The organism is Streptomyces sp. NPDC029216 (assembly GCF_040648015.1).
GTDB lineage: Bacteria > Actinomycetota > Actinomycetes > Streptomycetales > Streptomycetaceae > Streptomyces.
In genome coordinates this window covers 1-54,248 of record NZ_JBEZWL010000026.1, presented here as the reverse complement: position 1 = coordinate 54,248, position 54,248 = coordinate 1, and the positions used below count along the sequence as shown (strand labels likewise).

Here is a 54,248-nt window from a genome sequence, read left to right as displayed (position 1 = left end):
CGAGGAACGGCTGCGGCAGGTCCCCCACTGCCCCCTCTCTTGGGCTCACCTCGGCCGGACCCCGACACCTTGGTCCCCCAGCTCGCCCTCGCCGCCGCCTGGTACGCCGCGCGTCTCTCTGTGGCCAGCGGCGAACCCATCAGTCCTCGTAGTTCCCTCTGCACCGAAACTCCGGGCACCGCGCCGGCCACCCCGGATATCGTTCCCGAGCACAAGGGTCGCTGCTCCGAGCCCGCGCTCGTGGACGCCCTGACGGAAGGAGCATGACGTGACCCAGTACCCGTCCGGCTTCCGGTAATGCCCCAGGAAAGCCCTGGGGCGGCCACTGGAGGCCCACGTGTCCCGAACCGCCCACCACACTCCCCACCGGCAAACCCCCTTCGGCATCGAACGCCACGCGGAACACGCGTCCGACCGACCCTGGAGGGAGTACCTCCGCAACCTCCCCTGGCGCCGCCACACCGTCCACGACCTCAGGTACTCCGCAGCCGAAATCGCCCTCGCGGAGAAGGAGGGCCGGCGACCCCAGCCCCGTCAGATCCGCCGCAGCTTCGAGATCTTCGCCTACTGCTGCGCCTTCAGCGACGGCATCACCGAGGACGCCAACCTCGAAGAGCGCACCGCACGCCGGCGTCTTCGCAACGAACTCCGTCTCGCCCTCCACGACGCCGACACCGACATCACCCCCGCCCGGCACCGCTACAGCGCGCACTGGGACTCCTGGTAGGAGCCGGCGTCAGCCCTCCCTCAAGCACCCATGGCCGGTACGGAGGGAAAGCACTGTGAAGCCCCCGCACCGTCGGCGCATTCCAGCGGGGGCTTCACATCGCTGAGGCGTCACACGGCCCCGTCGTCCACGATCCGGAGACGGTCAACCGGCTGCGAAGCGACCAGGCATGCGGGCTCTTCGACCGACGCGCGAAGCTCGGCGACTTCGCGGATCAGGTCGTCATCGGCGATGCCCGCCAAAGGCGCCTCGCGCGCGGAACCTCTGCCCGTGCACAACGGCCACAGCGTGCACATCGCCATCGACATCATCCCCGCCCCCCGGTACGAACGGCACTGGCTGATCGCAGATGGGAAGGCCGGCCCGTACGAATGGACCGCCGGCACTTCCGACGGGGACGAGCATGCGACGGCCCGGCACTGGCACGGACGCCCAGTAGCCGCGGATTCGGCCCTGGAGTCCTCGCTCGGAGAGCGGCCGCATGGCAGGCGGCCAGGGTTTCGTGACCGCGGTCTTCTTCGGCGCGCCGGCACCGCTGCGCCGCACCCTGTCACCCATCCGGGAAATACACGCTACCTGGCCCGTCACGACCCATACGGCTCCTTGCCACTGTCCACGCTGCTCAAGCGGCTGCGCTCCGGCTCGCGGAAGAACGCCACCTACACCGCGTTCCGTGAGGTCGGCCGTGTGATCGGCACCGTGCAACTGCTGCGCTACCTCTCGGACGCGCCGCTGCGCCGGCGGGTAACCGCAGCGACGAACAAGGTCGAGGCGTTCAACGGCTTCGCCCAGTGGCTGGGGTTCGGCAACCGCGGCGTCAACGCCGACAACGACCCGGTCGAGCAGGAGAAGGCGATGAAGTTCAACGCGCTGCTCACGAACGCCGTGGTGTTCCATAACGCCCTGGACATCGCGGAGGTCGTCCGGCAGTTGCTGGAGGAGGGCTGGGAGATCGGCCCAGAGGACCTGGCCCATGTCTCTCCGTACCTGACGGAACACATCAACCGGTTCGGCGAGTACTCCACGCACGAGCTCGGCCTCCAGCCCGAGGCGTACGACCCGAAGCTGGACGTCGGCTTCACCCCGCTGCGTGAGCAGGACCTGGTCGCAGCTGGTTTCGGCACTGCCGCCTGAACCGGAGCCGCCCCCGCGCTAGCGGGGGCGGCCCTGCGACCATGGTGGATCACCGGTCGTTCACTATGCGGCTGCGGCCCCAGGTGGCATTGGCCAGCAGGCGCAGAGCCGTGTACTTCAGGTTCGTTCTCCGAGCCGGAGCCTCAGCTGTTACCCAGGGCGCGGCCCAAAAGAGGTAGCAGGCTGTCCCAGTGACGCTTCAGCCCGGAGGCGCTGAAAGCGTCGGTGTCGGACATGGTGAAGCCGTGGATGGTGCCGGGGTAGATCTCGGAGGTGTAGCTGACACCTGCGGCATCCAGGGCCTGGTTGAGCTCGCCGAGGGCCTCGGGCTTCAAGTCGCTCTCGGCGTGGCCGAAGTGGACCTCGGCGGTGAGCGTCGAGAGGCTGTCGGGCCCGTCGGCTCCCACTGGGCCGTGGAATGCGGCGAGGGCTGCCACCCGGCCGGGGTGGGCCGCGGCGGTGCGCGTCGCCAGGAGGCCGCCGATGCAGTAGCCGGTCACCGCGACCGGTCCGGCGCTGACCTCGGGCTGAGCGGTGAGGAACGTGAGATAGGCGTCGGCGTCGCTCAGGACACGTTCTGTGGTGTGCGCCTCGATCATCGGCATCAGCTGGGCGAAGACAGCGGGCCGGACCTCATCTCCGATGTGCTCAGGAAGCTCGATCACCGGAGCCGGGCCATGCCGGTAGAAGAGGTTGGGGACGAGCACGTAGTACCCGTGCCCGGCCAGTTCGCGGGCCATCTCCCGCAGCACGGGCCGGAGGCCGAAGCCGTCCGCGTACATCAGCACCCCGGGGTACCGCCCGCCACCATCGGGGAAGGCGGCGAACGCGTCGGCCTGGCCGTCCGCGGTGGGAATCTGCAGCGTCTTGATGGGCATGAAATCTCCTGTCGTGGTTGACGTGTCGAGCCTGTGATCAACACGACGGAGGCGGAGCCCGCGCAGCGGCGCAAGATCCCCGATCGAGCAGCGGGCCCGCACTGGCCCGCGCGGCGCTCAGAAGAGCACCGGGTCACCAATCCGTGTGCGGCGCAATGCCATCCCGGTAGTCATCCCCACAACATAGTCCACAGCCCCACCCATCCGGTGCGACAACATGACTAGGAGTAGAACGGAACGGCCGTCACGGCCCTGTAGTCCTAGCTCGGACACCAGGGAGCAAGTAATCCGCCGGTAGCTTTCAGTGGGTCAGGTCTCCCGTTGCTCGTCGTCGGGCGCCTCGTTGGCCTGAACGAGCGAAATCGGCAAGGTTGATCTTGAATGGCGAGAGCGCCCAGGGCCCTGTCGACGCCGCGAGGGTCAGCCGGGTCCCGGCTGACTCTCGCGGGTGCTCCCCTCGTGGCGCCGGGGCTGTCAGGTCACTCGGCGGCGGATCCACCAGGCGCAGAACCCGGTCAGGGCCAGGGCGAGGCCGAGGTAGAGCCCGGTCTCGGCCCATTGAAGGGGCCAGAAGTTGCCGGCGGGCTGGTACGTCACCTGCTGCTTGTAGCCCAGGGCGCCGAGGTCGGCGAGGCAGCGGTCGACCTGCTGCAGGGCGGGCGGGCCCGACTCCGTGCGCAGGCAGTCGGCGAAGGACGACGGCACCGGGGTCGGCTGCCCGGCGGCGTTCAGCGTCTGCTGGGAGGTGACCCAGGCCCCGGGCACTTCTTCGAGGTGCGCGACGATCTGCCTTGCGCCGTCCTGGATGCTGATGGGGGCGCCGCCGGGCTCGATCGGCACGGTGATCCGGTCCTCAGAGGCCAGGTGGGACCGAATCCACATCGGCACGGCGATCTGGACGCACGTGTAGAGGGCGAACGCGGTGGCCATCGCGGGCAGGGTGCGGCGGATGACCAGGCCGAGGGTAACGCCAAGGACGAAGGCGAACACGGCGTGGGCCATGGGTACGACGCCCCGTGCGGCGAAGGCCACGGGGTCGAGCCGCGGGAAGTACGTGTCCGTCGCGCCGCCGCCGTTGACGGCCCGGTCGATGGGGCTGCTCCACCAGCTCACCGCGAGGCTGGACAGCCCCGCGGCGGTCATGGAGGCCGCCGCACCGAGGCCCAGCTTGGTCGCCAGCCAGCGGGTGCGGGTGACGCCCTGGTTCCACGCGAGGTAGTGGGTACCGGTCTCCAGTTCACGAGAGATCAGCGGGGCACCCCAGAACATCCCGATGACCGCCGGGACGGCGAGCACGACCAGCAGTCCGGTGTAGTAGAGGGTCTGGTCCGAACTGGCGACCTGGTCCACCAGGCTGCTGCCGGCGGCCCGGTAGAGGTCGGACAACTGCGGGCCCGTGACCGCCAGGGCGGCGGCGAGGACGGCCACCGCGGCGAACATCACGGCGGCCTGGGTGCGGAACTGGCGCCAGGTCAGCCAGATCATCGGAGTACCTCCAGTGCGGGCCGGGTGTCACGTACCGCGTCGGCGGGCCGGGCCATGTAGGCCAGGACGATGTCTTCCAGGCCGAGCGGGCTGACGGTCCAGGACGGATCGTGGACCGCAGTGTCGGTGCGGACCAGGAGGGTGGTCTGCCGATCGGTGTGGCTGGCGGTGATGACGTGCTGACCGGCCGGGAGCGTGGCCGGCTCCCGGCGCGGTCCGGTGAACCGGTGGTGGCAGGCGACCAGGTCGTCGATGTCGCCCGCCACCTGCACCCGGGAGTCGACCAGCACGATGACGTAGTCGTAGGTCCGCTCCACGTCGGAGACCAGGTGGGAGGAGAGCACGACGCTCAGCTCGTGCTCGGCGACGGCCTCCATCAGGTCCTGCATGAACTCCCGGCGGGCGAGCGGGTCCAGAGCCGCGACCGGCTCGTCCAGGATGAGCAGCTCCGGGCGCTTGGCGATGGCCAGGGTGAGAGCGAGCTGCGCGCGCTGGCCGCCGGACAGCTTGCCGGCCCGCTGCTTGGGGTCCAGACCGAGGCGACAGATCCGGTCGCGCGCCACGGCGTCGTCCCAAGTCGGGTTGAGGCGCTTGCCGAGGTCCAGGTGGTCGGCGACGCTCAGCGCGGCGTAGACCGGGGTGTCCTGGGCGACGAAACCGACCTTGGACAGCTGATCCACACCCGTAGCAGGGCGGCCACCGCACACCTCGATGGTGCCGGCCGTCGGGGTCAGCATGCCGGAGGCCAACTTCAGCAAGGTCGACTTGCCCGCGCCGTTGGGGCCGACCAGCCCCACCACCCGGCCGGCGGGGACATCCAGGTCGCAGTTCTGCAGCGCCCAGCGCTGCTTGTACTTCTTACCCAGGCCCTGGGCTCGCAAGACAGCGCTCACGCTACGTCCTCTCCGGCGGCGTTACGAAACGTGTTCACGAACAGCGCCTCGATGCTCTCGTCGTCGAGCCCGGCCAGGCGGGCCTTGGTCAGCCAGCGCTGCAGGTCCTTGCGCAGCGGTCCGTGCGCGGCGAGCGTGCTGTCGGCGGTACGGGCACCGGCCCTCGCCCCCGGTCGGCCGCCCTACCCGGAGCCGGCCCGGGCCGGGTCTTGCGGGTCTTGCATGATGACCGGCATGAACACCGAAACACGCGACCCAGCCGAGTTGGCGGCCCTCCGCGAGATCTTCGCGTCCCGCCCCGAGGCCGCGCCTCCGGCCGGCTGGGAGGCCGTACGGTCCTTCGAGGCGGAGCACGGCATCGTGCTGCCGGAGCCGTACCGCTCGTTCGTGGCGGAGATCTGCGACGGACTGCGTGCCGGTCCGCCCTACTACGGTCTGCTGCCCCTCGCACAGACTCCCCCGGACTGGGGCCCGGACCGCCCCGAGCGCCTGCTCTCCGAGCCCTTCCCGCTCACCGGGGCGTGGTTGTGGGAGGCGGAGGGCGACGAGGAGGAGCTGTCGGCTGAGGAGTTCGAGGCCCGGACGGACCCCGTGTTCGACCACGGCTCGCTGCTGCTGGGCACCGACGGCTGCGGCATGTACTGGCACCTGATCGTGACCGGTCCGCAGCGCGGTCAGGTCTGGCAGATCGCAGGCGAGGGCGCCATGCCCTTCGGCTCCCAGTCGCCCGACGCCCTGATGCCGGGCACCCCCGGCTTCACCGGCTGGGCCACCCACTGGGCCCAGGGCCGCCCCTGGTTCCCGGACGCCTAGGCTACCGGGGCGCCCCCGCGGTGCTGACCGCCGGGGAGGGGGAGGTCCCTGCCGGCGCCGCCTCGCCACCACCGCCGAAGAGCGCGATCAGGACCACGACCAGGAGCAGCAGCCCGCCCCCGCCCGCCGCCACCACGACGACGGGGCCGCCTAACCGGCGCCGGTGCGGGCGGACGTAGGACCCGTTCTTCCGGTAGTGGCCACGGACGTTTGCCATCAGCGATTCCTCGGGGTAGTCGGGGAGGAGCGGAGAGAGCAGGCCCGATGGGGGCGCACAACGTCGGCGGACGCCACCGTGCGGCACCTGGCTGTCGACCGGGTCCACCGCGACCTCGCCAGTGCGTGACCGAGCAAGTCGGTCACCGCAGGAGTGGAGTGCGGCAGCAGCGTGGGGTCTTCACCTCCAGGTAAGGGCCCGCCGCCCGGGCGTCGACCGCGCGCCTTCGTGCACGGGAGCCGCCGCCAGGCGGCGGGGGCTGGGCGGGTTAGGGGCAGGTCTCTTCGACCTTGGCCACGGTGAAGGAGACAGGTTGGCCGTTCAACGCGGTGCCTGCGGCCGGCGTCTGGCTGCACACCTTCCAGTTCGACTCCTGGAGGACCATGCGGCTCTGCACGGCGTCCTTCACGGTGATCGAGGCATTGCTCGGAAGCGAGGCGCGGACGGCCTTCATGCCCTGGCCGACGAAGTTCGGCATGGTGGTCCCGGCGGGCTTCGGGGCTGGGGAGTCGGAGGCCGGGCAGGTGTCTTCGAGCTTCACAGCGCCGAAGTCGACGGTAGTGCCGGTGTCGACGGTGCCGCCGCCGGCAGGCGTCTGCGAGCAGACCTTCCAGTTCCGGTCGAGGGCCTGGAGCCGATCGCGGCCGAGCGCGTCGTGGGACTTGAGGGCGTAGAAGCCGGCGGCCTGGGCTTCGTCCTGCGCTGTCTGGAGGCCCTTGCCGACGAGGTTGGGCAGGGTGGCCGTCTTCGCGCCGGTTGCCGGGGCTGAGGGCGAGGAGGCCTTCGGGGCCGGGGCGCTGGGGGCTGCCGGCTTCCCGTTGCTGCCGGCCTGGGGGTTGCAGGCGGTGAGGGCGAGGGCGGTGGCTGCGGTGAACAGGGTGATGGTGTGATGTCTGTGCATCGCGCCATATTCGCCGGGTCTTGGTGGCTGTGTGGTGGCTGTGACCGGTCTGTGACGCGCGAGAGCCCCGCTCGGGGGCGGGGCTCCAGCCGATCTGTTTCCGGGCACGCCGGAGTTGCCGCACAGCCGGCCGAGGCGCCTGTGTTCCGGATGCGGGTCCCGGCGGGCGCTGCCACGCGGATACCGGCACGAGCCGAGGCGGCCCGGCCAGGGTCCGGGCCACCTTGGACCGTTGGGATCAGGCAGGCTGCGGGGCGGGCGTCGCCGGAGCGGCCGCGCTCGTGCGGGTCTCGCGGATTACCCGCAGGCCGTTGACCACCATCAGCGACGCGGTCAGGCCGTGGTCGCCGAGCGCGGTGGCCACGGAGCCGTGGTGGGCCGGCACGTTGGTCATGTCGCCGGGCGGCCGGCTCGGCAGGCCGTAGCCCGGCGCCGTCGTCTCCGGGCTCAGGATGAACTCCGTCCCGAACCAGAGGTGAAGGCGCCGGCCAGGACGGTGTCGATCTTTTTCAGCGACATTGTTCATCTCCCTTGCGTGACTTCGTGAGCTCGGTGGAGCGTGGCGAGTCGCGGAACCCCACTGGGTCCGCGGCTCAGGTGAGGGCCGCGACCAGCAGGGTGAAGGCGGCGATGATGACGGCGACGCGGACGTAGTGGTAGCGGTCCCAGCGGTTCATCTGCTGCTTCCAGTCGGCGGGCCGGTTGTCGGGGGTCCAGGTCTTGCCCTGGTTGTTGATCGGGACGAGCAGCAGGACCGACATGATCACGCTGAGGAGCAGCAGCGCGCCGGCGGTGACGACGAGACCGGTGCCGTGGTGGTGCCAGGTGACGCCGGCCCAGACCGCGACGAGGACGAGCGAGGTGACGTACCAGACCGGCATCACGGCGCCGAGCATCCGGCCGCCGTGGGCACGGCCGAGTTGGCCGCTGTCCTCGGGGAGGGCGTTGAAGATCGGGTTGATGACGAAGGCGACGGAGAACTCCACCCCCACCATCAGGCCGACGACCACGGTGGTGATGACCTGGAGTGCGTTGAGCATGATGACCCTCCCGTTATCTAGCGTTGCTTGCCGACGAGGCAACGCTAGTACTGCTGCCGCTCGATTGTCTAGCAGTGCTAGAATCAGGTCATGTCGGTTCAGGAACGCAAGCAGCGCGAACGGGCGCACCGTGAACGCCTCATCGTGGCGACGGCCCGTGAACTCGCCGAGCAGCAGGGCTGGGACGCGGTCACCACCCGCCGGCTCGCCGAGCGCATCGAATACAGCCAGCCCGTCCTCTACAGCCACTTCCGCGGCAAACGGGAGATCATCGGCGCCGTCGCTCTCGAAGGCGCCGCCGAGATGGCCGTGGCGGTGCGGGCCGCAGCCGCCGCCGCGGACGGACCGCGCGGGCGGGTCGCCGCCCTCGCACGCGCCTACCTCGACTTCGCCGCCCGCAACCCGGCGGTGTACGACGCCATGTTCCAGCTCGACGGCGGCCTGGCGTTCGCGCACGAGGACACCCCGGAGCCTCTGAAGGACGCCTTCGCCGCGCTCCTGGAGAGCCTGGCCGAGGTCGCCGGGGACGGCGTCCACCCGGGGCTGTTCACCGAGGTGTTCTGGGCGGCCCTGCACGGGCTGGCGACCCTGACCCGGGCGGGCCGGCTGCCGCCGGAGGACACCGAGCCGAGGGTGCAGCTGCTGGTGGACCGGCTCGCCAAGATGTGACACACCGTCCCGGCGGGCACGCAGCCCGGGGCCCTCGGCCCGGCCTGCGTGCCGGCCAAGACACAGCTGGGCAAAGCCCGGCCAGGCCTTGGCGGCCGGCCGCGATACTGGCCGTCATGACAAGCACTCCCGACCAGCAGGCGGCCCCGTTCTCCCGGATCAAGGTCCGCACGGGGGCCCTCGTCTTCTGCGGCGACGATGTCGCCCTCATCCGCCGCGACCGCGCCGGCTCCACGCACTACACCCCGCCCGGCGGCAACGTCGAGGACGGCGAAGGCTTCGACCAGGCTCTGCGTCGGGAGCTCTCCGAGGAGCTCGACCTCGACGTGGACCAGGCCGACGGCGGCGACCTGATGTGGGTGGTCGACCAGCGCGTCACGCGCCCCGGCCCCACCCCGCCGCCGCGCAAGCTCCACCTGATCTACCGCCTCCACATCACCCCCGAACTCCGGGCCACCCTCGCCGAGCAGGAGCTCGACGAACTGCCTGACGGCAGCCACGAAGTCGGGGTCATCGAGTGGGTCGACTACCGCAAGACCGCCGAACTGCCGATCTTCCCGCCCATCGGGCCCGCCCTCGCGGCACTGGCCGACCCCCGTGCCGCCGTCGCCGACGCGGCCCTGGACGCGGTCACCGACGAGACTTATACCTGGGTGTGAACAACGGGATCTTGTTCCGGATCCGCACAGGAGTCCCTTGGCGGGATCTGCCGAACCGGTTCGGGAGCTGGAAAACCGCCTATGAGCGTCACCGTCGGTGGTCGGCGGACGGCACCTGGGATCGGATCGTGCAAGCCGTCCAGGCCGATGCCGACGCCCGGGGCCAGATCGACTGGAGCATGGTGCGCGTGGCTGCGTAGGTGAGAAGGGTTGGAAACGCTTGTCTGGTGTGTCGACGCCAGTCGATGGTCCACGGAGGTTGACATGCCTGTGATCGTTACGTGGGCGTCGTCTGTCAGCGCCGGACGGCCCCCGGCGGGGTGGCGGTGCCGATCAGGCAGTGGTCGAGGAGTGCGTGCATGCGCGGAACGGGGAGGGAGGGGTTGGACGCAGCGCCCTCGGCGGTACGGGGGTCGGCGAGGAGAGTCTCCAGGGCCTCCGGTGACATCCTCGGGTTGGCGGCCGCTGCCCGGCGCACCGACGCGTCGGGGTCCTCCAGCGGGGGGTCGGGCAAGGCGGGATCGGCTGCGGCCAGGGCCCGTACCTCGGGGTCCGGGTGGTCGATGAGGTGAGCCCAGCCGGTACGCGGGAACGCGGGCAGGGTCAGCAGGTGCGGACGGTGGGCCGGGCGGCTCCCGGGGTCAGATCACCGGGGGCCGGCCGAGGCGCGTCATCCGCCATACCGTGCGCCACCGCATCGGCCGGCGTGGTGGACAGGGGACACGGACCCCTTCGAAGAATCCGGCCCACCACGCCTTGAGGCCGTGCAGCGGCGGCCTCTGCGCGAGCGTGTACGCCGCCCACGTGGCGAGGTACACCGGCACCAGGACCGCGGGCAGGTGGCGTTTCGCGAGCCAGACGCGGTTGCGGCCGGTGTTGCGGTAGTAGACCGCGTGGCGGGACGCCTCGGTACGCGGGTGCCGCAACACGAGGTCGGCGCGGTAGTCGATCTCCCATCCGGCATCCAGTGCACGCCAGGCGAAGTCGGTCTCCTCGTGCGCGTAGAAGAACTGCGCCGGAAACGCGCCGACCTGGTCGATCACGCTCATACGGATGGCGTGGGCGCCGCCCAGGAACGTCGTGACCGGCCCCGAAAGCAGGGGATCGGCTCCCCCGAGCCGGGGAACGTGTCTGCGCTGCGAGACGCCTTCCTCGTCGGCGATCCGGAAGCCGACCACCCCCAGACGCGGCTTCTCGGCGAAGGCTTCCCGGACGAGGCGGAGGGTGTCCGTGCGGGGCAGCAGGCCGTCGTCGTCCAGGACCAGGACCACGTCGGCTCCTCCGTGTTCGCGCAACCAGTCCACGCCCGCGTTCCGTCCGCCGGGGATACCGAGGTTCTCCGGCAACTCGACGCCCGCCACCCCCTGGGGCAGCGCGGGCAGTTCCACGCCCTGGCCCAGCACGACGACCATCGCCGGATCGCCCTCCTGGGCTGCCACCGACTCCAGGAGCGCCCGCAGCTCCCCGGGCCGGTCCCCCATCGTCAGCACCACGACGCCGACCGTGGTCGTGGCCGTCATGACCCGGCCCGCAGCAGCTCGGCCGCACGCTGGTCCAGGCTTCCCGCGCCGGGCACCCCGCGCTTGCGGTATCCGGCCGCCGTCGACTGGATCGATGCGATCTCCTTCCGGTTCCGGTCAGAGACCACGCCGTTCATGAAGTCCAGGGAGCGGCACCACAGACCCACGGCTTCCTCGTGGCGGTGCTGTGCGGCCACCGCCTTGCCCAGGTTCACGAGAGTCAGGCCGTGCTTGAGCTGGTACGTGCCCGGTGTGCGACCCACCAGCGCGCGACGGTAGTGCCGTTCGGCAGCGCTGTAGTCCTTCATGGCCGTCAGGGTTCTGCCCATGTGCGAGGCGACGGTGGAGGCCACCGGCCCGGAGGCAGCCGCGTAGGCCGGAACCGCCTCCTGTGTGTCCAGGACCGCGTCCTCGGCGGCCAGAAGAGCGGACGCGGCCTTCCCGTTCTCCCCGCCCGCCCCGTACGCCCTCGCGCAGGTGACCAGCAGCAGGGCCTCGGTCTGCCGGTCCACCTTCCCCGAGGCCCGCCGAAGCGCTTCCTCCGACAGTTCCACGCACGAGCCGGGGTGGTCGAGGTCGAGTGCCTGGTGGGTCATCGCCCGCATCATCCACGCCGCATGCCCGTTCGGATCGGCCTCGCAGGCGAGCTGGTAGCCGAGCCCGTAGTACTGCTGGGCAGCCCCTTCACGGCCGAGATCGTGATGCTTCCACCCGACCAGACACGCCAGTGTGGCCGCCGCCCCGAAAGCGTCCTTGCGTACGGCCTCCGAGGGGAAACGCGCTTCCAGCATGGGCGCCACGGTGTCGGTCAGGTACGCGGTGACCGTGGTCAGCCCGTGTCCTCCGCCCAGCCTCTCGTCCACGCTCCGGAACATCTCGGTGAGCTGCCGGACGGTGGCGACTTCCCCGGCCCCCACATGGCCGCCGCGTCCGGCCGCTCGGAGTGTGGCGGCGACCGCTTCGTGGTCGTAGGCCAGGGGGAAGCCCACCGCGGCGGCTGCGAAAGCGGCGTTGAGGAAGTCACGGCGGTGGAGCATGACGGATCTCCCGAGGTCGGCAATGGCGTCCAGCGGATCGGCGCCCTGGGCCACCCCGGCGCCTGCGCAGCCTAGACCGATCTCGGCAACGGTCACCCTCCGCTTCATCCTTCTGGTGAGAGCTTCGGCGACATAGGAGCCCGTCCGCCCGGACGGTGTACCGCCCGCCACCCAGTAGGAGATCGCCGAGGGCGCCGTGCTCAACTTCTCGCCGGCCTCGGCCGCGACGGTGCGGATCTCGCGGGCCAGCGCGTAGTACGTGACTCCGGCCTCGGCGATGACGGCCGCCAGCAGGCCGTTGGGTGTCCGGCTCTCCGTCAATTGACGCCCCCTACAAGCGATCTTGAACGGATTGAACGGGTTGCTCGCGTGCTCACCGTACCGACTCGACCACCCGGACGGTTCACTGTTCATCGCACCCCGGAGCAACCCACCCGCTCCGGGAAGTGCTCCCCCGCGCAGCGGGCCGCAGGCCGTCTCCGCACGCCGCCTCCGGCCCGCTGCGTCCCCGTCGGATGCGGCCGCCGGACCACCGGACCGAGAGAGCGAGCCAACGTGAACGCGGCACCCAGGCCCACGTCCCACCAGGACCTCCCTTCCTGGCTCCGCGAGGGTTCCAAGGTCTACGATCCCGGCCGCGACACCGAGGGGATCGTGCAGTTCATCGGCGACTTCGAGGACCCGGCCACGCGCCGCCTCATGAAGAGCGCCGTCTTCCTGCGCCCTGTGGGCGGCGGCCGGGAATGGATCGTCGCCGCCGACGTCCCCCGCCCCGCTGACGGCAGCTGACGACAACTGACCGCAACTGACCGCACCGACCCGCCCGTGCCATCCGAAAGGACCACGCTGTGACCACCGCCGTGACCGAGTTCGAAGTCAAGGCCCTGGAGATCGACCCCGCCGACATCGCCGACCGCGTCGCGAAGGCCGGCGGCGTGCACATCACCGACCGCCACATGCGCCGCTACGTCTACGACACCGTCCCGGCCGTGGCGGGCAAGTGGGTGCGCCTGCGCGACACCGGCAGCGACGTCACCCTGTGCGTCAAGGAGATCACCTCCGACCAGGTGGACGGCACCCGCGAGACCGAGGTCGGCGTCTCCGACTTCGACACCGCGCACGCCCTGCTCACCGCGAGCGGACTGACCGCCCGCGCCTACCAGGAGAACCGGCGCTCCTCCTGGGAACTCGACGGCGTACGCCTCGAACTCGACCAGTGGCCGCTCATCCCGCCGTACCTGGAGATCGAGGCCGACACCGAGGCCGCGGTCTGGGCCATGGCCGACCGGCTCGGCCTGGACCGCAGCGGGCTGACCGGCGAGAACACCACCGCCGTCTACGCCCGCTACGGCATCGACCTCACCTCGGTCACCGACCTCAGGTTCACGTCCTGACCGCTGCACCATCCCTGAAGAGTGCGGCCGGACGACGGGGGCCGGCCGCGCGGAAGGAGCCGCGACATGCTCGTGCACAAGGTTCCCGTAGAGATACGCCCCGACGACACCGGCCGCGTCAAGATCGACGACGAGTGCGGCCTGGCCTGCGTCTTCTGCCACAACGAGGGCACGCCCGTCACCGCGGACAACAGCGACGCGGAGCCGGGCCAGTACACCGGCACCCCCGGCAGGACCGGGCGCGTGTCCATCTACCTCGCCACCAACGGCGCCCGGTTCCTCGCCGCCCGCATCGAGCCCGGCCCGGAGTTCGCCCTCGCCCTCGCCGGACTGCGCGGCAGCATCAGAACCCGCGAGATCCACTTCACGGGCGGCGAGCCCACCCTCCACCCCCGCCTCCCGGCCCTCGTCCGCCAGGTCCACGACATGGGGTTCACGGTCGGGCTCACGTCCAACGGGGAGAACGGCGCCTCCGTCCTGGAGGAATGTGCCGCGGCCGGCCTGGACCGCGTGAACCTGTCCGTCTTCGGCACCAACGCCGCCGAGCTGGCCTCCGTGCAGGCTCCCCGGTTCAGTTCCGCCGCCCTCGCCGAGAAGAAGCTCGCCGCGCTCGCCCGGACCATCGAGACCGGCCTGCGCAGCGGCATCAAAGTATCCGCCAACCTGGTCGTCGGCGACGGCACGCAGATCCCCCGCGCCCTGCGCATCATCGAGCAGTACGGCCGCGACGTCACCGTGCGCTTCCTGCTCAACCTGGAGACGGAGGAGCAGTCCCGCGAGGCGATCCTGGAGACCCTGGCCACCCTCGACGCCGTTCCCGTCCGCCACATCATCACCGCCGGGACCTCCGACGAACGCACCCGCTACCGACTCCCCGACGGACGCACCGTCTACGCCAAGAACATCCGCCCCGTCCGGCTCCCCGACACCTGCGCCGGCTGCCGGTTCAACAACCCCCGCGACTGTCAGGAGGGCTTTTACGGGGTCCGCATGTACCGGGCGAAGGGCGGCCCCTACATGATCGGCGTCTGCATCCGCCGCATGGACATCTGCGTCCCCGTCGGGGAGTTCGTGATGAGCCAGCGGGCCCGGGAAGTCCAGGCATTCCGCGACGCCGAGACCACCCGCCTCACCGCCCTGCACGCCCACCCGGCCACCGCCCCGGCGCCCGCGGGCCCGTGAGTGGTGTGCAGCACACGACGCACCATCAGGTTCGAAGGCTCGGGTGCGCCCCCACGTCTTCGAAAGGCAGGCGCCAGCCCATCTTGCCCTCCGGTTCACTGCTCGATGCCCTTCCGGGTACGCGCGCCATTCGGATATCCAAGGGCGGTTGTCGGTGGGTGGTGTCAGGATCGGGCGGTTGATCCGACGAGCTGCAGGGGGAAGGCATGGCGGAGATGTTCGTATGGCCGCGCGGGGCGCAGGCGGCGGATTGCGCGGCCCTGGAGGGGTGGCTGGCCGAGCACGGCTGGGAGGTCGACCCGACGGTGTTCATGGCCGGCGCGCTGGGCCAGGCCGTGCAGGTGCGCAGGATCGGCGGGGCGTGGCAGGAGGACGAACCCGGCCTGCTGATCCTGCCGGGCGAGACCGTGGAGCACGACGGCACCCGCGTCCGGCTTACCGCCAAGCCGGCAGGCTGCCTGACAGGGTGAGCCCCCACGGCCCCCTCCGGCTGCGGGGGACACCGGTTCAGGCCCCGTCCACCATCCGGTGGACGGGGCCTTCGCCGTTGGCGGCCGTGATCACACTGGCCGCCATGACGATCCTCGGCCCTGCGTGGACGGATCGTGGAGGACGAGCACGTCCGAGGGTCCTGATGGTCGTAGCCGGCGTGGACCCGTATGCCGCCTGGCCGATGTTGCGGGTCGTCATGCTGTCGACGCGCTTCCCGTCGAGGAAGAAGTAGAAACTGGGTAGGGTTCCCCACCCCAGGAGGCTTCCAGCTCGGGCGGATCGTCGACATTCGCAAGGTAGAACGCTACGTCCGGATATGCGGCCGCGCTGCCGCCCGAAACGGTTCGTTCGCCGAGCGAACGGCATAAACGACGCCTGAGGCATCCTGGGCACGGCCCGGCAAGGTGGCCGCGCTGTGTCAGTGCCTGGTGGCAAGCTTTCGACGTGCTGATTCAGGGATACGACGACGGCCCGCTGGTCTCCGGGGAACCGCTGGTGGGGCGCCCGGGCTTCTGGGCGAACTACCTCATGGCGATGTGTGCTGACGGAACATGTGTCGAGCGTCCGGCTCCGGAATGGTTCGGTGACGACGGTGCGGACTGCGACTCCTTGTCCGAGACGCTCCTCGACCCGGAGCGCTGGCCCGTCTTCCGCGTGCCCGCCGCCGATGGCCCGGGAGTCGCAGTGATCTACCGCAACCTGGTCGGCGACTACGACATCGACTACCTGCTCACCCACCCTGACGGGAGCTACGCCCAGCGGATCGCCAACTGGGAGGGTCATCTGTCAGGGACCGGGCTGACATGGCAGGAGCTGATCCGTACCGCCGACGCTCCGTCCTGCGATGCAAAGGGAGTCCAGGACAGGGCTGCACGCCTCCTCCTGGTCCTTCCCCTCTGCAACGACCTCGACATACCGCCGGCGGCACTGAGCAGGGTCACTGACGCGCTGCTGGCGGCCGGAGCGCCGGAAGAGACCGCCACCGCCACGGCGCGACACCTGCTTGGCCACGTGATGAGCAGGCCGTCACACGATCCCGGGTGGGATTCGCCGCTGAGCCACGGGGGCCGCTGAACCGGGGCTGCGGCTCCGGCCGCCCTGTCCCACCTGTCTCCCGACCAGCTGACGCTGATCGGGAGCCTTTCGTACGGCTCAGCCGCCGGTGACCGGCCACTCCGCCGGTTCGGCGTGGTAGCCCCGGAACAGCTCGACCGCCGCCGGCTTCTGCCCTGCCGGGATCAGGAACGCGGTGCAGACCTTCTCCGACTGACCTGGGCCGAGAGTCTTGGTGCTCTGCGTCGGCGGGCAGTTGGCCCACTTGGCCGAGCCCATCATGACGATCAGGGCACGCATCCGCAGGCCGGAGTCCGTCCTGATCATCAGGTCGTTGTCCATGTCTCCGAGCTCCATGGGCGTGCCGCTCTTGTGGGTGAGCGTCGACCAGACGAAGACGGGGATCTGCGGGCCGTCCTTGTCGTCCTTCTGCAGGCCGGAGTTCTGCATGTCCGCATCGGTGCCGGTGTGCACTTCCAGGGGTGTCACCGTGAACCTCGCGTCCTGCGAGTTCAGCTTCTGGCTTTCCTGCAAGGGGCCCGCCTCGCCCAGGCGGAACGTTTTCTTCGCGGCGGCGCCGCCCGCCTTCGCCGCGGGTGAGGTGCTCGCCTTCCCCTGCGGCAGGCCGTTGCACCCGGTCAGGACGGATGCCACCGTCACGACCCCTACCGCCGCCAAAGCAGCGCGCGTCCACGTACGCATTCTCATTCCGCTCTCCCCCAGGGCCGTGCGGCACTCCTGCCACAACCAGCACCTCAACGTCACAAGCGATCATTCTCTCAGACGCGGACAGCCCCATTCCGCATACCTACGTGGTCGACTGAAGCCGCTCCAACGCCTCGCGGAAGACCGGTACGAGCCCGGAGGCGAGGCGGTAGCCGCCGGTCTTGGACCAGCCCTCGGGGCCGGGGCTCGTCGGCCGCAGCGGCGGGGTGATGTCGGTGGGCCACAGTCCCTGCTCGGCTCCGCGCTTGATGGCCTTGGTGATGGTTTGCGAGGGGCCGTAGAACGCCCGCTCTCCGTACTGCGCCCGAAAGGCGGGGCCGTCGAGCCAGCCGTCGCCGTCCACTGCGGCCGAAAGGAGCTGCCGTGCCCGGGAGTTGATCTCGCGGGCAGACGGTGGGCCCGGTCCACGGTCCATCCGTCGTCGGCGACGGCCTGCGCACCGTGCTGCGCCCAGACTAGGGGCATCCCTGCGGTCGACGGTCAGGCAGCACCATGCCGAACCGCGATGCTCGGCTTCGAACAGTAGTGCGCCGCCGAGGGCCGGGCCGCACGGCCCTGCACCACGGCCACGTTCACGGAGTACGGCCGGCACCTGATGCGCAAGCAGCTCAAGGTGTCGACGGACGTCGATGCCGGGACGAGGAGATCCAGGAGGCCGGCCGCTGGAATAAGGGCTCCCCCAACCAACCTCCGACTCAGATCACTAGCACGGCACGTCGCCACCGCACCGCCACAAGGTCCCCCGGTCGGCATAGACGTTGGCGCGGGGGGAGAACACATGACCGGTCCACTCCTGTCCGTCGCCTGCGGCAATGTACGCCTCCGCCTGATACGCCAACGGGGCGTCCTGGCGCGCGGTCTCGCAGTGGGCCGGTTCCGTGGTGAATGTCGTGCCGGGTTCTACGGTGACGCGGGTGGTGCCAGGACCCGGCTTGCAGTCGTGCGTCGCTCCTGCCCAGAAGCCACCCACCTTGACCGTCACTTCCGCGGCCGAAGCCGTGGGGTTGTCGACCTTGAGGGCGAAGGCCACCTTGTCGCGCTGGACCCTCGTACAGGCGCGCAGCTGAACACCGGAGGGACCGCTTCGGGGTGGAGAACAGCGGCTGTCTCCCCCCAACGCGTCACGGGACTGGGCGGCATTCGTACCCGCGACGGATGCCGCTGAGCTGGAGGAAGGCTCGGCCCGACCGCCCTCCTCGTCCGACCGGGACCATCCATGAGCGGCGACCACCAGGGCGATCACCACGCCGACGGCACCCATGACGACAGCAGGCCGCTTCCATGAGCCGGAGGCGGCAGGGGCAGGATGAGCTGCGGCCGCCGGCTGGGCAGTCGGGTCGGCCGCGGCCCGCTCGCCGCCTTCGCCAGGGAAGGCCCGGGCAGTGGTGGACCCGGCTGCTGCCGGGACCTGCGGAGGGATCTCATCACCGGGGACTGGGGCCAGGGCGCCCGCTGGGTCGGCGGGACCCACCGGCCCGGGCCGCTCCGGGGCCTTGAGGGCGTTGACCACCGCGCTTCGCCATTGGTGGCCTTTGATCTTGTGCAGCTGCGTCCGGTTGAACTCGATCCGCCTGGCGATCTCCATCAGCCGCCGACGCTGGGGCGCCGCATCGTCCCGGAAGGCCGCCACGATCCGGGCTGTGTCCTGAACCGTCGGAACACGGCTTGATCGCTTGTTCTCACCCAGCAGCTGGTTGCGGCCGAGCAGCCAATGCCCCAGAAGAGGGTTGTCGATCTTCGGGTCCGCGTCCCTCAGTCGAGCGAGCAGCCCCGAACGGGAAGGCCCGGGCCCGGCCATCACCTCCTGCAGACAGTCGCGCCAGTCGTCCAGCGCCTGGACAAGCGCGTACGCCAACTCCTCGAAGGCTTCTCCCTGCTCCCCCACCGCTGCTCCTCCTGCCAACGATTGCACTGCGCTGGTGAAACACCAGGTCAAAGCATGTGCACCTTGCACTGCAAAGGCCCGCCGGACGAAGGGTCTGGGGCGGGCTTCCGGCATTCAGGAAAGTGGATCGCGGCGGACGGAACGAGCTGATCCGCCTTCAAATCACCCATCCGGGAACGGAGTCCTGCCATGAACCGACCGACGACCCGAAAGCATCGCACAGTCCTGTCCCTCCTCGCGGTCGTACTGTCGGCGACCGCCGCACCGTTGGTCGCCCCGGGCACGGCCGAGGCCGCCACGGGCGGCCGGGCGTGCCTCTTCCTGGACAAGGAGGGCGCCCCGATCGCCGGCCGGACGTACGGACACGTCGCCTGGGCGATCCGCGACCCGAAGAACACCAGCCACTGGATCTGGGGCGCCACCGAGGGAGGCAAGCTCCACATCGACGCCGGCCAGGACAACGGCAGCTGGATCAAGGGCGGCACCTGGGACGACCTCCGCAGGAGCATCAAGAAGGACGGCCACCACAAGCCGGGCTACTACGACGCCTACCGGTGCATCAACACGGCCGGCGGTGACCTCAAGGCCGCGCAGCGCACCTTCGAGAACATGAAGAACAACGGCTACGACATCGGCTTCAACAACTGCCTCACGAAGTCGATCGCGATCTTCCGCAAGTACAGCCCCGCCCTCAGCAGCAAGCACCTGCCCGACGGCCAGACCACCCCGCCCAGGAACTACTTCGCGACCACCCTGGACAACGCGAGCGGCTGGGAGAAGGCCCGTACGTACTGAGGGCCGCATGCAGGGCGAAGCCCTGCCGACCGATGGACGGCATCCAACCGACAAGGCAGTAACGAGAAGGAGACCCACCATGTGGAACAAGTGCCAGCGCTGCAACGGCAAGGGACAGTGCACGACCTGCGACGGATCCGGCTACCGCGGTGTGTGGAAGTGCGACAGCTGCCGCGGCAGCGGCGACTGCAAGGCCTGCGACGGCCGCGGCTGACCGCGTGAACGCGGCAGTGTGACCTGACCCCGCTCATCGGTGAGGGCTCCTGCCACACGGCAGGAGCCCTCACCACCCCCAGCCATGGCGAGCGCGGCCCACATCAGGCTGCCCCGCCGCCGATTGCCCGCCGGCCGGGCAGGGCCTCAAGGGAATTCCTTTGAAGGAGCCGTCGCCCAGCGCCACGGGGTGGCCCGTCCTCAAGGCGGGGCAGCACGACGAGAACGTCCGCAGCGCCCAGTTGCTGCTCGCCACCAGCGGCCACAGGTCGCCGACGACGGAACCTTCGGGCCGACCACCGCCGCCGCGGCATCGGCGTTCCAGCGCGCGAACGGCCTCAAGGTGAACGGCTCCATCGACGGCCCCACCTGGAGCAAACTGGTGCGGACGGTGGGCCTCGGGTGGCAGGCGACGGCACCGTGGGCCCGCTCACCTGGGAGAAGCTCGTCAGCGGGACGGCACTGGCCAAGCACGGAACCCCCGCCCCCGCGCCGGCAACACCGTCCCAGGTCCCCGGGAAGCTCACCCACGCGCAGGCCATGGCCCTGCGGCGGCCCGCCGGCATCACCACATCGTCGAGTGGCGGCTGCGACGACCGCGACGACAGCCGCTGTACCAGCCTGGACGACATCCGCGGCGACTCCGTCCGCGGGGTCATCGCCCTGCGCAAGGCCAGCGGCTGTCCCGTCGTCATCACGGGCGGCTCCGAATACGGCATCCACGACGAGGACATTCCGAAGGCGTATTGCCGTCGGTCGGACGACAGCCCACGGTCCGGGCTCCTCAGAGCCCGGGACCGGTCTGCGAAGAGCCTGATCGCGGTATCCCTGCCGACCATGCGGGGCCCTCGGTGGCCGCCGGCGCGACGGAGTGCGAGATGCCGCCGGACATGAGTGGCTGGCCGCGTCGGCACCAAGCAGTGGTTCGCTCCCGCTCGGCACGCCGGCAAGGTGCAGTCCTTCGGCTGTGATGCGGGGGGCGCGGCGGCGTGAGCGCCCCTCAGCTCGTCCCCATCTCCTGGAGATTGCTGTGAGCGGCAGCGCGGAACCCCATACCTGCCCGCGCACCGTCGGCAAGACTGGCCACACTGTCTAGTAGGAGGCCCGCAGTGTCCGCATCCAAGGGAATCTCCGTCACGCACCAGTTGGAGCCGCACGGGTGGTCCAACGAGGAGACGGCCGCGTACGAGGCGGCGGTCGAGGCGGTGAACGGAGCCGTCGGCGCCTACAGCGCGCTGATCGCCGCCGAGGAAGCCAGGCCGGACCCGGACCCGGTCGTCATCGAACGGGCGCGTGCCGCCCAGACCCGGCTCGCCCGCGAGCGCGAGGGGCTGCGTTCGAGTGACCGCGAACAGATGCCGCCGCGCGTCGGCACTACGCGCGGATCGCCCAGGAGGCCCGGGAGGGCATCGCGTGAGCGACCCACTCCAGGTAGAGCGCTACCGGTTGCCGGATGCCGAGAACCGGCGGATCTTCCGCGAGCGCATCGTCCCCGACCTTCTGGAGGGCCGCCGTCCGCAGGAGACGCCCACGGTGGTGTTCCTCGTCGGCCAGCCCGGGGCGGGCAAGAGCCGCGTCACGGAGATGGTGGCCGGGGTGCTCAACCGGCACGGTGGCTTCGTCGACGTCGACAGCGACCTCTACAAGCCCTACCACCCCGCCTACGACACCCTGATGGCCCAGGACGACACCCTCATGGCCGCCTACACGCGCGCCGACGGCCGCACGTGGATGGCCCGCGCCGAGGAGTACGTCCGTGCCCACCGCCTCCACGCGATCATCCAGGAGACCTCCCAGGACGCCCAGGCCGTCGAGGAGAAGATGCTGGCCTACCGCCGGTCCGGAGCCCGCATCGAGGGCCTGTTCATGGCCGTGCCCCAGGCGATGAGCAACCAGGGCATAGTCAACCGCTACTTCGAGCAGCTGGCCGACCGCGGCCAGGGACGGCTCACCGTCCAGGCCAACGCCGACGAGTCCTACAGCGGCATTCTCGAACTCGCCGACCGTGTTGACGCCCGGGCCCTGGTCGACCTGGCCGGCGTCTACCGCCGCGGCGAGACGAAGCCCCGCTACTCCAACACGCTGGACACCTCAGGGTCCTGGACCAATCCCCCGGCGCTGAGCCAGGCCCTGCGGTACGAACGCGCCCGCCCGTGGACGGAAGCCGAGAGCGCCGGCTTCACCACCACCCAGCTACGCCTGCGGGAAACCGGCAGTGGGATCGGCCCGGAATGCCCGAGCGTCTCGCCAGGATCGAGCGGGAGACAACGACCGCGCGCTCGCGCAGCACCACCATGACCCGGAAAACCGGAGATCCCACCCAGGCAGCAGCCCCCGGGACGACCGGACCAGACCGTGCAACCTCGCAGCACCGGCCCGGCGGCGGCCCGGACACCGGCCGAGGCAGAGGCAGGTAGTCGCCTTCGGCCACACGACCCGACGACGCACCTACAGGCCCGTCCTTCCCACAGTCACCGTCAAGCACTCCTTCGCGGTCCGGGCACAGGAAATCCTCGGCGCACGCCGGACTTCCCGAGACGATCACATGACGAGGGGTGCGGCGGCCCGCCGACTGCGCCGCGCCTGTCAGCTCCAGGACTTTCGCAACGTGAAGGGGTTCCGTCCTGAGGGCCAGTGCCTCTGGTCCACGCCGATCACGCTCGGAGCGGTGTCGTTCCCCGGTGTGGTGGAGATGGGACACCAGGCCGGACGGGAGATCCGGCCGCGCAGACCTTGGGCGCCGGAGGAGATCGGTGTAGACCACTGGGAGCCACTGCTCGTATCGGCCGACCGCATCGCAGCCGGCTTCACCGACACCCGCGGCGGCATCGGGAGGACGTTCTTCCTCGACCTGCAGGACGGCGCGACCATATCGGCCACCTCTCCCGCTCCCACAGGTCGGAAGGCCATAGCCGGCCCCGGCCAGTTCCTGATCGGATCCCAGGGCTACGGTGCGTTCACGACCGGCCGCTTCGGCCGGGACGGCGCCGAAACCGCGCGGTGGGCCGGCCACGGGGCGATGCTCGTCGACGAGGACGGCAGCGTCGGCGGCCCCGAGCTCGAAAACCACCTGCCTTCGAGATCACGCTTCCGGTGGCTCGCACCGGACGGCACCCTCGTCGCCGGGCCGGCGCTGACGGGCTACTACACGTCCTACCCTGCGAAGGACCGCGAGGGGACCACGGTGTTCTGGCGAGACGGCAAGCTGCTCGCCGTTGACGCGGACCTCGCCGGACACGAACTGTTCGCCATGGACGACAGCCGAGCGGTCATCAGCCGCGCGCTCCTGCTGAACGACGGCAACGTCGCCGTCTCCCTGGACAACGAGGTCCTGGTCGTCCGTACGCCGCTGGGCCCCCTGGCCGGGGGCCCTGGCCGTGCGGGGAAGGCAACCTCAGGGGCAATCCTCTGCTGAGCTGAGACCGCCTGCGCGCCCCTGCGCCGACGCCGTACGCGCCCCGTTCCCGCGCCGTCCTGCCCGACGGCGACGGCGTGCTGCGTGCTGCGTGCCCGGTGGTGACCCTGCAGCCGCCACCGGGCCGCGCGACGCTCAGTTGCCCGTCGTGGCCAGCTTCGCCGCGAAACCGAGGAACACCGCTCCCGCTCCGGTCGTGAGCCCCGCCGACAGCTTCCGGCGGCGGAACTGCGAGGCGAGGTACGTACCGCTGAAGATCAACACGGTGACGTAGGTGATGCTGATGACCTGGTAGACGACGGCCAGCAGCGCGAAGGACAGCGCCGGGTACGCGTACCCGGGATCGACGAACTGGACGAAGAACGACAGGAAGAACAAGATCGCCTTCGGATTCAGAACGGTGATCACCAGCGACCGCCGGAACAGCCGGCCGCCCGCCGCCGGGTCGGCGTCGGCCACGGTCGGGCTCGCGCTCGCGCTCGCTGCCGCGCCATCCTCCGCGGTCTTCTCGTCACGACGTCGCCACATCGCCCACGCCGCCCGGATCATGCCCACCGCGATCCAGGTCAGGTAGCCGGCGCCCGCGTACTTCACCACGGCGAACACCAGCTCGTTGGCCTGGAGCAGCGAAGCCAGCCCGGCGGCCGTGGCCACCATCAGCAGGGTCTCGCCCAGGAACATCCCGGCCGCGGCGCGGTACCCGGCCCTGACCCCCAGCCGCGCGGCCACCGACAGCGTGAACAGGGAACTCGGCCCCGGCAGCAGAATGATCAGCAGCGCTCCCAAGGCATAGGTCAGCAGGTTCTGCACTCCCAGCATTCCGGCACCTTTCCGAGCTATCCGACGTTGTTCCCCGTGCGCACGTCGTGCGCACTCACCAGCTCGTCGACCTCACTGATCCGCTCGAGGGCGTACTTCTCGCTGATGTGCGTGCAGTTGTCCGCCCAGAAGGCACCCAGCTCGTCGATGTCGAGCAAGTCCTGGTCACCGAACCTGGCGAACATCTCCTCCCGGTCGTCCCGTGTCACGGTGATTCCCAGGGCGGTCAGGTAGCGGTCGATCTCCTCGCTGCTCTTGAAGAAGTTCGGCCGTTCGTAGTCGACCAGCAGATCCCACGCCGGGCTGTTCGGCAACGGAATAAAGCGGGAGAACTCCACCGAGGAGAGTTCGACCTCGCCGAGCATCTGCCGGATCCCTGCGATGGTTCGGTCCAGCGTCTCCGGCCGCTCTCCCGGAGCACCGGCGATGTAGGAGGCGTGGACCGAGATGCCGGCCTTGTTCAGCATGCGGATGGCTTCGAGGTTGGTCTCGCAGTCCAGCACCCCCTCCGGCACGAAGCCTTCCGGGGTCATCCCCGCGGGTGCGGGGAGCAGTCGGCCTCAACCGGCGCCAGCAACTCCAAGTCGGGGTCATCCCCGCGGGTGCGGGGAGCAGGTTTTCCCGGCGCTGCCACTGCTCCAGGAGTAGGGGTCATCCCCGCGGGTGCGGGGAGCAGTGCTCCAGGAGTAGTTCGACGGCGCCACCGTAGGGGTCATCCCCGCGGGTGCGGGGAGCAGTGCCACGGCTGCGGTGACGAGGGCGACGACCAGGGGTCATCCCCGCGGGTGCGGGGAGCAGGCAGGTCGCCCATGATCGCCCGCATCGGGGCCGGGGTCATCCCCGCGGGTGCGGGGAGCAGGCTGTTCTGCTTGATCCACTGCTTGTCCGTAAGGGGTCATCCCCGCGGGTGCGGGGAGCAGGCAGTGCTGGACGTGTACCTGGCCGAGGAGCTGGGGTCATCCCTGCGGGTGCGGGGAGCAGTCCTTCGATGAGGTGGTGCCCGGCGCTGCCGCGGGGTCATCCCCGCGGGTGCGGGGAGCAGACCAGGCCCCCGCGTGAGCGGGGGCCTGTCGCGGGGCCATCCCCGCGGGTGCGGGGAGCAGCGCGAGCTGGACCCGGCCTCGGACTACTGGAAGGGGTCATCCCCGCGGGTGCGGGGAGCAGGCTTCCTGACCAGGGACTTTACTCGGGTGAAGGGAGGGTTTTCAGCACTTTCGTTGATTCCGGCAATAGCGGCATAGGTTGCATGGGGGTAGACGTCCCTCCATCTTCCGGGCACGACGAATCGGCGGGCGCAGGGATAAGACGTCGTGCTTGGGGCCCAGGGATGCGTAATTTCCCCCTCGCATCGGGCACCCGCTGGACGATCACGCGCTACGAGCTGTGTAGTCGAGGGAGGGAAGGGAATGATGGAGGCTGCTGGAGCCGAGGAATCCGAGTGCTCCGTGCCTGAAGGTGAACTCTCCCCGGCAGAGGCGGCCGCGGACTGGGCTGACTGGCCGCCGGCGAACGGCTCTGAGCCGGCTGCCGACGTCGAGGCCCGCCCGCTCCCCGGCGCTATACCGAAGTGGTCCCCCTCGCGGCTGATCCGCATACCGGCTCCACCTGTCCGGCCTGGACGGGCAGGGGTACGTACATCGGTGAGCTACGCCGTGGTGATGCCTTCGTCGCCACCGTGCGGCAGACCGCTGACGGAGTCCACTGGTTTGCGCGCCTGGCAGTCCACGGACTGCCAGGCGATACCACGAGGCTGACGGGCACTCCGCTGGCGGCGCCGGACCTGGGAGCAGTCGTGTACTCCGCGATGACCGGGGTCTGGTACGGCCTACCGTTCGCGGCGCCCGCCGTCGACGGGTTGCTGTTGCCCGCGGACGTACTGCGTGTCGAGTGCCGTGACTTCGCGCTGCGGCATCGCGAGGTGATCGCAGCCGCGGCCGCACAGCTCGGTCCGCTCTACGCACGGATGCCGCACTTCCAAGAGCTGCACGCTCACCTTGCCGAGATGGTGGGGCCGTCAGAGGTGCGCATTCCTTCCGGCAGATGGCTCTCCGGCTCGGCACGATCGAGCAGGAAGCCCGTACCTGGGGCGACTCCCTTCCCGAAGGTCCGAGCCGCGACGAGCGCCGGTTCATGGCCGACCCGCTCGCCCGCCTGCTGTACGACTCCCGGCGGCTCCAAGAGTCCCCCCAGAGCACCGCGGGCGCCGCGCGATACAGGCCGACGGTGGCGCGCGCTACGGGGAAACATCTGACGCGCCGGGACTGGAGAGCCTCCAGGGGCTCGGGGATGATCCCCGGACATGGCAACCCGTCCGGCGAACGCACGCGTGACCGGCGGGCTGACCGCCGCGTCATCCAAGGAACTTCCCCTGCGGAAGGCGTGGACCGCTCCGGGGCCAACAAGCGAGCGCGCCGCCTCAAGCGGCGCCGACGGACAGGATGAGCCGCTGGACGTCATGGCCGCCTTCGAGGGGTCCGGGAGGCCTGGGCGGAGTGACAGTGATGTCAGTGGCGTGTGGTGGGATGGCCGGACTCTGCCGTTGATCTTCTGGGAGCCCTTCGTGACGCCCTCGTACCCGTCCCTGACTCATGCCTTGACCGAGGCTTTGGTCGATGTGCTGTGGTTCATCGAGGGTTGCGAAGACGAGCAGATGGATCCGGACGACGCGGTCAAGGTCCTGGAGGGCGTTCCCCACGTGGTCAGCACGCTGCCGGATGATCAGCGGCAGGGGCTGATCGAGCTGGTCGGGGAGATGGCCGCCGCCGAGAACAATCCGGCTCGCCGCGCGTTCCTGGAAGGGTTCCCGGAGGGCTTCGGGCTCATCGACGATGCGTCCTGAACAGCCTTTCAGGAGTAGAGCAGGGCAGGCTTGCGGAGGAGCTCGAAGCTGGCGCGGCCGAACATCTGGCGCTTGAGCATCTTGATCCTGTTGACATGGCCTTCGGTGAGGCCGACCGACGACCAGTGTCGACCGCAGCCGCTCCGTCCTGCGACGACCGAGCCGACGCTGAGCCCCGGTACCTGCTCGGCGAACGTCTTGCGCGGGCAGGACCCCTCCCCGCAGACGAACCGGCAACGTCACGTCAGTGGGTGACGCGGCCGCCGGCGACGTCGATGGTGAGCCCGGTCAGCCAGGACGCCGAATCCGAAGCGAGGAACAGGGCGGTCTCGGCGACGTCCTCGGGGGTACCCATCCGGCCCAGCGGATGGAGGGCGGCGACCTTGGCCTGCACATCTGCCGGCATGTTGGTCATCACCTTGTCCGTGAGGATGGCCGAGGGCGCGATGGAGTTGATCCGGATTCCGCGCGGTCCGATCTCGGTGGCCAGTTGGCGCGTGAGCGTGACCAGCCCCGCGTTCGCGACGGCGTAGGCGAGGTTCGCCTGGCTGGGCTGGCGTCCGGCGGCCGAGGACATCGTGATGACGGAGCCGCTGCCCCGTTCGAGCATCCCGGGCAGGAACGTGCGGATGGTGAGGAACACCGAGGTCAGGTCGGAGTCGATGACTTGACGCCAGCGCTCTTCGGTCAGGTCCACGGACGGGACGGGGTAGCCCTGTCCTCCGGCGAAGGCGGCCAGGACGTCGACGGGGCCGAGCTGGGATTCGGTGCGCCGGCGTGCGTCGTCGAGTGCCGCGGCGTCGGTGACGTCCGCGACGGCGCTGATGCAGGTACCGCCGACGCCGGTGATCTCGGTGACGACCAGGTCCAGGGTGTCCTTGTGGCGACCGACCACGCAGATCTTGGCTCCTTGGGCGGCGAAGGCTCGTGCGGTCTGCGCGCCGATGCCGCGAGATCCGCCGGTGATGAAGACGACCTTGCCGTTGAGGTCGGTGTAGATGCCGGACATCTCAGAGTTGCTCCTTGTGTCGGGAGTGGGGAGTGGTGTCGTCAGGAGGCGGCGGGCCGGGTCCGGTCCGTGGTGGTCCGGGCACGGGTGCGGGGCAGCAGGGCGGCGACGAAGATCAGCCACAGGGTGCCGCCGAAGCGGACGACCGGCAGCAGGTAGCCGAAGCCGGAGGCCAGAAGGGTCAGGATGGCGACCATCCCGACGGCGGCCAGGATCAGTCCCGTCACGGTGACGGCGCGCGGCAGCAGTCCGGCCATCAGGCCCGTGACGGAGATTCCGGCGGCGAACAGTGCGTACATGACCACGTAGCCGGGGCCGCCCGACAGGAACGACAGGTCGGCGAGCGCGCGGGCGAGGGCCGGCGAGGCGTCCGCCGGCAGGCGGCCGCCGGTCCAGGTGAACATCGCGGACAGGATCAGGGCACTGGCTGCCAGCACACCGCCGACGAGGGTGATAGCCGACCCTGGCGCGGTGATGCCGAGCGCGCGCAGCCGCCGGTAGAAGACCGCGGCGCACAGTGCCAGCGGCACGGCGGAGCTGAACAGCAGCAGGGCGCCGATCTTGATCGCGGTGCCGTGGGTCTGGGCGTAGTCCAGGACCGCGGCGCCAGACGCGTCGGGGTGCGGGGTGGAGCTGTTCACGATGACGTAGGCCAAGGTCAGCGCGGCGAAGACGAGGACGGGGGCGAGCAGCGGCGGTCCGGACTGCGGTCGGCGGGTGCGAGCCTCTGAACGCTGGGGGGCGGGGGCGACGGTCATGGTTCCTCCTGAGTGACTCGTACACAAACAATAATGATTACAGTTTGGAACGATTGTCAATCGTCTACCATGTCCGCATGAGCATGAGCCGTGAGAACGAGAGCCCTGCGCGCCGTGGCGGCGCCGCCTTCCTGCTGGCCCAGCTGGGTGCGCACGGGGCCCAGCTCTTCGCGCAGCGGATCGCCGAACTCGACCTGACGCCCGCGCAGGCCGGGCTATTGCGCCTGCTGGCCAGCACCCCCGGCCGAAGCCAGCGCGAACTCGCGGACGACCTCGGGATGCCGGCCAGTCGCTTCGTTCCGTTCGCCGACGAGCTGGAGGAGCGCGGGCTCATCGAGCGCCGCAGGAACACCACCGACCGGCGCCTGTACGCCCTCCACCTGACCGACAAGGGGCTCGAACTGTTCGCCCAGCTGCGCAAGGCCGGAGCGGCACATGAGCAGGAGCTCTGCCAGGGACTGTCCCCCGACGAGCACCAGCAGCTGATCGGTCTGCTCGGCCGCATCGCCGAGCAGCAGCAGCTGACTCCGGGCGTGCATCCGGGCTATCGGTCGCTTCGGCGCTGACGGCCTGTTCGCCCCGAATTCTGAGCCAGGAGCCAGGACTCGCGGGGCCGTGTCGGCGGGCGGGGCGTCGAACATGTTCGCCAGTTCCTCGGCCGCCCCGGGTCGCACCTCCTCGATGGGCTGTTGCTCGAAGCGAGTCGGGATGCCGTCAGTCCCGGTGAACACCGGACTCCACTGACTCCACTGACTCCACTGACTTCACTGGTTCGCGCTGGTGGTGCACCGCCTGCGGCTGCTGCGCGTGGCGGAGACCGTGGCGATAGTCCAGGCCGTCACCCACAGGCCGCCGACGAGCAATGCCGCGAGCGCGGGAAGCATGTGGGGAGGGGTTTCACCCAAGCTCGGTGCCAGGCCCGCCGCGCGGGCTCCGAAACCGAGGACGCCCGCTCCCACCATCGCGATGCCCGCCCAGGAGACGACGAGCGCCGGCCAGCGGACGAACGGGTTCCGGGGCAGGCGGAGCAGGAGCAGCGCAACGACGGCCATCAGCAGGCCGAGGGCCGCGTTGGCCAGCTGGGCGGTCTCGACGTCGGCGACGGCGGCATAGGCCCCGGTCGGCGCGGGGAAGCCCGGCATGCCCAGCTCGCCCTTCCTCGCCAGGTCCACCTTGCTGACGGTGTAGGCGAGGGCGCCGAGACACGCAGTCAGGGCTGCGGCCAGGTGCTTCTTGCGGGATCGGGTCATGGGCTCATCCTGCAGTGAGCAACGGCCGGTCCACCTCCCCCGCTCGTACCGACTCCCTCCCCCGGGCGGGGGAGGGGCTCGTCGACACTCCTGAGCCTCTCGGGTCATCGTCCGCGGACTGGTGGCTCTCACCCGGCGCGACGACCTCGACCGGCTCCACCAGTGCGAAGACGCCAAGTGCGGCTGGGTCTGCCTCGACACGTCACCGAGGCGAAACCGCCGCTGGTGTGACACGAAGGACTGCGGCGACCGCAACCGCGCCCGCGCCCGCGCCTACTGCGCCCGGCAGAAGCCAAAGTCCCCGCAGTCCTGATCCGTGCCCTTGCCGCTCACCACGCCCCGCGCGGCGGTCGGCAGGCCGGCGGGAAACCAGCGCGGGTTTCCCCCATCCCGGACTGCCTGGCCAGGAGCATTGCCCACGTTGGAACAACCTGCCGTACCAGCAACAACAGGCTGGCGCCCTTGTCTCGCGGTCCTGGTGCCGGATCTCGGGCCGCCGCGTTCGTCCATGAGGGATGATCACCTCATGGACAGGGTTGTTGATCTTGATGAGGTGGCTGCGGTTCTGGCCGGCCAGACGGTGGGATGGAGGTCGGCCGGCCTGGAAGTGGACCAGGTGACCTGGAGGGATGCCGAGGCGCCGTGGCCCCAGCCTCTGGAGACCGACAGGGCTCGGGTGCATGACCCCGACTCGGTTGGCGTGGTCGTCTCCGGCCCGGGAGTGGCCGAGCTGTCGGTCGTACTGTTTCGTGGGGGCTGGGCCGACGTGGACTTCATCGCCGGCCTCGACGATGCCGGTACCCTCCCGGCCTCGGACATCGCCTCAGCGACGGACTTCGAGGCCCGGATGAATCAGTGGGTCGCTCGTGTCTTCGGGGTTTGTGGCGGTGCTGAGTGAGCGCTGGTCCGTCGCGGTTTGGCTGGCGGGCTGGTGTTCGGCCCGGGCCCGGGTAGTGGCGAGGCGGCAGGAGTCGGTTCGGGTCTCGATGATGTTGCCACCGAAGGTGAGGCGGTCCCCGATGGCTGCGCAGAGCGCCGAGGTAGCTAAAGAACGCAGCCGCGCCCCGAGGGTCTTCCTGGCCTCTTTGATGGCCGTGTGGGGCGACGATGCCACCGGTGCCTCTTCGTTCAGGCGGCTTGTAGTCCGCGTGGGGAAAGGCGCGCTGCTTCGCCCGGCTCGTCACGGCGGCCGAGGACGGCACGATGGACGCCGACGAGCTGCGGGCCGAGTTCCGCGGCGAGCTGCGCGGCCCGGCCATCGCCTACCGGATGGACAGCGAGAACGCTATGAGGTTGACGACAAGCTCAGTGCGGCCGCTCCGTCAGCCGTGGGGGCCTCAGGCGTACCATGCGGGGTCCGTTGTCAGGCGAATGGCCGATGCGGCCCTCGGCGACAATGGCGGGATGAGCCAACGCTTCGTCGGTATACAGGAGTTGACGGATGTTCCGCGTGTTGCGGTCGTCGTCGACGTGATGCGGGCCTTCACCGTGGCTGCCTGGGCCTTTTCGCGGGGCGCCGAGAGGATCGTGATGGCCTCTTCGGAGGAGGAGGCATTGGCCTTGAAGAGGAGCCGTTCGGACTGGCTGACTCTGAAGGACGGCGCTCCTGCACCGGGCTTCGACGCGGTGAACTCACCTGGGCTGATCAGGCCGTCCGATCTCGCCGGCCGCACGGTGGTGCAGAAGACGACCGCGGGAACCGTGGGCGTGCTGGCCGTCGCAGAGGCACCGCTGGTCTTGTGCGCGAGCTTCGTGGTGGCCGGCGCGACAGCGCGGTTCTTGCAGACCAGGGCGGCAGGTCCGGTGACGTTCGTTGCCACCGGCGAGGACGGCCGGGCTGCTGAGGACCTCGCGTGCGCCGAATACATCGGCCGGCGTGTCGCCGGAGGCGACGCCCAGGCGACCCCGTATCTCCACCGAGCACGGACTTCCCGGGCAGCCGCCGATCTCGCCGACGGACTGCGGCGCGGATACCAGGGAGTGCATCAGGACGATGTCGATCTCTGCCTGGAGCTCGACAGGTTCTCCTTCGCGATGGTGGCTCGTCAGGAGGACTCTTTGACGGTTCTGCGTCCCGTTGCGATGCCTGCCGACTCGGCCAACGGCGGGTGACCTGCTGGAGTTGCGGGGGGAACCTCGCCTTGGCGGGCCGGGCCTGGGGCCTTGCCGGTGTGGCAAGGCCCGGCTTCCGGCGTTGGCGTTCGGCCTGGTAATCGTCCGGCGCCAGTCATGCGGGCGGCCGTGGTCTCAGGACGGGTTGCGAGCCAGGTGCACGGCGTCCGGGACGCCGCGAGCGACGAGTACCTCTTCGGTGTGCACGTCCTCGAAGCCTGCCTGCCGGAGGGCCTTCTCGAATGCCGGAGATGGCTGGGCGGACCAGATGGCCAGGATCCCGCCCGGAGTGAGACGGGCGCGGCAGGCAGCGAGGCCACTCGGAGAGTAGAGGCTGTGGTTGTCCTCGGTGACGGTCCAGTCGGGCCCGTTGTCGATGTCGAGGCACAGGGCGTCGTACTGCTCGCCCGTGGTGCGCAGGTGTTCGTTGAGGTCGGTGTGCAGGATGCTCACCCGCGGGTCGGCCAGGGCGTCGGCCGTGAACGCGCTCAACGGACCGGTGCGGTGCCAGCCGATGATGGCGTCTTCGCGTTCGGCGACGACGATCCGTGACCAGCGCGACTGCCCACTGGCGTGGGCGAGCGAGAAGCCCACACCGAGTCCGCCGATCAGGACCGTGGGGGCCGCGGCTCTCATCTGGCCGAGGGCGGCGTCGACGAGGAGCCGTTCGGAGCGCCCGTCGGACGTATCCATCAGAAAACAGCCGTTGACGATGATCTCGTATGTCTCATCGCGGCGCCGCAGAACCACCTCACCGTGTGGTCCGGTGCGGCGGTCAAGCGTTACCGGAGCCTCTCCATGGGTGACATGGAACGTCATGACGCGGGTCCTTTCATATGATCCGGTGATCACTCGGCTGTCCCAACGGACTGATCGGTGACGAGGTTCCGCATTATCGCAACTCAGCCGCTGCCGGCACGGTGAATTAAACCGGCATGGGACGGCGCCTGGAGTCCGCGCGGTGGGGAGCCGGTCTCACTCTGCGGTCTGGTAGGCCATCAGCTCGACCGTCGTCGTGGTGGTGGCGAGGGCGATGGCTGTGTAGCCGTTCACGAGGTCCGGGGCGGTGCCGGGCCGGGTCGGGAGGTCCGCACCGGTACGGGCGTCCAGGGCTACGGTGCCGCTGCGCGTCTTGCCGTAGACCCGTCCGTGCCACAGGGCGGTCACCTCGGGTGCGATACGGTCGGCCGCCGGGTCGGGGAGCTGCCACAGGGGTACCCCGCTGGTGCCGTCGGCCCGGGCACGGGAGGTCGAACCGGACGGCTCCTCGCGAGGACGCGCGCGGTCGCTGCGCCTTCGGGGCAACGCGGCGTCCCACTGCTGGAGCCCGGCGGTCACGGGGTCTCCCCCGCTTGTGCGGAGAATGCCTCGGGCCGGGCGTGGGAGAGGAGTTCGTATCCGCGCTCGAGGATCCTCGTGAAGCCGGCCGGGTCGGTGAGGGACATGATGTGCGGGCCGGGGACATGGAACAGCCGGGCGTAGCCGGCGTCGGCAGAGCGGGCCGCGGCGGCGAACTCCCGCTCGTGGGTACGGAAGAGGCGGTCGCCGCGGCCGTTGACGAAGAGCACGGGCAGTCGGCAGCGGCCCGTGACGTCGAGGAAGTCCCGTCGGGTGAGGTCTTGGACTGCCTCGGCGAAGGCGGGCATCGCCAGTCCGCCGGCCATGACGGCCTCGTAGCTCTCGGCCGGAAGCCGCCGCCTGAGGGCCCAGTCGTTCATGCCGGCGGCGCGGTCCGGGCCCAGTGCCCCGATCGCACGGGCAACGGCGCGGTAGAGGCGGCCGACGCATCGGTCGGGTTGCGCGGTCGCCCCCTGGACGAGGAGGGCGGCGGCCGTGTCCGGGTGCGCGGCCCCGTAGGCGAGGGCGGTGTATCCGCCCAGTGAGGCGCCCGCGACCAGAGGGCGGCGACCGGTGGCGAGGGTGGCCTCGTCCACGGCCAGGCCGACCCGCTCGACCGCTTCCTCAAGGGTGAAGGGGCGGTCGCGCCGGGTTCCGTGTCCAGGCAGGTCGGGAGCCGTGATCCGGAAGCGGGGGGCCAGCCGGCGGGCGTGGGGGGCCCACATCTGGGCGGAGAGCCTGATCCCGTGGACGAGGACCAGGGGAATGCCCCCGGCGGCTCCGGCAGTCCAGATGCCGGGGCGGCCGGGGGCGGGAATCAGCCCCCTCGCCGGGGTCTTGGGTCGGTCCGTCGGCATGTCTCCCCCTCTGAGTCCCGCTTGCAACGCAACGTTGCGTTGCAGAGTAGGGGGCGCAAGTGCTCAAGTGCAACACCACGTTGCGTTGCAGTAGGCTGCTTCCCGGTGCCTGACGACGTCGAAAGGGGCAGGGCGTGACGCAAAAGCAGGGTGGGCCGCGGCGCAAGGAGGACATCTTCGCGGCCACGCTCGACATGCTGGGCAGCCTCGGCTTCGACTCCCTGACCGTCGAGGGCGTGGCCCAGCGGTCAGGAGTCAACAAGACGACCATCTACCGCTGGTGGTCATCGAAGTCGGAGCTGCTGCGCGACGCCCTGCTGCACTCCCCCATCCTCACGTTCGATCTCGCCGACACCGGCAGCCTGCGCGGCGACCTGACCGCGCTCGTCGAGCAGATCCAGCACCTGCTCGACGATGAGCACCGGCGGACCGTCGTCGAAGCGGCACTGGTGGGTGCGGTACGGCACGAGGCGATGCGGGAGCTCGTGATCTCCTTCCTCGACGACCGCTTCGGCCGGCACCAGCCCCTCTTCGAGCGCGCAGTGGCCCGGGGTGACCTGCCGCCCGACGTCGATCCGGCGCCGCTGGTGGACGCCCTGGCCGGCGCTCTGTGGCTGCGGATCCTGGTCCGCCGGGGCGAGGTGGCCGAGGCCTACACCCGTGATCTCGTAGGAATGCTGATGGACGGGGTCACACGGTCCGCGGGCCCCTCTCACTGACCCCGCGCCTGTTCGGTGCCCGGCGCAGGGGGTCAGGCTTCGACGTACGAGCGGACCAACTGCTGTGGATCGTCGCCCGCTTCGGCTCCGACGCTGCCGCGGCGCCGGCCGCCGTACCTGCAACCCGGCCGTCAGCGCTCGGGCCACTGCCACGCGCTCGGCACCGTGCCCGGCATGCGGTGGTCGACCTGGTGTTCGCCCTTGGTGCAGCCCGCGAAGGGGCCGTTGGAGGGCCTCTCCTCGTACGCGGCGACGGCGCGCTTGGTGATGGCCGCCTCCTCCTGCTTCATCTGCGGGCCGATGTGGGCCATGGCCTTCTCCCCGTACCAGGGCCGCAGGGCGATCTGGGCGACGGGCATGCCGGTGGACATCAGCAGGGCGGTGCCCTTGCGCATGGAGCGGATGTCGCCGGGTTCGAGGACCTGCTCGCGCTGTTCGGAGACGCGGTGGCTGTAGCCGTCCTTGCTCTTGGAGTACGAGCCGCGCCCGACGTAGCGGGCGCCGATCAGGGTGCTGACACCCTGGGCGAAGTTCCAGTCGTCGATGTCCACGCCGATGATCTTCTTGGTGGCCGCGGACCACATGGCGTCCATGCCGACCTCGCCCCAGGCTTCGAGGCCGTCACCGTCAGACTGGCCGGCGAGCCGCCTCAGGTCCTCCTGCGGGCCTCCCCCGGTGAGCCGTCCTCCGTTGTGCCCGCACCCACCTGGACGCGGCGCGCTGCCCACGCGGCTGGGCATGCTCACCGGCCCCCGTGCACCTGGCCCTCCTCGACCGGCGCGGGGTGCTCGGGGCGTGAGTGGGCGGACCGTCGGACCCGGGGTGCGGTCAATTGCGGCCGGTCAGTGGCGGGTTGAGGCGGGCGAAGCCCTCCTGGCGCTCGTACGGGAAGTACGGGTACGGCGCCGGACGGTGGCTGGCGGCGTCGAGGCGGGCCATCTGTTCGGCGGTCAGCTCCCAGCCGACGGCGCCGATGTTCTGCCGCAGCTGCTGCTCGTCGCGGGCGCCGACGAGGACGGTGGAGACGGTCGGGCGGCGCAGGAGCCAGTTGATGGCCACCTGGGGGATGGTGCGGCCCGTCTCCTGTGCGACCTCGTCGAGGGCGTCGACCACGTCGTACAGGTAGGCGTCCTCCACCGGCGGGCCATAGTCGGCGGTCTCGTGCAGCCGGCTTCCGGCGGGCAGCGGACGGCCGCGGCGCAGCTTGCCAGTGAGGCGGCCCCAGCCCAGGGGGCTCCACACCATGGCGCCGACGCCCTGGTCGTGGCCGAGGGGCATCAGCTCCCATTCGTAGTCGCGGCCGACGAGGGAGTAGTAGACCTGGTGGGCCGCGTAGCGGGGGAAGCCGTGCCGGTCGGCGGCGGAGAGGGACTTCATCAGCTGCCAGCCGGCGAAGTTGGAGACGCCGGTGTAGCGGACCTTGCCGGAGCGGACGAGCTGGTCGAGGGTGGACAGCACCTCCTCGACGGGGGTGGCGGCGTCGAAGCCGTGGAGCTGGAAGAGGTCGATGTGGTCGGTGCCGAGGCGGCGCAGGGAGTCCTCGACGGCGCCGATGAGGCGGGAGCGGGAGGTGCCGTATTCGCCGGGGCCGTCGCCGGTGGGCAGGCCCGCCTTGGTGGAGATGAGGACCTGGTCGCGGCGGCCCTTGACGGCCTGACCGAGGACTTCCTCCGAGGCGCCCGCCGAGTAGACGTCGGCGGTGTCGAAGAGGGTGATGCCGGCGTCGATGCAGATGTCGACGAGCCGGCGTGCCTCCTGGGCGTCGGTGCTGCCCCATGCGCCGAAGACGGGGCCGCTGCCGCCGAAGGTGCCGGCGCCGAAGCCAAGGGCGGGGACCTTGAGGCCGGACGCACCGAGCTGCCTGTATTCCATGACGGACTCCTCACGATGAGCGGTAACGGGACCGCAGACCCTTTAAGGTGGTCCCACCGTAACAGCTGCTCACCACTAATGGAACCAGGGACCCGTTATGACGTTTCCGAGTGATGCTCCGATGCCTACTGACGCGTCGCGGGACGCGGCCGACACCGGGGGCACCGGGGACGGGTCCACCGGGCCGGGGACCGTGCGCCCCGGGGGCCGGACGGCCCGGGTGCGGGCCGCCGTGCTGGAGGCGGCTGGGGACATGCTGGCCGAGCAGGGCTTCCACGGACTGGACCTCGCCGAGGTCGCCCGGCGGGCCGAGGTCGGCAAGACCACCGTGTACCGGCGCTGGGGCACCGTGGCCGGCCTGGTCGCCGACCTGCTGACGGACATGGCCGAGCAGTCGCTCCCGCGCACCGACACCGGCTCGCTGGAGGAGGACCTGCTGGCCAACGCCCTTCTCGTCCGGCGCACCCTGTCCGACCCGCGCCAGGGCCCCCTGTTCAAGGCCGTCATCGCGGCCGCCACGGGCGACGCCCGGACGGCCGAGGCCCTGCACCGGTTCTACGAGGTCCGGGTCGCGGAATGGGCCCAGTGCGTCCAGGAGGCCGTCGCACGGGGGGAGTTGCCCGAGGACACCGACGCCGCCGAGGTGGTACGCGCCGTCTCCGCCCCGCTGTACTACCGGCTCCTGACCACGGACGCCCCGCTGGACGAAGCCGCGGCCCACCGGGCGGCCGGGGCGGCGGTGGCGGCGGCCCGCGCGGGGGCCTTCGTACGCACTCCGTAGACGTCGGCCCGGGGATGCGTCTTCCGCGGGAACGCCCTGACGCCGCGGCGGTGATGGCGGCGCAGGGGCCCGGCGGGGGCCCGATCGGCGTGCCTTACGGCATCAAGGTGACGGCGCGCTCGGGCAGTGGCCGTCAGCGCTCCAGGACAACGTCCAGGTGTGCTTGCACCGGCTCGAACAGCGGGTACGGGATGTACTGCGAGATCGCGCCGTGGGCCACCCACGCGAGCTCGGCCAGCTCGTCGGTGTCCGCGAGGTGGGCGTGGCCGCCGGTCACCTCGCAGGCGGTGTAGGAGACAAGTCGGCCGGTATCCGGGTGGACCCGCTCCCCCAGCAGCCTCACCGCCTCCACGGCGAGGCCGGCCTCCTCCCCTGTCTCCCGTACGGCGGCCTCCTCCCGGGCTTCACCCGGCTCGACCCCACCGGCGGGAAACTGCCAGAACAGCCGCCCCTCGCTGACCCTGCGCCGCACCATCAGCACTCCGCCTTCGTGCACCACGACGGCTGCGGCGATGCCCAGTCGCACCTCAGCGTGCTGCTGCTTCACGTTGCTCCTCCATGTCGGGTTGGTGGGTCGACCCAAGGGGCGATGCTGGGCTGCCGATGAGCACGCCCATCTCCCGCAGCTCGTCGATGCTGCGCCGGTACGCCCGATGCGCAGCAAGCGCGGTGTTCACGTACGGGCATCAGGACAGTGGGGAGCCCATGCCGGGGGCTTCGCAGAGAATGCCGAGGGCGAGGCTGTCGGCGAAGCCGGCGGCCCACTTGTTCACCGTGTTGAAGGTGGCCGGCGCAACGGCGATGACCTCGGGCCGGGGTGGGTGCGTGCCGCGCCGGGCCAGCGCCTGCCCTCAGCCTCCACAACCAAAGGCGAACCTGCGCGAGACTCTTCACCTCGCCAGTCAGGGCCTCGGGGTATGCAACCTTCTGCGGCACACGACAGTGGCCCACCGGTTCCCAGGCTGCGCTGGACGGTATCCAAATAGGTGAGTGCAGGTGTACGTCAGGTCTACGCACGCCCCCTGAGGCCCGTTGAGCCACGCACCACCAGCGGGTTCATCCCTCAGCACCGCCTGACGCGCCGATCCTCCCCGCCTGCTCCTCCTGCACCTGGCGGGCCGTCTGCAAGAAGTCGAGGATCGTGGCGAGTTCGGGCTCGCTGTAGCCCGCGAGGGCCCGCAGTCCCGCCTCGCCGACCGGGTGGTAGATCTCCCGTTCGATCACTCGCGCGGCATCCGTGGGAGCCACCAGGACACGTCGCCGGTTGTCGGGGTCGCGCTCGCGGAGGGCCAAGCCGGCGCGCTCGAGGCGGTCGATGACCGTGGTGGTCGCGGCGGGGCTCAGGTTCAGGCCGGCCGCCAGTTCTCCGGCTGCCATCGACCCGCCGCCGAGGATCAGGTCGAGGCAGCGCAGGTCCGTGCGGTTGAGCCGGAGCCGGGCGGCGACCGCCTCGTCGAAGGCGTCGAAGCTCTGCTGGAGCAGCCTGAGCTGCATCGCGATGCCGCGCCGCATTTCATCTTTCGACATTCGAAGCTTCCTGTTACCGTAATATTCGACAGTCGAAACGATAGCACTCGGGAGGTCCCCATGCCCGCCGACGACAACGACGACCAGATCCGCGATCTCTACACGCGCTTGATGCAGGCCTGGACCGCCAACCACGCCGACGCGTACGGCGCCTGCTTCACCGAGGACTGCGACTACGTGTCCTACGACGGCACTCGCGCCATCGGCCGCACTCCGATGGTGGACAACCACGACCGACTGTTCCGCGGCGTGCTCGCCGGCTCGGCCCTGGTCGGCGCATGCGAGTCGATCCGGTACGTCACCTCGGAAGTGGCCATCGTGCACGGCACCGCCTCGGTGCTGATGCCCTGGCGCGCAAAGCTCCCCAAGCGCCGGCTGTCCCGGCAGACGCTCGTCGCGGTCCGCACCGGCGGGACTTGGCGATTCACCGCACTGCACAACGGGCGGGTCCGGCCGATCGGCATCCCCGCACCCGACTCGCTGCCGGCACGGCTCTCGCAGGCGACTTCCCGCACTGCGCGCAGCCTCGGCTTGGGCGCCCGGCCCGCGCAGCCCTGACACGTGCCCCGACGGGCCACGCCGGACGCCGCTCCCGACTGGAACGAGCGCTGTCCGACAGCCGACCGCGCTGCCAGAACAGCCGCCCGTTCCCCTCCCTCAAATTCCGCTCCGCCTCGCGACCTGCCCGGCCTGTTCCGTGAGGTACACGTGGGATGATGCGGATATTTGGATTTCCCCAGTTGTCGCTCAGGGGTAGGGCAAACCTGCTCTCTTGATCTCCCCATCCATTGAGTGATCCTCCCCGCGTGTCGAACTGATGTCGGTGTGTCGTGGAGAGCCTGCGTGAGCTAGGAATGCGGCCTGTTCGGGGGCCCGATTGCTCACTCGGGAGGAAGACGTGGACGCTCATGCTCTGCGTCGTCAGGGATGGACGATCTCGGCGATCGCACGGCATCTGGGCCGCGATCGCAAGACGATCCATGCCTATCTGAACGGCGAGCGGACCCCGAGCGAGCGACGGGAGGGCCCGGACGCATTCGTACCGTTCCTGCCGTACTGTCGTCAGCGGCTGGCTGACGACCCCCACTTGTGGTCCTCGACCCTGTTTGACGAGGTATCCGAACTCGGTTAAGAAGGCGCGTACTCGACCTTCACCCGAGCACTGCGCCGCTATCAGGCTCGCCTGCACTGCGAGCCCTGCCACGCCTCCACCGGCAGGAACCTCGCGGTGATCGCGCATCCGCCGGGCGAAGAGATCCAGTTCGACTGGCTGGAGCTACCGAGCCCGCCAGAAGAGTGGGGAGTAGGTGAGAACGCCCACCCCTGGTTGGCGCGCTCACCCATTCGGGCCGGTGGCGTGCGGTGCTTTCGGAGTCCGAGGACTTCCCTCACCTGTCCAGGCCCTCGACGTGGTCATACGCAAGCTCGGCGGGACAGCCCGCTGCCCGCGACGCCCGGCCTACCGGCGACGCCCAAACCCCCGTCGCGATCCGCATACCGCCAGGTCCCGGATCGGGACCCGCTGGAGCCCACGGCAACCCGCAACTGCCCCCACTGCCAGCAGCCCGTCACCATCGTCGCCCTCCTGGCAACACCGGAAGCCGCCCGGCCCTCCATCCCAACCGGCCTTCCCGATGTCGTCTCACTCCGCCGGGCTCCGTGACAGCACCAACAGCTGGTCGGCAGCCTGGAAATCCGGCTGCCGACCGCAGCCCCCACTGGCAGAGTCTGCCCATGGTCTTCCTACGTTGCGAAGCGGTCCGATGGGTCGACAACGAACCCCAGCCCGGTCTCGTCGAGGTCTGCTTCACAGACGCCCACCACCAGCAGTGGGCCTTCGTCGACAAGTGGCCCGTCTTCACCGCAAGTGACGACTTGGCCCCCGACTCACGCTACCCGGTCCAGGTCGGCATCCTCTGTGACGTCTTGACCACCGGCAACACTGCCGGCACCTCGGGGACGGTCAGGATCTCCGTCGCTCCTTGGGGACTCGAATCGCTCGAAGGCCACGTCGAATTCGAAGTGCGGGCTGATCAACTGACCACCAGCTGAGGTTCACGATCACCGGGCTCCCCACCCCCCACACTGTTCAAGCAGCAACGAAGTGAGGCGAAGAGCGACAGCGGCCATTTTCAAGAATCCCCATCACTGGCCGACGCTATCGAGCACACGCCGCCCAGCACGACGTCAGCAACACCGGTGTGGTGGGTTCGTTCCTCGGCGTGGATCAGTCCGAGAGTACGCCCGCGGAACCCGCGTCCAGCTCAAGGACTTCACCGCCGGGTTCGGTGCGGCGCCCGGACTGCGCGTGCACGAGTACGAAGCCCTCTCCGACACCACGCGGGACCAACTTCGTGGACTTCGCCCAGCAAATGGCGTCCGTCGCCCAACAACTCGGCATGGGCTTCAGCACGATCCTCCGCTTCGCCCATACCACGCGGCGGAACAGTTGGTCACCGGCCAGTGACGTGCCACCGCACCAAGCTCGAGGCCTTCAAGCCCCTACCTCGACCAGCGATGGCAGGAGGACTGCACCAACGCCTGGAAACTGGCAAGGAGCAAGGCTACCTGGACGGCTACGGCAACATTCGCGCCTACGTCAGCCCAGCCTACGCGGCAAACCTCAGACAGGGCCCGACTCGCCTCGTGACGAGGAGTGTGCACACGTCAGTGGGTTGAGACGCCTCCCATGACGGGAAGGTGGACGACAGCGATGTCCCGGACAGCGATGACCGCTTTGGGGGCAAGCCGGGCCAGGACGGGAAGCGTCTGGTACCAACCGGTCGTGGCCAGGGCTCGATGGAGGAGCTCCACGGCAGCCTCGTCGTCGGGCGGCACAGTCGACGTCACCTTCAGGGCCAGGTCCTGAACGGATAGCGTGAAAGGGTCCGTCCGGGCCGGATCGGGACCGGGTAGGGGGCGGACCGTCACCCGGGCGAGGGTTGATGCCACCGCGGTCAGCACTTCTGCGCGGTGCTGCGGGAAGACGGACCGGGCGGCGACGCCCTCAGCAGCTTCAATGTCGCCCAAGGCCGCGTGCAGCACGGCCAGGGCGGCCGAGGGAAAGTGCTCCGATCCGCGGCTTGCCATGTCACGCCTCAGCCACTCCAGCTGCGGTCCGGGATCCTCTCCGCCACCGACGCGCAGGAGAGCATGTACCACGACGGCCTCGGGCGTCCTGGATGCCCGGCCGCTCGCCGTAACCTGTGCGATGCCCTCCTCTCTCAGCGCATCTAGGAGCCGTTGCTGCTCGGGCAGGAGGTGGGTACAGGCCGGAAGGAGCTCGGCCAGCGCGGGCAGCAGCCCTTGGGTGGTGGGGGCGTTGCGGGTCGCGTGCAGACGTTCCAGCAGCGGAAGTACCAGTTCGCCTGCGGTCTGCGGATGGAGGCTCGCAAGCTCCGCGGCCACGGCGATGCGGGCCGATCGGTCCGTATTGCGCCACACGGACCGTCTGCCGCCGACCGTCGGCACGTGTCGGCGAATGAGCTCCAGGGCAGACTCCGTCTCACCGGCGCCCGCCAATGCCTGCGCGGCGTAGACCCAGCTCCCCTCGGGAGCTATCGCCGAGGCCACCGCCCGGGACGCCTTCCGTGCGTGCGCGCGTGCCTCGGTCGGCAGGCGGGAGTCCGCGTAGGCCAAGGCCATGGCAGCGTGCGCCCGCACCCAGCCGGCCGGGTTCTGTACCCGGTCGGGCAGCAGCACGCCCTCTGCGGCCGCGCCGGTACGGACGAGCGCTGCCGCTAGGGCCGGAAGCCAGACGGGACCACGGCCTGTGCCCGGCCCACCGGTCGGCAAGAGAGCCAGGGCCTCCTCCAAATGGCGCTCGGCCTCGTCGTCGGCACCGCGGTCCGCAGCACGGAAGGCATCGTCGGCGAGCCTCCCCGCCTTCATCGTGTCCTCGTCAGGGTCGCCGGCGTCGTTCGCCTGGTCGTCCGGTTCCGCGGGGAGCACCTGTAGCGCACATTCCAGCAGGCTCTCCATCGTCTCCGGCGGTGCACCGGTGTCGGTGAGTGCCTGCTCGAGCTGGGCTAGGGTGTGCCGGAACCCGAACTCGAGATGGAAGGCGTCCCTGGGCGACCGCTGAGCGGTCCCGGTGCACAGGACGCACTCCACGTGTCGGCAGACTTCGTCCAGCAGCTGCTGGGGTTCGCCGGGCATGGTCTGTGCCACGAGCGAGGCTGCAGCCGCGACGACGGTCACATTCTCCAGTGTTGGCGCCCCGCACCAGACCTCTCGTGCATGCTCCAGGACGCGGTCGTGAAGCCGCGCTGCGCGGTCGGGGGCAGCAGTGGCCACGGCCTGCCACAGCTGGACGGCGGCTGCAGCGGATCCGTTCGCCGGTTCTTGGACGGCCAGCTCTTCAGCCTGTTCCTCCAGTGCGTCCAATAGCTCGGCGGCGGAGTCCGGGCGGTCCAGCGCCAGCAGGGCGGCGGCCTGCGCCCATGCCTCGATACGCGCCTCACTCATCCCGTGCGTGGAACGGAGCAGCTCCAGGCCTTCCTCGTACAGGCCCATCTCCAGCAAGGTGATGGCCACATGGCCGACCGCGGCCTCCGCCTCATCGGCGGCGTGGTCGTGGAGACTGCCAGTCTCCCGCAGCGCCTTACGCGCCCACAGCCCTGCCTCCTGGGCGACGTCCGCTTCCTGCTCGTGACCCATGGACCGCAGTACCCGAGCCAGGTCGGCCAGGTTGACGGCCTTGTCCGCGGAGTGGGTCGATGCGGCTGCCAGGGCCCTTGCCCGTCGTACATCACCGAGCCGGGCAATCGTCCGCGCGACGGAGCCGGGCAGCGGCCGCACCCGTGCGAGGAGAACCTCCCGGGAGAGTGAGACGGCAACGACCACGGCCGGGCTCAGCGAAGGCATACCGTGCGTGTCCGGCTCGGTCACCAGGTCGAGGTCAGCGAGGGCGACCTCGGGCCCAGACCGCTGAACGAGGCGGAGTTGGCGCTTCGGGTCAAGAACCAGCGCCTGGAGCCGGTCAGGGCTCCGCCCCTCGCGTACCAGTCGGGTGTAGCCAGTAAGGAGGTAGTTCGGGGTGTCCTCGGGCCAGCCCGCCTGCCAGTACTGACGGGCCCAGCTGTGCAGCTCCTCGGTGCGCGCCGCGAGGAAGCGCTTGCCCAGCTCAGCCTCCGCCGTGTCATGGAGTTCGCGGTGGGCCAGGACGAATGTCTGACGGCCGGCCTCCGCCTCCTCTTCGGCCCGCACGTCCAGCGCGAGCTGGTCCGAACGGGTCGGCGTCATGGAGCGACCGACGACGCCACTGAGCCTTACCTGCACCTCGCCCGGCAGCTCTTGGACGAGTTCACTCAGGTCCTCTCCGCTGAGCGCGCCCCGTGCCGCCACGAGCAGGCCCAGCAGTCGCTGCCCGAAATCCTTGTCGGCCAGCAGGGCCCGCAGCTCCGCCCGCGCCAAATCCCGAATGACGCGTGCCGCGGGCGAGTCCGTCAGCCGTCGTACGGAAAGGGGGTCCCGCAAGGGGTGGTCCGGCGCTAGGTTCACCGGGACGCGAGGGTGTGGCCGCCCGGTGACGATGACGCGCATACCGTACGGGGGGTCTTTGGGCAGGAGCCCGGCGATACCCTGACCGTCCAGGCCGACGTCTGCGTCCTCGTCAAGCCCATCGACGATCAGCAGCAGGCGCCGCTGACGCTCCGCACTGGCACGCGCCGCCACTTCGTACAACGGATAGAGGTTTGGCCGTTTCGTGTCCACCGGGGGCAAACGCTTGCCGTCCGCCGCAGCGACCAGCTGCTCCCGTAGGGCCCGTACGAAGCCGTCGCGGCGGTCGGTGCCCAACCGCCCGGCGATGACGTAGTGCAGGGCGTCGACCCCGGGGGGCAGGCACCGGGCGGCGAACCAGGACAGCAGGGCGGTCTTGCCTGCCCAGGGACCCGCCTGCCATTGCAGGTAGGCGGGAGCGTCGTCGGGTGCCGTGGCGAAGGCCACGAGCTCGGCGAGTTCCCCTTCCCGGCCGACCAGCTCGAAGGGGAGGACGTCACGGAGGGCCTGGGACGGTCCACGCACCAGGCGCCCCGCGGAGGTTTCGTTCACGCGCGGACCTGGGCCGCCCTGTCTGCTCCTGCTGGCGTTCTGGGCCTCATCGAGCATGCGCTGCCAGATACCCAAGGGCGTCCGACGGTAGCCCGGTGACCGGTTTGCCGCCTGCTCCTCCAGGTACGGGATCAGCACGCCCAGCACGTACACGACGTGATCGCGCCCGGGCGGGCGCTCGCCCCGCAGCCACTCGCTGAGACTGGAAGTACTGACCTTGTGGTCCCCGAGGCCGGCCAGCCGCTTGAGCGTCAGCACCCGGTGTCCGCCCGCCGCTTCGTGGAGTTTCTTGAGGGCCTTTCCGAAGGCCGTCCCCCGGCCGACGTCGTACCTGCTCTGTCCGCTGTTCTCTGAAGACTTCTCCGGAATCATTTTCCTATCCCTCTGACCTGCACACATACAGCCGATCCGGCTCTCCGGACCTCGCCGGACACCCCCGCAATGCCGGATACCTGGGGAACCACGCCCGGCGGACAAGACCACCAGGCGAAACACCCCGAGGGGAACCGCATGTCCGTTCTGCTGACCGTTCTGGAGTCCGTGCTCCAGGAGGCCGCAACCCTGTCCGCTGCCACCGGCCTCGCATACACGGGCGCTGTCGCGGTGGTGGCGGCATCCTCCGTCCTCTTCCGCAACCCCCAGCGCCGTCGCGACGCCCGAGCCACGCTGACGATCATGGTTCGCCGGAACAGCCTCCCCAGGTCCCGTCGGGATGTGACGAACCAAGACCTCTGAGTTGCCGAGGGAACTGATACATCTTGGATGACGCGAATGCTTCTTTGGTGAACTTGCCCACTCCGGCGCCCGGTTCGTGATTGGGTTGCACTATGGCGCTGACACCAGGACAGCCTGCATCGGCACGCCCTGCCCAAGTTGGGGAGGATTTATCGATACAGGAGGCATCCAAGATGATGCGTCGATTATGTGAGAGCCTGCGGAAGCCGGAGGCAAGTCGGCTTCTACTACGTGGCGCCGGATGGCTCCTGGCCCTGATGGTCGCGGGGGTCATCTCCGCCCTGACAGCCAAGCTGGTCGACGCCATGTGGTGACGTCTGCTCCTCGGCGCGCACTATGCGCCGAGGAGCAGACACGGTCGCCACTCTCACTGATCCCCCACCTCGTGGCTGCGGGGTGGGGGATACTCCAGCAGGAAGGCGTAACCGGAAGCGACGTGTGGTCAGACACACGAACCGATCCCGGCATTCCAGCCTAGGTCAGAATCCTGGAGCCAGAACCGCATTCTCCATCAAGATGAGGGGGCCGCGATCCCCTGGCTAGAATCCACCTAGCTTGGTCCGCTCAGCACGGTACTTCCTGTAAGCACAGGGATGCTCCGTCAGAGGTCTTGGCTGCTAAGACCTCTGCTCCCCGCACCGGCGGGGATGAACCGTGATCCATCTTCGCTCTAAGAGTCAGGTGGTTCCCCGCGTGCGCGGGGATGAATCTCGTTACGAGCAAGAACCATTTGGGCCCCGCATGTGCGGGGACGAACTCGGCATCCATGGTTGGAGCGGGGTGGGGGTCCAGGTACACCCTCACCCCGCTCTGCTGCCTAGTTCAGCGGGTGAGGACCAGCCCGCAGCTGTAGGCGCGGGCATGGCCGAGGCCGTTCGACAGGGTGCCCACCAGGGTTTCCGGGTCAGTGACTGTGAGGGATCCGCGGATCTCAGCGCGGCCAATACGGACCGGCTTGCTGCGGTGGGCACTTGAGACAGTCGGCAGCATCCGGATTCCCAGGGTCTCGGTGTCGGTGACAGCGCCGATGCGGACGACCCCGTCCTCGGCGATCACAGACTCGCCCTCAGGCTGCAGGCGGCGGCCGAACCACCGCTTCACGTGCTCCGGTGTGGTGTGGGCGCTGCGGGTCCCACGGCCCTTCTCCGAGGAGGGCTTGCTCCGGGTCGGGTTGACGACCGTGCGGAAGCCGACAACCTCACCCGCCTTGAAGGTACGGTCGACGGTGATGATGTGCGGTGCCGCAGTGAAGGCCTCCCGCGGTATGCGGGCCCAGTCCCCCGGGATCCTGGACTGCACCACCAGGACGAGGGCGGCCGCCTTGAGGTCAACCGACCAGGTCGACAGGACGCCCATCTGGGAGCGCGCATCCGGGTCGCCATCGGCCACCCAGCCTCGAAAGCCACTCATCACGGTGCGGTGCATCTCCTGGGCGTCCACCAGGGACTTGGCGACGAGCGGGTGGCGGGCGTTCAAGGACAGGACGGAGTGGGTGGCGACAAAGCGGGCCGTCGAGGCCCGTGTGCTGTTCACGGGATGATGTCCCATTCGGTGGCGGTCGGAGCAATGGTGATGCGCGTACGGGTCTCCCAGCGCGTGGCGTGGACCCGGCTGGCGGGATCGAAGCTGACCGGCTGATCGTTGACCTTTAGGGCGCCCCGGGCACCCGGCGGTGTCTGGATCCACGCCCAGGGGCGTCGGCCCGACGTGTCGGGTCCTTCCGGGCCGGGGAGGAGGCGCTTGGCGGCGAACGCCGTGCCGATCGTTCCGGGCAGGATTTCGGCGGCCAGGGTGCCGGAAGGAGGGCAGGACTTCCGGCCGAGCCACAGCAGCCGCTTCGGGTGCTCCAGGGCGTACGCGATCCCCTCCAGCAACGCCTTGTCCTCGTGCTGAAGTCCGATGACGAAGGCCGCGTCCGACAGATACCAGCGCTCGGTGATCATCGCCGTCCGGGACAGCTCGGCCGAGACGAGGGTCCCGGAGACGGGGTCGGCCGTGATCTTCTTCGGCGCCCCGTACCAGCCGGCCAGCTCATGGTGTCCGAAGCCCGGCCCCTCCGCCGTTTCCATGCTCTTGGCGACGGCCGCCGCACGCCGGTGGTCGGTAATGACGTCCCGGGGCCGCAGGGGGAACCGGCCGGCGCCGACTGTGTGATAGTCCCTGACCGGCGTCCCCGGATGATCGGCGCGGACACCGAAAACGAGCGCGGCGAGGTCGTCCACCGAGTCGGCGCGCTCGCGGCCGAGGGCAGCCGCGACCAGGCCGACGACCGCCGACTTGGTGGGCCGGACGTGGCTGTCGCGGTGGGAGAACCGCGACGCGACTCCCCAGGACTGAAGGGGGGCGGCAAGCCGTACGAGCAGGACGTGCGTCGTCACGCCGTCAGCTCCTCGGCGCGGGTTACGGCCGTCGCGCCGGTGTCACCGAGGGTGCCCAGGAGTTCATCGATCCGGGGATCGTAGGTGAGCACGCGGCCGGACTTGATGTCAGGCCGACGGCTGCTGACGAACGCATGGTGGTTCAGCAGCCGCTTGACGGCGGCCGGACCGGCGGGGCCCTCGCCATCCTTGTCCACGGGGTTCTCGTCGATGGGGGCCTGGAACGCAGCCGCGTAGTTGTACGGGCGCTCGCCCTCGAAGGCCAGGACGAGGGCGGGCAAGGAGCCAGTGGAAGCAGTCGAGTTCTTCTTCGCCTCTGGGAAGGCGTCAACGAAGGCGGTGACGAACTCCGTCTCAGCGGCAACGGAGGCATCCTCCGCCTCCTGCGCGCTCATCCCGGCAGCTTGGAGGTTCCTGCGCAGTTTCAGGCGGTCGAGGACCGCGTGCCGGTAGAAGGTTCCCGTGATCAGGGACTGGTAGCCGGTCATGCCGGCTCCGGCGTCGTCGGCGGCTTCGAGGAAGTCCAGCGCGTTCCTCTTGCGGTCGAGTTTGGCGTCGTCGGCGGCGGCGTAGAAGTCGTCTACCTGTTCGGCCTCGTGGACAGTGAACGCGTGACTGCTCTGCACCGCGCCGTCGACGTTCGGCGAGTCGGCAATCTCGGCGAGGAAGCGGCCGTACAGGGCGATGTCGATGGCGTCGCGCGGGGCAAGCGCGGTCAGGACCGCCGTGCGGGTCGCAGCCGGCACCGCGGGCAACTTGGCGTCGGCCGCGGGGGCGCCTTCGGCTGCCTCATCCGGGTCACCTTCCTCCAGCACTCCGCCCTTGCGGGCACCCTTCTTGCCCTTGGCCGTGGCCGCCGCGGCCTGTGCCTCCAGGTACTCAACCGTCCAGGCCCGCACCGTCTCGGCCTCCTCCTGAATATGGGCGGCAATACGGGTACCGGCGTCGGCGGGGGCGAACAGTAGCACCTTGGTCAGGTTTGCGACGGTCTTCTTGGCAGGGTCCCCGAACTTCAGACCCGTGGCCTCGATGACGGCGCGTGCGGTACGGATGGCCTCGTCCGTCTCCCAGCCGTGGGTGGTGCTGAGTGCGCGCGCGGTGATCAGCGCCCACTCGCGGGTCCGGACACCGGTGCTCCGGCCGGCCAGCGCGCCGACGCCCGCGTTGGCACGGTCCCGGGTGTGCACCCGCTCGGCGCGGCGCCGGGCCTGGCTCGTGATCATGTGCCGCTCGGTGCCGCCGTAGACGATGGACTTGGGCGCGCCGTTCTCGTCGCGTACAGGGAGCACGGCCACCAAGGTCTCCAGAAGGTGCAGGGAGAGGAACTGGCTGCCGGCGAAAGATGCGTTGCTGGTCACCTGGTGATGTCCTTCTGGATCGGGGCGGCGGTCTGCTGGGTGGTCCGGGCGGCGGCGGCCCGGACCGGGGGCATGTGGAAGGACACGCCCCACTCGTACGGGACGCGGGCCTTGCGGTCGTGCCACTGACTGAGGTCGTCTACCAGCCGGGTCCAGGAAGGCGGGTGCTGGTCGCACGCCCGCAGACGTGCAATGGTGTGATGCAGGTGGCGCCATGGGATGCGGCGGCTCGACACGATGCGGTCGACGAGGCGGGTGGCGCCGGCGTCCTTGGGCCCACGCCCGGCTCCGTCCCCGATGCGACGGGCCGCCTCACCGAGGTTGCCGTGGCCGAAGGCGGGCTTGCCCCGGCCCTGGTGGTAGACCGCGAACAGGAACGCGACCTGACGGTAGACCTCGCGCTGGGCCTCGGTGGGGCTGAACCAGAGGGCCCGGAAATGGGGCTCTCGCTGGGCGTGGGGCCGCCGGAGCTCGGCGAGACTCGCGTAGTCGCGGTTGCGGACGAGGCTGGCGAGCCAGAACGTGAGTGCGGCGCTGCCTACGCTGTTGTCGGGGTTGGACCCCTCGCCGGAGTTGGTCATGCGGTCTCCCCTCGTAGTTCGGCCGGAGCCTTCGGCAGCGCCAGCTCGTCGTCGAATCGCCCGAGGGCGGTGGCGCGGGCCTTCGTGCCCTGCGAGTTCCTGGGCAGCGAGTCGAGGCATTCGGCGAGGAACCTGCGTGCGGCGGTGGCGACGGTGTCCGCGTACTCGCGGAGGGCCCCGTGGACGTCCTCGCCGAGGGTGGTTTCCTCCATCAGCACGTCGAACGGCTCCCGCGTCGCCGCCCAATGCTGGCCTCGGGCGTCGAAGCGCGCTATCTGGTTGTTCTTCTCCGTCGGTTTTGGATTCGGATACGCCACGCTCCAAGCCGAGTGCGCGGCCTTGTAGAGCACGGCCGCCACGAACTCCGCGATCTCCGAGCCCCGGTAGGAGGCGAGGTAGAGCTTGGCCTCCAGGCCGGGGGCGAACGGGAAGGTACCGTCGACCCACGCGATGGCGGTGGTTTGCTTGGCCACGAGCCCGACCGTCCACAGCTCGATACGGCGTGCGGGCTGCTGCCCGGGTTCCGGAGCCACGTTCTGCGCCGGGAACAGCGCGAGCCTCTCGTACAGGGTGCCCCCGTCGTTGCGGCGCTCTGCGGAGCGCGCCTTGTCGACTGCGGCATAGAGAGCGTGGGCCTGCCGCCAGATGGCCCGGGTCGCCGAGGCCCACAGGGGCTTGCCGGTTCCCTCCACGTACACGGCGTCCTGAAGGTGCTCCTCCGTTAGCGCGAGCAGCTCGCCAGCACCGAGCAGCACCCGATCCACGTGCTCCCCGTCGAGGGTCGGACGGAGCAGGACCGAGCGCCCGAGGTAGCTGTGTAGGTCCGCCGGACCGCTGACCAGCCGTCCGCTCGGCTTGCTCGTGAACCCCCGCCGCTCCTTGCCGGCGGTCCAGGTGCGGTTCAGCTCCCCGGGCCCCCCGGTGACAGGGGCGAGGTTGAGACGGAGCGTCTCGCCAAGGGTGTCCCCGAGCGCGATCACCCTGATGCGGGTGCCGAGCCGGGTGGCAGCGAGGTTGGTAATGGTGGCACCGAGGGTTTCCTTGCCGGAGATGCGGGCGCGTCCGGCGGGTCCGTACACATGCTGGGTGAGCATGGCCCGGAAGGCCTGTCCGACGGGCAACGGGGTGGGGTGTTCCAGGTGATGATGGTCGAAGAACTGGTTGTAGTCTCCGACCCTCTCGATCACCAGCTGTGCCGGGCCCGCCCCGTGCTCGTCGAGGTACGGAGCGAGGAGCGCATTTTGTCCCAGGGGCTCCAGGGGATGGAAAAGGTCCCAGACCTCGTCTTCGGGTCGCTGGGCAAGCCACTCGGCGGCCGGCCGGAGGGCGTCCTTCTCGTCCACCCAAGCCGGCCACTCGTCAGCCGAGCCTGGGTAAGTACCGGAGGCGTAGCAGATCGCCAGCAGGAACTCGATGACCGCGACTTTTTCCCCCGGCGTGCCGCCTTCGACCTCCCGCAGGGCGTCGGCATCGTGGAGGATCTCCACCAGGTTCAGCTCGACGAGCCGGTCGTCGAGTGTGGCCACCAGGACACAGGGGGACTTCCGAGGGTCCCACCGGGGTCGTTTCTCCCCGTCGCGGGGGGCACGTAATTGAGGCACGTTTCCGTCGATCGCCTTCTGCTCTTAACGGTTGCTTGCTGGAATGGGACAGGACGCTAGCAGGCCGGTGTGGCCCAGGGGGCACACTCGGCAAAACCCGAAATCCTTTAGATAGTTGGCCAATTGGCCGAAATTTAACTAACTCAGACCGGGTGCTCACCCCGCTGCGGGGTCACGCGAGGCAGCAGCGGACACTTGTCCGCGGACAAAAGTCGGGATCCTGGAGGGTGGCGAACGGGGTCGGCCTGCAGAATTAATCGTCCCGGGACCGCGTAGCACCGCCGAATCCCGGTCGACCGGGAGGGGGGCTGGCTGGCAGGGTGTTGGTCATGTGTCCCGAGCCTGCGTACCCCGTGCCCCTCCGTCACCACGACCACGGCACGTGGCTCGTCCAGTTCGCCGGGCGGGTGCTCGTCGTCTGCCCACGGTGCGGGGGCCGTGCGCTCGTCGTGCCGCTGCCCGGTCTGGAGAAGCCGAAGTACTTCAGCGGACTGCTCTTCCAGCCCCGCCGCCTGAGCTGCGCCGGCTGTGGCGCGACTGCGGAGTGGACGGCCGAGGAGCGGGGTGCCGGCTTGGTCGGTGCCGTGGTCGGCGGAACCGAGGACCCGTTCTTCCGGCAGCCGCTCTGGCTTCAGACGCGCTGCGCGGGACGGGCGTTGTGGGCCTACAACGAGGAGCACGTAGAAGCTCTGGCCGCGTACGTGGGCGCCCGGCTGCGCGAGCGGTACTCCTCCCCCACCATGGCGATGTTCGCCCGGCTTCCGGCCTGGATGAAGGCCGCGAAGCACCGTGACGAGGTGCTGGCCGGCCTGGCCACCCTGGGAAGCCTCGCCCAGCTCTCGGCCCCCGCCGACCGCTCCGACACGGCGTACGAGCGCGGCGACCGCCCGCGCCACCACGGCAGTGTGCTCTTCCGTGGCGGCCCTTACTAGGCAGTGCCGTCGACTGCCGTCCCGCCTCGGGTCGAGCGGTCGCAGCAGCGGTTGTCCCCCTCCCCCGGCCTCGGAGGATCCGTTGTCAGAGGGGTGTGTCAGAGTCTGAGCATGCTTGAGATCGTGGTGCAGACGGAGAACTGGGAGCGGCACGTCCGTGTGTCCGCCGAGGAGCTGGCCGGGCTGGTCCGGCGGATCGGTGCTGAGGGTGACCGGTTCCTGGTGGTGCAGCGGATACCCGACCTGCCTGACGTCTTCGCCCAGGTCTGGCACAAGACCGGTGGTGACTACACGGTGGAGTACCGCGACGGTGCTGCCGACCGGCACTTCGGGGCGACGGCTGACGGGCCCGAGGCCGCGAGCGCGGCGCTGGCCGGCTGGGCGCGCCAGGAGGCCGGCTGGGATGCCGGTCTGGTGTGGTCGCTTCTGGACATGGGCCCGGCCCGCGAGGTGCCGCCGCTCGACCTCGACGAAGAAGAGCGTGCGGAGTTGGAGGAGCGCGTCCGCGAGGTGCTGGTCGGCGGTTACGCCTCCCGTGCCAAACTGGCCGAGCTCGCTGAGGATTACCTGGTCAGCGGGGACCGTCGGCCCGTTTCACGCGAGCAGGCGGAGGCGCTGGCCGACCGGATGTGGCTGGAGCGGGTCGCGGAGCAATCCGCGTGGCAGGGGGAGACCGACCCTGAGCGGCTGACCCGTGCGTTCACCGCCCTGCACGAGGCCGGGATCACTGCCCGCGAGAACTTCACCTGTTGCCGTAGCTGCGGCCAGTCCGAGATCGGGGGCGAAGGGGGTCCCGATGCCCGGGGCTTCGTCTACTTCCACACCCAGTGCACTGACTCCGCGGCAGTCGGCCACGGCCTGACGCTCCTCTACGGCGGCTTCGACGGCTCATCGGAGACCACCACAGCCATCGGCCACGAGGTCGTAGCCGCTCTCGCAGCTGTCGGCCTCCGCTCGGAGTGGGACCAGGACCCCGCGCGGGCCATCACCGTCACTCCCCTGGACTGGCGCCGCCGCCTGGTCGGCTGAGAGATCCTTGCAACCCGGGAGCCCTCCGGTGGGGTCCTTGAGGTCCTTGCCCATCTGCCGGACCGCACCGCCTGGTCGGGTTGCCTGCCGCCTGATGCCTTCTGGCGGCTCCGCGTAGTCCCTGCTGCCGGTACTTGAACGTCCCGACTTTTGTCCGCGGACAAAAGTCGGCGCCCGTTCGTGGCCGGGCGAGAGTGGACGATCGCATACGCGTTGAAGCGCGGAGGTTGGCTGTCGGCCACCCCGCGGGTACGGGCCACCGCGAGAGCGCCGGTCAAGAGGTCTTCGCGGCGGGCTGGCGCTTATGGGCGGGGTGAGCCGATCCAGCTGATGGGGTGGCGTGGGCCGTCGAGCGGTGGATGTCATGCCCCCTCTCCAGCCGCGACGAGGACGCCGACCGGTCAACGAGTCCGTGAGCCAGGGCTACTCCCCCACCCAGATCACGGCGGGCTTGCTCCGTCACCGCGATCACTTCCCCCCCCTCCCACACCGCCACCATGGTCCAGGGCGCGCAGGGGGTCCGACTTTTGTCCGCGGACAAGGCGCCGGTGAGGAGACCGACAGGTGACCA

60 protein-coding genes, 5 pseudogenes and 1 CRISPR repeat array are annotated in these 54,248 nt (G+C 69.9%); of the genes and pseudogenes, 30 read left to right on the top strand and 35 right to left on the bottom strand.

Going from position 1 to position 54,248, the window contains the following annotated elements; all coding sequences use genetic code 11:
- Positions 1–337 precede the first annotated feature (337 nt).
- The gene (locus AB0F18_RS13230; RefSeq protein WP_362058727.1) at positions 338–727 is read left to right on the top strand and encodes a hypothetical protein; all 390 of its coding nucleotides are present in this window, start codon (positions 338–340) and stop codon (positions 725–727) included.
- A gap of 110 nt (positions 728–837) precedes the next feature.
- Here the strand turns inward: AB0F18_RS13230 and AB0F18_RS13225 are convergent, their stop codons facing one another.
- Complete coding sequence (locus AB0F18_RS13225; protein WP_362058724.1) at positions 838–1,029, bottom strand: hypothetical protein; 192 nt, start codon at positions 1,027–1,029, stop codon at positions 838–840.
- Between the two features lie 301 nt (positions 1,030–1,330).
- Between AB0F18_RS13225 and AB0F18_RS13220 the strand changes: the two genes are divergently transcribed.
- Positions 1,331–1,861, top strand: coding sequence for a Tn3 family transposase (locus AB0F18_RS13220; protein WP_362058721.1), 531 nt, complete (start codon positions 1,331–1,333; stop codon positions 1,859–1,861).
- 143 nt (positions 1,862–2,004) lie between these two features.
- Here the strand turns inward: AB0F18_RS13220 and AB0F18_RS13215 are convergent, their stop codons facing one another.
- The 3 genes from AB0F18_RS13215 to AB0F18_RS13205 form a co-directional block, all read right to left on the bottom strand.
- The gene (locus AB0F18_RS13215; RefSeq protein ID WP_362058718.1) at positions 2,005–2,739 is read right to left on the bottom strand and encodes a dienelactone hydrolase family protein; all 735 of its coding nucleotides are present in this window, start codon (positions 2,737–2,739) and stop codon (positions 2,005–2,007) included.
- Positions 2,740–3,213: 474 nt separating this feature from the next.
- Complete coding sequence (locus AB0F18_RS13210) at positions 3,214–4,224, bottom strand: transporter (RefSeq protein WP_362058715.1); 1,011 nt, start codon at positions 4,222–4,224, stop codon at positions 3,214–3,216.
- Positions 4,221–5,117, bottom strand: coding sequence for an ABC transporter ATP-binding protein (locus tag AB0F18_RS13205; RefSeq protein ID WP_362058712.1), 897 nt, complete (start codon positions 5,115–5,117; stop codon positions 4,221–4,223). The genes AB0F18_RS13210 and AB0F18_RS13205 overlap by 4 nt, the downstream gene beginning before the upstream one ends.
- A gap of 222 nt (positions 5,118–5,339) precedes the next feature.
- Between AB0F18_RS13205 and AB0F18_RS13200 the strand changes: the two genes are divergently transcribed.
- On the top strand, positions 5,340–5,930 hold the full coding sequence (locus AB0F18_RS13200) for an SMI1/KNR4 family protein (protein ID WP_362058709.1): 591 nt from the start codon (positions 5,340–5,342) through the stop codon (positions 5,928–5,930).
- Between the two features lies 1 nt (position 5,931).
- Here the strand turns inward: AB0F18_RS13200 and AB0F18_RS13195 are convergent, their stop codons facing one another.
- The 4 genes and pseudogenes from AB0F18_RS13195 to AB0F18_RS13180 form a co-directional block, all read right to left on the bottom strand.
- The gene (locus AB0F18_RS13195) at positions 5,932–6,066 is read right to left on the bottom strand and encodes a hypothetical protein (protein ID WP_362058706.1); all 135 of its coding nucleotides are present in this window, start codon (positions 6,064–6,066) and stop codon (positions 5,932–5,934) included.
- A gap of 349 nt (positions 6,067–6,415) precedes the next feature.
- Entirely contained in the window at positions 6,416–7,048 is a 633-nt protein-coding gene (locus tag AB0F18_RS13190; protein ID WP_362058703.1) for a PASTA domain-containing protein, read from the bottom strand.
- Positions 7,049–7,286: 238 nt separating this feature from the next.
- A pseudogene (locus AB0F18_RS13185) lies at positions 7,287–7,567 on the bottom strand (hypothetical protein).
- Between the two features lie 74 nt (positions 7,568–7,641).
- Positions 7,642–8,088 carry a DUF1772 domain-containing protein gene (locus AB0F18_RS13180; protein ID WP_362058700.1) on the bottom strand — a complete coding sequence of 149 codons (447 nt, stop codon included), beginning with the start codon at positions 8,086–8,088 and terminating at the stop codon, positions 7,642–7,644.
- A 90-nt stretch (positions 8,089–8,178) separates the two neighbouring features.
- Between AB0F18_RS13180 and AB0F18_RS13175 the strand changes: the two genes are divergently transcribed.
- The 3 genes and pseudogenes from AB0F18_RS13175 to AB0F18_RS13165 all read left to right on the top strand — a co-directional run.
- Positions 8,179–8,757 carry a TetR/AcrR family transcriptional regulator gene (locus AB0F18_RS13175; protein WP_362058697.1) on the top strand — a complete coding sequence of 193 codons (579 nt, stop codon included), beginning with the start codon at positions 8,179–8,181 and terminating at the stop codon, positions 8,755–8,757.
- 116 nt (positions 8,758–8,873) lie between these two features.
- Positions 8,874–9,416, top strand: coding sequence for an NUDIX domain-containing protein (locus AB0F18_RS13170; protein WP_362058694.1), 543 nt, complete (start codon positions 8,874–8,876; stop codon positions 9,414–9,416).
- Between the two features lie 2 nt (positions 9,417–9,418).
- A pseudogene (locus AB0F18_RS13165) lies at positions 9,419–9,601 on the top strand (transposase); the annotation flags it as partial.
- A gap of 110 nt (positions 9,602–9,711) precedes the next feature.
- Here AB0F18_RS13165 and AB0F18_RS13160 read toward each other — a convergent pair.
- The 3 genes from AB0F18_RS13160 to AB0F18_RS13150 form a co-directional block, all read right to left on the bottom strand.
- Complete coding sequence (locus AB0F18_RS13160; protein ID WP_362058691.1) at positions 9,712–9,930, bottom strand: hypothetical protein; 219 nt, start codon at positions 9,928–9,930, stop codon at positions 9,712–9,714.
- 127 nt (positions 9,931–10,057) lie between these two features.
- Positions 10,058–10,936: a glycosyltransferase gene (locus AB0F18_RS13155; RefSeq protein WP_362058689.1), complete on the bottom strand. Its 879-nt coding sequence runs from the start codon at positions 10,934–10,936 to the stop codon at positions 10,058–10,060.
- Positions 10,933–12,294 carry a tetratricopeptide repeat protein gene (locus tag AB0F18_RS13150; protein WP_362058783.1) on the bottom strand — a complete coding sequence of 454 codons (1,362 nt, stop codon included), beginning with the start codon at positions 12,292–12,294 and terminating at the stop codon, positions 10,933–10,935. The genes AB0F18_RS13155 and AB0F18_RS13150 overlap by 4 nt, the downstream gene beginning before the upstream one ends.
- Before the next feature lie 234 nt (positions 12,295–12,528).
- Between AB0F18_RS13150 and AB0F18_RS13145 the strand changes: the two genes are divergently transcribed.
- From AB0F18_RS13145 to AB0F18_RS13125, 5 genes are all read left to right on the top strand, one after another.
- On the top strand, positions 12,529–12,762 hold the full coding sequence (locus tag AB0F18_RS13145; RefSeq protein ID WP_362058686.1) for a hypothetical protein: 234 nt from the start codon (positions 12,529–12,531) through the stop codon (positions 12,760–12,762).
- Positions 12,763–12,821: 59 nt separating this feature from the next.
- A complete protein-coding gene (locus AB0F18_RS13140) occupies positions 12,822–13,367 on the top strand; it encodes a CYTH domain-containing protein (protein WP_362058683.1) in 546 nt (181 codons plus the stop codon).
- A gap of 66 nt (positions 13,368–13,433) precedes the next feature.
- Positions 13,434–14,549 carry a radical SAM protein gene (locus AB0F18_RS13135; RefSeq protein WP_362058680.1) on the top strand — a complete coding sequence of 372 codons (1,116 nt, stop codon included), beginning with the start codon at positions 13,434–13,436 and terminating at the stop codon, positions 14,547–14,549.
- A 206-nt stretch (positions 14,550–14,755) separates the two neighbouring features.
- Positions 14,756–15,019 carry a hypothetical protein gene (locus AB0F18_RS13130; RefSeq protein WP_362058677.1) on the top strand — a complete coding sequence of 88 codons (264 nt, stop codon included), beginning with the start codon at positions 14,756–14,758 and terminating at the stop codon, positions 15,017–15,019.
- A 466-nt stretch (positions 15,020–15,485) separates the two neighbouring features.
- Positions 15,486–16,115 (top strand): hypothetical protein, encoded by a 630-nt coding sequence (locus AB0F18_RS13125; RefSeq protein WP_362058674.1) that lies wholly within the window; start codon positions 15,486–15,488, stop codon positions 16,113–16,115.
- Between the two features lie 78 nt (positions 16,116–16,193).
- On the opposite strand, the gene AB0F18_RS13120 is transcribed toward AB0F18_RS13125, so the two are convergent.
- From AB0F18_RS13120 to AB0F18_RS13110, 3 genes are all read right to left on the bottom strand, one after another.
- Entirely contained in the window at positions 16,194–16,754 is a 561-nt protein-coding gene (locus AB0F18_RS13120; RefSeq protein ID WP_362058671.1) for a hypothetical protein, read from the bottom strand.
- A gap of 148 nt (positions 16,755–16,902) precedes the next feature.
- Positions 16,903–17,163: a hypothetical protein gene (locus AB0F18_RS13115; RefSeq protein ID WP_362058668.1), complete on the bottom strand. Its 261-nt coding sequence runs from the start codon at positions 17,161–17,163 to the stop codon at positions 16,903–16,905.
- 360 nt (positions 17,164–17,523) lie between these two features.
- On the bottom strand, positions 17,524–18,705 hold the full coding sequence (locus AB0F18_RS13110; RefSeq protein WP_362058665.1) for a hypothetical protein: 1,182 nt from the start codon (positions 18,703–18,705) through the stop codon (positions 17,524–17,526).
- 189 nt (positions 18,706–18,894) lie between these two features.
- On the opposite strand from AB0F18_RS13110, the gene AB0F18_RS13105 reads away from it, so the two are divergent.
- The 6 genes and pseudogenes from AB0F18_RS13105 to AB0F18_RS13080 all read left to right on the top strand — a co-directional run bounded on the left by AB0F18_RS13105 (position 18,895) and on the right by AB0F18_RS13080 (position 23,128).
- The gene (locus AB0F18_RS13105; protein ID WP_362058663.1) at positions 18,895–19,500 is read left to right on the top strand and encodes a Tat pathway signal protein; all 606 of its coding nucleotides are present in this window, start codon (positions 18,895–18,897) and stop codon (positions 19,498–19,500) included.
- 79 nt (positions 19,501–19,579) lie between these two features.
- Positions 19,580–19,714, top strand: coding sequence for a hypothetical protein (locus AB0F18_RS13100; RefSeq protein WP_362058660.1), 135 nt, complete (start codon positions 19,580–19,582; stop codon positions 19,712–19,714).
- 84 nt (positions 19,715–19,798) lie between these two features.
- Positions 19,799–20,083, top strand: a pseudogene (locus AB0F18_RS13095) (peptidoglycan-binding protein); the annotation flags it as partial.
- A 32-nt stretch (positions 20,084–20,115) separates the two neighbouring features.
- Positions 20,116–20,607, top strand: coding sequence for a hypothetical protein (locus AB0F18_RS13090; RefSeq protein ID WP_362058789.1), 492 nt, complete (start codon positions 20,116–20,118; stop codon positions 20,605–20,607).
- A gap of 519 nt (positions 20,608–21,126) precedes the next feature.
- Positions 21,127–22,011, top strand: a complete 885-nt coding sequence (locus AB0F18_RS13085; RefSeq protein WP_362058657.1) for a zeta toxin family protein — start codon at positions 21,127–21,129, stop codon at positions 22,009–22,011.
- 370 nt (positions 22,012–22,381) lie between these two features.
- A complete protein-coding gene (locus tag AB0F18_RS13080; RefSeq protein ID WP_362058654.1) occupies positions 22,382–23,128 on the top strand; it encodes a hypothetical protein in 747 nt (248 codons plus the stop codon).
- A gap of 135 nt (positions 23,129–23,263) precedes the next feature.
- Here the strand turns inward: AB0F18_RS13080 and leuE are convergent, their stop codons facing one another.
- The 3 genes from leuE to AB0F18_RS13065 all read right to left on the bottom strand — a co-directional run bounded on the left by leuE (position 23,264) and on the right by AB0F18_RS13065 (position 25,940).
- Positions 23,264–23,947 carry a leucine efflux protein LeuE gene (gene leuE / locus AB0F18_RS13075; RefSeq protein ID WP_362058651.1) on the bottom strand — a complete coding sequence of 228 codons (684 nt, stop codon included), beginning with the start codon at positions 23,945–23,947 and terminating at the stop codon, positions 23,264–23,266.
- 17 nt (positions 23,948–23,964) lie between these two features.
- Complete coding sequence (locus AB0F18_RS13070) at positions 23,965–24,462, bottom strand: hypothetical protein (protein WP_362058648.1); 498 nt, start codon at positions 24,460–24,462, stop codon at positions 23,965–23,967.
- A 10-nt stretch (positions 24,463–24,472) separates the two neighbouring features.
- A CRISPR array of direct repeats spans positions 24,473–25,111; the repeat unit is 29 nt; unit sequence GGGGTCATCCCCGCGGGTGCGGGGAGCAG.
- Positions 25,112–25,772: 661 nt separating this feature from the next.
- Entirely contained in the window at positions 25,773–25,940 is a 168-nt protein-coding gene (locus tag AB0F18_RS13065; protein ID WP_362058645.1) for a hypothetical protein, read from the bottom strand.
- Positions 25,941–26,246: 306 nt separating this feature from the next.
- Between AB0F18_RS13065 and AB0F18_RS13060 the strand changes: the two genes are divergently transcribed.
- Positions 26,247–26,786, top strand: a complete 540-nt coding sequence (locus AB0F18_RS13060; RefSeq protein WP_362058642.1) for a hypothetical protein — start codon at positions 26,247–26,249, stop codon at positions 26,784–26,786.
- 244 nt (positions 26,787–27,030) lie between these two features.
- Here AB0F18_RS13060 and AB0F18_RS13055 read toward each other — a convergent pair whose 3' ends face one another.
- Positions 27,031–27,795, bottom strand: a complete 765-nt coding sequence (locus tag AB0F18_RS13055) for an SDR family NAD(P)-dependent oxidoreductase (protein ID WP_362058639.1) — start codon at positions 27,793–27,795, stop codon at positions 27,031–27,033.
- Positions 27,796–27,836: 41 nt separating this feature from the next.
- Positions 27,837–28,553 carry a DUF4386 domain-containing protein gene (locus tag AB0F18_RS13050; RefSeq protein ID WP_362058636.1) on the bottom strand — a complete coding sequence of 239 codons (717 nt, stop codon included), beginning with the start codon at positions 28,551–28,553 and terminating at the stop codon, positions 27,837–27,839.
- Between the two features lie 77 nt (positions 28,554–28,630).
- Between AB0F18_RS13050 and AB0F18_RS13045 the strand changes: the two genes are divergently transcribed.
- Positions 28,631–29,119 carry a MarR family transcriptional regulator gene (locus tag AB0F18_RS13045; protein ID WP_362058633.1) on the top strand — a complete coding sequence of 163 codons (489 nt, stop codon included), beginning with the start codon at positions 28,631–28,633 and terminating at the stop codon, positions 29,117–29,119.
- A gap of 198 nt (positions 29,120–29,317) precedes the next feature.
- Here the strand turns inward: AB0F18_RS13045 and AB0F18_RS13040 are convergent, their stop codons facing one another.
- Positions 29,318–29,803, bottom strand: a complete 486-nt coding sequence (locus AB0F18_RS13040) for a hypothetical protein (RefSeq protein WP_362058630.1) — start codon at positions 29,801–29,803, stop codon at positions 29,318–29,320.
- Positions 29,804–29,924: 121 nt separating this feature from the next.
- On the opposite strand from AB0F18_RS13040, the gene AB0F18_RS13035 reads away from it, so the two are divergent.
- Together AB0F18_RS13035 and AB0F18_RS13030 are read left to right on the top strand one after the other, a co-directional pair.
- On the top strand, positions 29,925–30,116 hold the full coding sequence (locus tag AB0F18_RS13035; protein WP_362058627.1) for a CGNR zinc finger domain-containing protein: 192 nt from the start codon (positions 29,925–29,927) through the stop codon (positions 30,114–30,116).
- Between the two features lie 213 nt (positions 30,117–30,329).
- Positions 30,330–30,701 (top strand): hypothetical protein, encoded by a 372-nt coding sequence (locus tag AB0F18_RS13030; RefSeq protein WP_362058625.1) that lies wholly within the window; start codon positions 30,330–30,332, stop codon positions 30,699–30,701.
- A gap of 24 nt (positions 30,702–30,725) precedes the next feature.
- On the opposite strand, the pseudogene AB0F18_RS13025 reads toward AB0F18_RS13030, so the two are convergent.
- Positions 30,726–30,836 (bottom strand): annotated as a pseudogene (locus tag AB0F18_RS13025) (AAA family ATPase); the annotation flags it as partial.
- A 371-nt stretch (positions 30,837–31,207) separates the two neighbouring features.
- Between AB0F18_RS13025 and AB0F18_RS13020 the strand changes: the two are divergent.
- Entirely contained in the window at positions 31,208–31,915 is a 708-nt protein-coding gene (locus AB0F18_RS13020; RefSeq protein ID WP_362058780.1) for a 2-phosphosulfolactate phosphatase, read from the top strand.
- 135 nt (positions 31,916–32,050) lie between these two features.
- Here AB0F18_RS13020 and AB0F18_RS13015 read toward each other — a convergent pair whose 3' ends face one another.
- The 3 genes from AB0F18_RS13015 to AB0F18_RS13005 form a co-directional block, all read right to left on the bottom strand.
- Positions 32,051–32,734, bottom strand: a complete 684-nt coding sequence (locus tag AB0F18_RS13015) for a spermidine synthase (protein ID WP_362058777.1) — start codon at positions 32,732–32,734, stop codon at positions 32,051–32,053.
- A 156-nt stretch (positions 32,735–32,890) separates the two neighbouring features.
- Complete coding sequence (locus AB0F18_RS13010; RefSeq protein ID WP_362058622.1) at positions 32,891–33,253, bottom strand: hypothetical protein; 363 nt, start codon at positions 33,251–33,253, stop codon at positions 32,891–32,893.
- Positions 33,250–34,110: an alpha/beta hydrolase gene (locus AB0F18_RS13005; RefSeq protein WP_362058619.1), complete on the bottom strand. Its 861-nt coding sequence runs from the start codon at positions 34,108–34,110 to the stop codon at positions 33,250–33,252. Before AB0F18_RS13005 ends, AB0F18_RS13010 begins: the two co-directional genes overlap by 4 nt.
- Before the next feature lie 134 nt (positions 34,111–34,244).
- On the opposite strand from AB0F18_RS13005, the gene AB0F18_RS13000 reads away from it, so the two are divergent.
- Positions 34,245–34,829 carry a TetR/AcrR family transcriptional regulator gene (locus AB0F18_RS13000; protein ID WP_362058616.1) on the top strand — a complete coding sequence of 195 codons (585 nt, stop codon included), beginning with the start codon at positions 34,245–34,247 and terminating at the stop codon, positions 34,827–34,829.
- Positions 34,830–34,960: 131 nt separating this feature from the next.
- Here AB0F18_RS13000 and AB0F18_RS12995 read toward each other — a convergent pair whose 3' ends face one another.
- Positions 34,961–35,569 (bottom strand): TraM recognition domain-containing protein, encoded by a 609-nt coding sequence (locus AB0F18_RS12995; RefSeq protein WP_362058775.1) that lies wholly within the window; start codon positions 35,567–35,569, stop codon positions 34,961–34,963.
- Positions 35,570–35,657: 88 nt separating this feature from the next.
- Positions 35,658–36,701 carry an aldo/keto reductase gene (locus AB0F18_RS12990; RefSeq protein WP_362058613.1) on the bottom strand — a complete coding sequence of 348 codons (1,044 nt, stop codon included), beginning with the start codon at positions 36,699–36,701 and terminating at the stop codon, positions 35,658–35,660.
- A gap of 121 nt (positions 36,702–36,822) precedes the next feature.
- Here AB0F18_RS12990 and AB0F18_RS12985 point away from each other — a divergent pair, with 121 nt between their 5' ends.
- Positions 36,823–37,482 carry a TetR/AcrR family transcriptional regulator gene (locus tag AB0F18_RS12985; protein WP_362058610.1) on the top strand — a complete coding sequence of 220 codons (660 nt, stop codon included), beginning with the start codon at positions 36,823–36,825 and terminating at the stop codon, positions 37,480–37,482.
- A gap of 133 nt (positions 37,483–37,615) precedes the next feature.
- Here AB0F18_RS12985 and AB0F18_RS12980 read toward each other — a convergent pair whose 3' ends face one another.
- The 3 genes and pseudogenes from AB0F18_RS12980 to AB0F18_RS12970 form a co-directional block, all read right to left on the bottom strand.
- Positions 37,616–38,029 (bottom strand): NUDIX hydrolase, encoded by a 414-nt coding sequence (locus tag AB0F18_RS12980; protein WP_362058607.1) that lies wholly within the window; start codon positions 38,027–38,029, stop codon positions 37,616–37,618.
- A 49-nt stretch (positions 38,030–38,078) separates the two neighbouring features.
- Positions 38,079–38,303, bottom strand: a pseudogene (locus AB0F18_RS12975) (flavoprotein); the annotation flags it as partial.
- 235 nt (positions 38,304–38,538) lie between these two features.
- Entirely contained in the window at positions 38,539–39,009 is a 471-nt protein-coding gene (locus AB0F18_RS12970; protein ID WP_362058604.1) for a MarR family transcriptional regulator, read from the bottom strand.
- Positions 39,010–39,069: 60 nt separating this feature from the next.
- Here AB0F18_RS12970 and AB0F18_RS12965 point away from each other — a divergent pair, with 60 nt between their 5' ends.
- The 3 genes from AB0F18_RS12965 to AB0F18_RS12955 all read left to right on the top strand — a co-directional run bounded on the left by AB0F18_RS12965 (position 39,070) and on the right by AB0F18_RS12955 (position 41,061).
- Positions 39,070–39,567, top strand: a complete 498-nt coding sequence (locus tag AB0F18_RS12965; RefSeq protein WP_362058601.1) for an SgcJ/EcaC family oxidoreductase — start codon at positions 39,070–39,072, stop codon at positions 39,565–39,567.
- 340 nt (positions 39,568–39,907) lie between these two features.
- Positions 39,908–40,141 carry a hypothetical protein gene (locus AB0F18_RS12960; RefSeq protein WP_362058598.1) on the top strand — a complete coding sequence of 78 codons (234 nt, stop codon included), beginning with the start codon at positions 39,908–39,910 and terminating at the stop codon, positions 40,139–40,141.
- Positions 40,142–40,743: 602 nt separating this feature from the next.
- Complete coding sequence (locus AB0F18_RS12955) at positions 40,744–41,061, top strand: hypothetical protein (protein WP_362058596.1); 318 nt, start codon at positions 40,744–40,746, stop codon at positions 41,059–41,061.
- A 615-nt stretch (positions 41,062–41,676) separates the two neighbouring features.
- On the opposite strand, the gene AB0F18_RS12950 is transcribed toward AB0F18_RS12955, so the two are convergent.
- Positions 41,677–45,435 carry a hypothetical protein gene (locus AB0F18_RS12950; RefSeq protein ID WP_362058593.1) on the bottom strand — a complete coding sequence of 1,253 codons (3,759 nt, stop codon included), beginning with the start codon at positions 45,433–45,435 and terminating at the stop codon, positions 41,677–41,679.
- Positions 45,436–45,573: 138 nt separating this feature from the next.
- Between AB0F18_RS12950 and AB0F18_RS12945 the strand changes: the two genes are divergently transcribed.
- Positions 45,574–45,798, top strand: coding sequence for a hypothetical protein (locus AB0F18_RS12945; RefSeq protein ID WP_362058590.1), 225 nt, complete (start codon positions 45,574–45,576; stop codon positions 45,796–45,798).
- Positions 45,799–46,620: 822 nt separating this feature from the next.
- Here AB0F18_RS12945 and AB0F18_RS12940 read toward each other — a convergent pair.
- The 5 genes from AB0F18_RS12940 to AB0F18_RS12920 are packed head-to-tail and all read right to left on the bottom strand — an operon-like array spanning position 46,621 to position 51,641.
- The gene (locus tag AB0F18_RS12940) at positions 46,621–47,331 is read right to left on the bottom strand and encodes a type I-E CRISPR-associated protein Cas6/Cse3/CasE (RefSeq protein ID WP_362058587.1); all 711 of its coding nucleotides are present in this window, start codon (positions 47,329–47,331) and stop codon (positions 46,621–46,623) included.
- A complete protein-coding gene (gene cas5e, locus AB0F18_RS12935; protein WP_362058584.1) occupies positions 47,328–48,176 on the bottom strand; it encodes a type I-E CRISPR-associated protein Cas5/CasD in 849 nt (282 codons plus the stop codon). Before cas5e ends, AB0F18_RS12940 begins: the two co-directional genes overlap by 4 nt.
- Positions 48,173–49,534: a type I-E CRISPR-associated protein Cas7/Cse4/CasC gene (locus AB0F18_RS12930; RefSeq protein ID WP_362058581.1), complete on the bottom strand. Its 1,362-nt coding sequence runs from the start codon at positions 49,532–49,534 to the stop codon at positions 48,173–48,175. The genes cas5e and AB0F18_RS12930 overlap by 4 nt, the downstream gene beginning before the upstream one ends.
- The gene (gene casB / locus AB0F18_RS12925; RefSeq protein ID WP_362058578.1) at positions 49,531–50,115 is read right to left on the bottom strand and encodes a type I-E CRISPR-associated protein Cse2/CasB; all 585 of its coding nucleotides are present in this window, start codon (positions 50,113–50,115) and stop codon (positions 49,531–49,533) included. Before casB ends, AB0F18_RS12930 begins: the two co-directional genes overlap by 4 nt.
- Positions 50,112–51,641, bottom strand: coding sequence for a type I-E CRISPR-associated protein Cse1/CasA (locus AB0F18_RS12920; RefSeq protein WP_362058575.1), 1,530 nt, complete (start codon positions 51,639–51,641; stop codon positions 50,112–50,114). The genes casB and AB0F18_RS12920 overlap by 4 nt, the downstream gene beginning before the upstream one ends.
- A gap of 428 nt (positions 51,642–52,069) precedes the next feature.
- On the opposite strand from AB0F18_RS12920, the gene AB0F18_RS12915 reads away from it, so the two are divergent.
- Both AB0F18_RS12915 and AB0F18_RS12910 read left to right on the top strand, forming a co-directional pair.
- The gene (locus tag AB0F18_RS12915) at positions 52,070–52,648 is read left to right on the top strand and encodes a hypothetical protein (protein ID WP_362058572.1); all 579 of its coding nucleotides are present in this window, start codon (positions 52,070–52,072) and stop codon (positions 52,646–52,648) included.
- A 111-nt stretch (positions 52,649–52,759) separates the two neighbouring features.
- Positions 52,760–53,677: a hypothetical protein gene (locus tag AB0F18_RS12910; protein ID WP_362058569.1), complete on the top strand. Its 918-nt coding sequence runs from the start codon at positions 52,760–52,762 to the stop codon at positions 53,675–53,677.
- Positions 53,678–54,248: the final 571 nt, after the last annotated feature.

Excerpts from the sequence above, each read along its gene's own strand:
- AB0F18_RS13225 (WP_362058724.1), bottom strand. The coding sequence starts at position 1,029 with ATGGCGATGTGCACGCTGTGGCCGTTGTGCACGGGCAGAGGTTCCGCG.
- AB0F18_RS13215 (WP_362058718.1), bottom strand. The coding sequence starts at position 2,739 with ATGCCCATCAAGACGCTGCAGATTCCCACCGCGGACGGCCAGGCCGAC.
- AB0F18_RS13210 (WP_362058715.1), bottom strand. The coding sequence starts at position 4,224 with ATGATCTGGCTGACCTGGCGCCAGTTCCGCACCCAGGCCGCCGTGATG.
- AB0F18_RS13200 (WP_362058709.1), top strand. The coding sequence starts at position 5,340 with ATGATGACCGGCATGAACACCGAAACACGCGACCCAGCCGAGTTGGCG.
- AB0F18_RS13190 (WP_362058703.1), bottom strand. The coding sequence starts at position 7,048 with ATGCACAGACATCACACCATCACCCTGTTCACCGCAGCCACCGCCCTC.
- AB0F18_RS13180 (WP_362058700.1), bottom strand. The coding sequence starts at position 8,088 with ATGCTCAACGCACTCCAGGTCATCACCACCGTGGTCGTCGGCCTGATG.
- AB0F18_RS13175 (WP_362058697.1), top strand. The coding sequence starts at position 8,179 with ATGTCGGTTCAGGAACGCAAGCAGCGCGAACGGGCGCACCGTGAACGC.
- AB0F18_RS13170 (WP_362058694.1), top strand. The coding sequence starts at position 8,874 with ATGACAAGCACTCCCGACCAGCAGGCGGCCCCGTTCTCCCGGATCAAG.
- AB0F18_RS13155 (WP_362058689.1), bottom strand. The coding sequence starts at position 10,936 with ATGACGGCCACGACCACGGTCGGCGTCGTGGTGCTGACGATGGGGGAC.
- AB0F18_RS13135 (WP_362058680.1), top strand. The coding sequence starts at position 13,434 with ATGCTCGTGCACAAGGTTCCCGTAGAGATACGCCCCGACGACACCGGC.
- AB0F18_RS13130 (WP_362058677.1), top strand. The coding sequence starts at position 14,756 with ATGGCGGAGATGTTCGTATGGCCGCGCGGGGCGCAGGCGGCGGATTGC.
- AB0F18_RS13105 (WP_362058663.1), top strand. The coding sequence starts at position 18,895 with ATGAACCGACCGACGACCCGAAAGCATCGCACAGTCCTGTCCCTCCTC.
- AB0F18_RS13100 (WP_362058660.1), top strand. The coding sequence starts at position 19,580 with ATGTGGAACAAGTGCCAGCGCTGCAACGGCAAGGGACAGTGCACGACC.
- leuE (WP_362058651.1), bottom strand. The coding sequence starts at position 23,947 with ATGCTGGGAGTGCAGAACCTGCTGACCTATGCCTTGGGAGCGCTGCTG.
- AB0F18_RS13060 (WP_362058642.1), top strand. The coding sequence starts at position 26,247 with ATGGCAACCCGTCCGGCGAACGCACGCGTGACCGGCGGGCTGACCGCC.
- AB0F18_RS13055 (WP_362058639.1), bottom strand. The coding sequence starts at position 27,795 with ATGTCCGGCATCTACACCGACCTCAACGGCAAGGTCGTCTTCATCACC.
- AB0F18_RS13050 (WP_362058636.1), bottom strand. The coding sequence starts at position 28,553 with ATGACCGTCGCCCCCGCCCCCCAGCGTTCAGAGGCTCGCACCCGCCGA.
- AB0F18_RS13045 (WP_362058633.1), top strand. The coding sequence starts at position 28,631 with ATGAGCATGAGCCGTGAGAACGAGAGCCCTGCGCGCCGTGGCGGCGCC.
- AB0F18_RS13040 (WP_362058630.1), bottom strand. The coding sequence starts at position 29,803 with ATGACCCGATCCCGCAAGAAGCACCTGGCCGCAGCCCTGACTGCGTGT.
- AB0F18_RS13030 (WP_362058625.1), top strand. The coding sequence starts at position 30,330 with ATGGACAGGGTTGTTGATCTTGATGAGGTGGCTGCGGTTCTGGCCGGC.
- AB0F18_RS13020 (WP_362058780.1), top strand. The coding sequence starts at position 31,208 with ATGAGCCAACGCTTCGTCGGTATACAGGAGTTGACGGATGTTCCGCGT.
- AB0F18_RS13015 (WP_362058777.1), bottom strand. The coding sequence starts at position 32,734 with ATGACGTTCCATGTCACCCATGGAGAGGCTCCGGTAACGCTTGACCGC.
- AB0F18_RS13005 (WP_362058619.1), bottom strand. The coding sequence starts at position 34,110 with ATGCCGACGGACCGACCCAAGACCCCGGCGAGGGGGCTGATTCCCGCC.
- AB0F18_RS12995 (WP_362058775.1), bottom strand. The coding sequence starts at position 35,569 with ATGCCCAGCCGCGTGGGCAGCGCGCCGCGTCCAGGTGGGTGCGGGCAC.
- AB0F18_RS12990 (WP_362058613.1), bottom strand. The coding sequence starts at position 36,701 with ATGGAATACAGGCAGCTCGGTGCGTCCGGCCTCAAGGTCCCCGCCCTT.
- AB0F18_RS12985 (WP_362058610.1), top strand. The coding sequence starts at position 36,823 with ATGCCTACTGACGCGTCGCGGGACGCGGCCGACACCGGGGGCACCGGG.
- AB0F18_RS12970 (WP_362058604.1), bottom strand. The coding sequence starts at position 39,009 with ATGTCGAAAGATGAAATGCGGCGCGGCATCGCGATGCAGCTCAGGCTG.
- AB0F18_RS12965 (WP_362058601.1), top strand. The coding sequence starts at position 39,070 with ATGCCCGCCGACGACAACGACGACCAGATCCGCGATCTCTACACGCGC.
- AB0F18_RS12955 (WP_362058596.1), top strand. The coding sequence starts at position 40,744 with ATGGTCTTCCTACGTTGCGAAGCGGTCCGATGGGTCGACAACGAACCC.
- AB0F18_RS12950 (WP_362058593.1), bottom strand. The coding sequence starts at position 45,435 with ATGATTCCGGAGAAGTCTTCAGAGAACAGCGGACAGAGCAGGTACGAC.
- AB0F18_RS12945 (WP_362058590.1), top strand. The coding sequence starts at position 45,574 with ATGTCCGTTCTGCTGACCGTTCTGGAGTCCGTGCTCCAGGAGGCCGCA.
- casB (WP_362058578.1), bottom strand. The coding sequence starts at position 50,115 with ATGACCAACTCCGGCGAGGGGTCCAACCCCGACAACAGCGTAGGCAGC.
- AB0F18_RS12910 (WP_362058569.1), top strand. The coding sequence starts at position 52,760 with ATGCTTGAGATCGTGGTGCAGACGGAGAACTGGGAGCGGCACGTCCGT.